The following is a 57,671-nucleotide window of genomic DNA, read 5'->3' as shown; positions in this document are numbered from 1 at the left end:
ATCTATTTTCAATTCACGTCCCTGCTGGCATTTGTGGAACAGAACTGGATACACGCATCCCTGGTGTTGCTCATCCCGGTTTCGCTGCTACTCGTTGTACTTTATGGAACTGCAGTCTTCATTGCATTTTGTTTTTTACGTTCTGCCGGGCTGTCTGCACGTCGAAAGCTGATTGCCTGCTGTCTCGTTTTCCTGGTCACTTTGTTAATCTTTCCCGCCGGCGCCATGGTCTTCCGAGGCACCCTGAATCCAGCGGAAATGCAAACCTGGTTCGGCCGTGAAGTTACCGTGGCAGATACGGATTTTTTTCGCATGCGGGCTGCCTGGAACAAGCAACCGCAAAAGCAGATCCCCGCCTGGATCTGGATTTATCCGCAATGGACTGCCCGACAGGGCGAAGGTTTCGCCGTTTTACTTTCGCTTTCCATTCTGCTCGGCTGGTCTCTACTGCGATGGTCACGTTCCTCCCAAGCCCCGCAGCCTGACTCTGCTGCTGTCAGTCCACGACCAAAGAACTGGCAGGCGGGAGTTAGCCTGTTGAGGCGTTCCAGCCTGATTGCCCTGCTGGTCGTGATGACGGTTTACCTGGCTGCCCTTCCCTCTGTGATCAAAGCAGACAACCGAAACCACCGGAGACGATATCAAGCCCTGATAAATCCATTAGAACCACTACAAAAGGTCGACCAGATTAAGGCTGAAATCAAGAAAGATCGGGCGTTGATGCAGTCGTTCAACCAGCAAATTAGAGAAATTAAACAGAGGCTGATTGAAGAGGCAGAACAAAAATAGAATCACACTTCAGAAACTCCGCCAGAACAAATGGAATCGGCATTTCGAAGATTCATTTTCGATTCGAAAAGATCGTTGACAAACTTATCCGGCACCCACATCTCCTTTAGTTCGATTTACCACTTCCTGCCGTTGTAAACGATAATACCGTCTTCTCCACAGTGAGGAATCTCCCTGCAACCATGGTGAACCCTGCAGTTTTTCACTCAACTTCTGGAAAATTGACCTAAGTTTCTGTGGTATTTGATGCGTCCTTCTGGGAACAGATTACCTTTCTGCAGCGATTCTGTCTGGCATCACAGGATCACCGTCTCTATTCCGACCTGTATGAGATCTGATTATGCGTTCGAGAACTATACCATTATTTCGCGCCAGGATGATCAGGACTGCCTGCCTGTTGTGTTTGATTCAGTTCGGGATTTACGACACCTTGACAGCAGCGGAGACTGTGTCTTCCGCTCCCACAAAGAGTTGTGCCGACGGTCACTGTGCGCAAAAGGCAGCAAAACCCGAACTGCAGGCGGAAGGTCCTGCTGTCTTTTTTTCAAAATTGTTTGATACCAGCAGTTTTCCACAGCGCTGGTACTGTGGCACCTGGTCTACTGATGTAGGCTGGCTGCATATCATTTCAGACACGGCCATCTTCGGCGCCTACTTTGCGATTCCCGTAGTGCTGCTCTACTTTCTTCTGCAACGAAAAGATCTGCCATTCCCTAAAATCATCTGGCTGTTTGCCGCTTTTATCCTGTTTTGCGGTTTCGGTCATTTAATAGAAGCAGGCATCTTCTGGTGGCCCATTTATCGTTTTTCCGGATTGATCAAAGCCTGTACCGCCATCGTTTCCTGGATCACGGTATTTGCTCTGATTCGATTTGTCCCCGAAGCCTTGAAACTGCCTTCAACGGCCCTGTTAGCACAGGAATTACAGCGAAGTAAAGAACGTCTGGATTTCGCACTCGATGCTGGTCAAATCGGCGTCTGGGAATGGAACCTGAAAACTGACACACTGCTCTGGGATCGACGGACCCGGCAGATTTTCAACATTGATCCTGAGGTGAGAGACCTCTATCTCACTGACTTCACTCAATGTCTGCATCCTGAAGACAGAAATGAGGTTACGAATCAACTTGAACAATGTATTCAAACGAGAACACCCTATAATTCAAAATTCCGGGTAGTTCACTCAGATGGTTCGATCCGTTATGTCCATGCACAGGGGCGGGCTTTTCTGGGCAATGATGGTGAGCCGGAGCAGTATATCGGTGTCTGTCATGATTTCACAGACAAACAGCTTCAGGAAGATGCCCTGGCAGAAAGCGAACTGAATTTCCGCAGCACGTTTGAGCAGGTCGCGATGGGAATTGCCCATGTCGCCTTGGATGGACGCTGGCTGCGGGTGAATCAGAGGCTCTGCGAAATCTTTGATTATCAAGCAGAAGAACTCCTCGAACTCCGAATCCATGATTTGTCGCATCCTGATGAACTGGAGATTGTCTTAAAAAATATGCAACGCATGCAGGCGGGAGAAATCAAATCTTACTCAATCGAAAAACGATACCTCAGAAAGGATGGTTCTTCTATTTGGACAAACCTGATGGTCTCACTCGTCAGGCATCAGTCCGGGGAACCAAAACATTTCATCTTTGGAATTAAAAATATCCAGAGGCGTAAGGAAACAGAACAAAAACTCAAAGCAGCTAAACTGACTGCTGAGGAGGCCAGCCAGACCAAAAGCGAATTTCTGGCGAATATGAGCCATGAACTGCGTACTCCACTGAACGGTGTGATCGGCATGACAGAACTGCTGCAAGGAACGCATCTGAATCAGCATCAGCAGGAGTTTGTGGACGCCTGCAGGAGCAGTGGAGAGTCCCTGCTCAATCTGATTAATGATATCCTCGATTTTTCTAAAATTGAAGCGGGTAAGCTGGATCTGGATCTGCATGAATTCGATCTGGAAAACGTTTTAATGGATACGGTCAGTACCCTGGTGTGGCGCACCAATGAAAAGAATCTCGAACTCCCCTGCTTTGTTGACCCGGAATCTCGACTGACGCTGAAAGGTGACAGCTACCGCTTAAGACAAATCCTGGTGAACCTGATCGGGAATGCGATTAAATTTACGGACTCCGGTGAAGTCGTGGTTCGTACCAGAACCGTTTCGCGCGAGAACGGAAACATCCGAATTCATTTTTCAGTGACGGACACGGGAATCGGGATCTCCGAATCCAAAATCAATCGTCTGTTTCAGTCATTTTCACAGGTCGATGCATCGACCACTCGAAACTATGGTGGCACGGGACTCGGTCTGGTGATCTCACAAAATCTGGTGGAACTGATGGGGGGCAGGATTGGAATCGAAAGTCAGGATGGTGTCGGATCTACATTCTGGTTTGAAATCCCCTTTGAAATCTCAACATCCAGTACAAATTCACAACCGGAGATCAAACAGCTTGCCGGAAAGCGTGTCCTGATTGTCGACGACAACCGAACCAGTCGCAATATTCTTTCTGATTACATGCTGGAATGGGGACTGGATCCCGTTGAAACAGCTTCGGTTGCCGAAGCAAAAACGGCCCTTCAGGAAGCCCATCACCTGAAAAACGCTTTCGATATTGTCGTGACTGACTTTGAAATGCCTAACCAGAATGGTCTGGAAACCGGCCGGGCATTGCAACATTCAGATATACCTGTAATTCTGCTGACAAGCTCACCCGATACCCGGTTAGATCCAATCGAACTGCAGAAATGTCATATTACGCTCACCATGAGAAAGCCGGTACAACGACATAAATTGTTGGAAAGTATTTACCATCTGTTAACCAGTCAAAAAGAGGAATCAATCAGAAACTGCACTGGCACCACAGAACAGAGACCGATTTTCTCTCAAACAACACGCATCCTGCTTGCGGAAGATAACAGAATCAATCAATTGTATTTAACGGAACTGGTCAAACAGTTGGGCTGCCAGTGCGATACAGTCCTGAATGGCCAGGAAGCAATTGACGCGGTGCTGTCAAGTCATTATGACCTGGTATTAATGGACTGCCAGATGCCGGAACTGGATGGGCTGGAAGCAACGCGACGGATTCGAGAACTCGAGAAACGGGGGCAGTTAAAGAATAAACTGCCGATCATTGCACTTACAGCAAACGCAATCAAAGGCGACCGCGAAAAATGCCTGGACGCAGGGATGAATGAATATTTGAGTAAACCGGTGCAAAGTGATCATATTATAACCGTGATGAAACAGTTTCTTAAGCAAACTCAATCAGAAGAGGCGGATCAGTCTCCTTTACACGGTACGAGTGAAGTGGAAACACATCAACCTGCCATTGATAGTGTGGCATTGCGGGAACTCTGCGGTGGCAATCTGGATTTAATCAACTCATTGCTCGATGAGCTGGAGTCATCGGGAGATGCGCGCATCACACAAATCCAGAAATCAGCGGAAACATCTGATGCGAGAGGTATTGCAGAAGCGGCTCACTCCCTGAAAGGTGCCTCCGGTTTCCTGTGTGCAATGAAGCTCAAGCAACTCTCCAGCGAGATTGAACAGGCGGGCGAAGCAGCCGAACTGGACAAGATCACAACTCTGGTCGATGGGGTAGCACAGGAGATGCAGCGTTGTCTTGCAGAGCTCCCCCGTCTCAGAGAAGAAATCAAAACCATGAATTCAGAATGAAGAATATTCTCTCTCTGAAGAAACAGTATTCGTTTTCTCTGACGACTGTGGCACCAGAAGATAGTGTGAGACATACCATTCCGTCCCTGCGCGATAGCCAAACAGCTCCGCAACGGCCATAAAGAACAACCGCCAGCGGATCAGCCAGCGTGCTGCTTCTCTTTTTCCATAAGTGTCAACCAGAATGGGCAGGATCGTTTTTCGCTGCTGATCCAGTTTTGACAGCCATGCTTCAGATGTTTTCTGATAATGCTCACCTCCCCAGCGCCATTGTTTTGTCACGCGCATCTGCTCTGGAAACTGAGTTAACAGCTGATCGCTGGGCATGATGCCGCCGGAAAAGAAATGGCGACCCATCCAGTCATCCGCGTTTTGATCATTGAATTCGTATGCAAATTCCCGATGGCAGAAGACGTGAATCAGCAGTTTCCCCTGTTCATTCAGCCAGCCTGCAATTCGCTGCAGGAGTTGTTCATAGTTCCGCATATGTTCGAACATTTCAACAGAGACCACACGATCATACGTTTCCTCTGGAATGAATTCATTCATATCAGCGGTAATCACCTGGATTCGGTCTGCTACTCCCCGTGCCACCGCCTGTTGTTCAATATATTCTCTTTGTGAATGAGAATTCGAGACCGCCGTAATCCGGGAGTCAGGATAATTTTCCGCCAGCCATAATGTTAATGATCCCCACCCGCAGCCCAGTTCGAGTATCGACATGCCATCCTGAATATCCGCATGCTGACAAGTCTCACTTAGAGCGGATGCCTCTGCTTCATCCAGTGTTTCCACACCTTCAGGCCAGTAACAGCAACTGTACTTGCGATGGCTGCCTAACACGCTCTTGTAGAATTCAGCGGGTACTTCGTAATGTTGCTCGTTGGCCTTTTCCGGCACTAATGCAATGGGGCCTTGCCGACTGGCGTCAATGAAGTTCTGCTGTATCTTGCTATTTGATTCTGGATCACCAGTTTCCAGATTCGACAACCTTTGAGCGCAGAGTTTTCTGATCGCACGACGAACGATCACATCCGGTACCCAGCCCCGCTCTACCAGCTCAATTCCAATTTTGGTTAATGTTTCATAGTTCATGTTGTCACCTGTTTTGAACGGGGTAGCCAGGGAAAAAAAGCACTCGTCGTTCGCTGATATTCTCGATACGCATCACCACGACTTTTCAAAGCCTGCGCTTCTGTTGGAGGAATTCCGGTCACGTTAATAATAAAATGCAACATCAGAATGGGGCCGAACAGTGTGAGCCAACCCCAGGGGGCACTCAAAGCCAGACAGACATAAGCCCACCAGTGCAGCCATTCAAAAAAATAGTTGGGATGTCGGGAATAGTTCCAGAGTCCTTCTCGACAGACCTGCCCTTTGTGAACTGGATTGGCACGAAAACGGGACAGTTGTCTGTCTGCTGTCAACTCACCTGCAATTGCGACCAACCAGATCAGAACACCAGCTAAATCTACCAGACCAAAAGGAGACTTCCCTCCGGCAGCGATCAGCATCGGTAAAGCAAATAACAGACTCCCCGCAGCCTGAAGCTGGTAGAACCAGAACATACGGTATTGTGCCGCGGATCCCCAGTTTTCTTTTAATGTCTGATATCGCCCGTCTTCGGGCATCGTCATAACTCTCCAGAGAACGTATCCACTGAGTCGCAGTGCCCAACCCATTGCCAGTACCGCCAGTACAATTCGTCTTGTCATATCGCCATCATGTCGGCCCCACACAAAAAAGAGAGTCAACAGACCGACTCCCATTCCCCAGGCCACATCGACAATACCGGCGTCTCCGGTTTTACGCTGCAACAACCACAACAGCGCCATCACAGCAGACATGCTCAGCCAGCCATATAGAATCATCAACCACAGATTCATGCAGAAACCTCCAGCTCCGGCAATGAACGAATCTCATCAGACTGAATGAACTGCGGGTCGAACCGACTATCAGGCCGGGCAAACAACATCTGCACGGTATTGCATTGCCGCTCTTCAAATGCTGCTTCACAATAACAGAAGTAATAATTCCACATCCGGATAAAAGATTCGGAATAACCCAACGCGCGCACCTCATCGAGTCGTTCGTGGAACTGTTCTCGCCAGCAACGCAGGGTCTGTGCATAATGCGGGGCGATATCATCCAGTCGCAACAGTCGCAGATCGGTCACCCTGGCAGTGGTTTCTAATATCGCGGCGACAGAAGGCAGACAACCGCCGGGAAAAATATATCGTCTGATGAAATCAACACTCTTAAGATATTCCTGAAACCGCTGATCTTTGATCACAATACTCTGGAGAAACATCATCCCCTCTGGTCGCAGCAGTTCACAACATTTTTGAAAGTAGGTTTCAAAGAACTCGGCTCCCACAGCTTCGATCATTTCAATCGACACCAGTTTGTCATATTGTCCCTCCAGATCCCGATAATCCGTTAACAACAGTTTCACCTTACCCGACAATCCTGCAGCATCAATACGCTCTGCTGCCAGATGGTACTGTTCTCGAGAGATGGTTGTTGTCGTTACGCGACAACCATAATTCTGTGCAGCATATAATGCCAGACCTCCCCAGCCAGTTCCGATTTCCAGCAGATGATCATGAGGCTGCAGATTCAGATGTCGACAAACCCGATCCAGTTTTGACACGGAGGCTTCCCGCATTGTTGCATCAGAGTGCTCAAAGACGCCACAGGAGTAACTCATCGTTTCGTCAAGAAACAAACGATAAAAGTCGTTGCCCAGATCGTAGTGTTCCTGAATATTCTGAGCAGCGCCGATGCGTGTATTCCTTCGAAACCAGTGCCCCATGCGTGCAACAGCCTGTCGCATGCGGGCCAGCCCCCCTTCAAACTGGTCGGTCACATCCAGGTTTCGGATAAAGATCCGCACGAGTCCTGTGAGGTCATCCGTGGACCAGTCACCATCCATTAAAGCCTGTGCGATACCCAACCCGCCCCCCCGTACTGCGGCCTGATAAAAGCGAGGGTGATGAACAGTGACTACGACCCGTAAATCTGATTCATCTTTACCAAAAACAGTAGATTGCGTCCCTTCTCTCAGTGTGATCTGTCCTCGAACTAACCCGTTCAGCTTTTTTAAAAGCAACTGTCGACAGGTAGAATTCAATATTCCAATTTTTGAAGATGACGATTCCTGCTGTGTGATAGGATGGTTTTGCAGCATTATGGTGTCCTTGATCTATTACCTTGTTTTGAAGCAGTTCGCTGTTTCGGATGCGGATAAAAGGGCACCCGTTTCAACCATAATCTCAGGGCCTGCCAGTAAATGGCGGCAATAATATACCACATCATAAACGGATAGGAGACCAGGGAACGCAGCAGGTTCAACGTCGTGATCTCCTGTCGCTTCAGGCTCATGGTCACATCCAATACCCGTTGCTGGTTCTGATAATTTTCTATATGAACTGCCACATTTTCTGCAGGTAATGTGAACCGCCAGAAGTATTCCATGTCCAGCGGGAGAAATGGCGAGACATGGAAATTCTTTCTTGTGGGCTTCCTTTGTAATTGTTGCCCAAACTGATCTTGATCAATTATATAACAATGCCGCTCCCCCCAGGGAGTATTATTCACTTCAGCCACGATCGTTTCCAGACTTTCATTTTGCTGATCGAAACAGAAGTAAAATGAAACGGGGTTCATCACAAATCCAAAATACCTCAAATGAGTCAATAGTCGAATTGGCCCACCCGGTCTGGTTCTGCCTGACTGAGCTACCATGTCCCTGACGGATTCATCAAGTGATACCTGTGGATCCCCCAGGTGATCTTCCCGACAGAACTGTGCCAGAGCCATTCGCCGTGTAGACCAGCAGAATCGACCTTTAAAAACAGAATCGAGTTCAGCCAGATCCAGATACATCAGGAAGATTCGATTGCGAAAGCTGTGCTCGACGGGAGCATGGCGTCTGTGTTGAACCCAGCCCGTGTAGATACCACTTTCCATAGATCTGTCACTCCCAGTAATTCGCGACAGACAGCCATGGCACTGTTCACGCCATCTTCGTGGAAACCATTTCCCCAGTACGCTCCACAAAACGATGTGGAATTCTGATTGATCACCGCAGCCTGCCTTTGCTGCGCCGCTGCACGTTCGCTGGTAAAGACAGGGTGAGCATACTCGATTTCCCGAATCACTTTCGTGGGATCAACCCGATCCTGCCCATTCAGGGTAACACAAAAGACATGCTTCGACTGAATTCCCTGCAATAGATTCATCTGATAAGTGACAGTCGCTTTCCGGTTTTCCCCACGCGGCATAAAGTAATTCCAACAGGCCCAGGCGCGTCGTGAAACAGGCAGGACCGATGTATCGGTATGCAGTTGAGCTATATTTTTCTCGTAAGGAAAAGCTGACAGGAGTTCCTGTTCAATCGGCGAAGCCTGATTCCCCAAGATACGTAATGCCTGATCGCTGTGACAGGCGAAGACCACATGATCGAACTGTTCGAGCGAGCCATCCTGTAGATTGACATCGACCTGACTTTCATTACGCAGCACAGAATTGACCGGGGAATTCACACGAATGGATTTTGTAAATCCAGCGGTCAATTCTTTAACGTACTGCTTTGAACCGCCGCAGATGACACGCCACTCAGGACGGTCGCGAATCGCCAGAATCCCATGATTCAAATAAAACTCGACAATGAAACGGACCGGGAATTTTTCAAATGTTCCAACCGGACAGGACCAGATTGCCGACCCCATGGGTAAAAAATACTGTTCGATAAATTCTTGAGAGTACTCATTCGCTTTTAAATACTCTCCCACCGTCAGTTGATCTTCCTCAGACTCTAAAAGTTGAACCGACTGCCGATTAAACCTGAGAATATCAGCCAGCAGACGATAAAAACGGGGATTGATCAGGTTGCGACGTTGTGCAAAAAATCCATTCAAGTCAGCCCCCCGATACTCAAGACCCGATCGGCCGCACTTCATACTGAAGCTCATCTCGGTCGGCTGCGACTTGACCCCCAGTTCATTTAAGAGCCGGGTAAAATGAGGATACGTCTGATGATTGAAGACAATAAATCCTGTGTCGACGGCGTGCTGTTCTCCTTTTATCTCGACATCAATCGTATTTGTATGGCCGCCGATATACTGATTTGCTTCAAACAACGTAATTTCATGTTGATGATGTAGAAAATAAGCAGCCGTGAGTCCTGATATTCCTCCACCGATGATGGCGATCTTCATGAATTGACCTCAGACTTATGAGTGGTAATGCGGCAGCTTGAATCCTGATTCTGACAACGTCCTGTCAGGCTCAATCGCTTCTTCGCAAAAATCTGATACAGATAATTCAGACCGTGTGAGATTCCAGGCAGACGCGAAGGCCAGACCAGACAACGATACCCGACTGCAGAATAAAGACGTCGAAAGACTTCAACTCCGGTAATCCAGGAACCGTCTGGCAGGCGGGCATGCATTTCCTGCATGAACTGCTGCTGCGTGATACCATATTCCGCTGCTTTAAAATTCGGGCTGGAGATATCCGTAAACTGAATCCTGTTCTGGCGGTCCAGACGTTTTAACAGTTTGACTTCCCGCAGACAGAGTGGACAGGCCCCATCGTAAAATGCTTCCAGATCATAACATAGATTTTGCATCTGGCTTCTCCTCAGAAGTTTCGTGATTGAATCTAATCGCAGACCAGATCACGAATCAGTTCCAGCCGGGTCCCCTGTGTTACGGCTTTTAATTTCGCAACTGCACGCTGCTCCAGTTGTCTCACTCGCTCCTTGGATATTCCCAACTGGTCCGCCAGTTTCTGAAAGGTCAGTGTCTTGCGATGCTTTCCCAGGGCAAACCGGCTTTTCACAATCAACTGCTCGCGTTCATCCAGAGTGTCAATCGATTGATTCAGCAATTCAGAAAGCTCATCCCAGGTATCGGTTCCCATCAAGGGATTTTTTACTGCCCCGGTTTCTTCCATAGATTGTTCCGGGGGCAGTTGCTTGTACTTTGCACGTTCTTTTTTGCGATTGGCTATTTTTCGATAAGCAAAATTTGAGATCGCATGATATGCGTAAGTGCTGAAACGAAATCCCCGTGAATAGTCAAATTTATCAATGGCTTTCAACATTGTCAGACAACCATCGCTGAACAACTCGTCAAATGAAACACCTGTCGTTGTACATTTCTTGACGATGGAGGCAACCAGCCGCATATTGCGACGCAGAATTTCATCACGCACCAGTTGAGCTCGATGCAGCAGTTGCTCAATCAGCTCAAGCTGGTCTTCAGTGACCCAGTCGGGATCCAGCTGTGATCGATATTGATTTGCTTTATATTTGAGAAAATTAAAACTGCGAAACAGTTTTTTTTCCTCTTCAGCAGAAAGCACATCCGCTCGACACAGTCGTGAGATCGTTGTACTACCGCCAGATGAGCTGGCTCCCTGACCAGGATCAACCCACGCCCCCATAGAACTGGTAGCGAAATCACCTGGGATCTCTGATTCCAGATTGGCGTCACCGAAACAGGGGTTGGAAATAAACTCGATTTCCTGATCCAGTAATTTGCGGGCACGACAGGATAAACGTTCATTCCGGCAAACATCATACTCCATTGAACATACGACCATTGTCTTCTTCCCAATAAGAGAAATCGTTGATTACGTTCTGATTAAACTATATCCATCACCCTCTCGTAAAACAACCCTAAATTCGTTCAAATCGTTCTTTTCGAGTGTGTTAGCCTATATCGAGCAACCATAGAGACTTACAAATATCACCCTTGTCATATACCGGTTTGCAAGCTAAGATTTTAATATGTGATTAAGTTCCCTGACGTTAATTCGACCATATCGTTCAATCAAAGATGGTAAAAATGAGCGTATTCCTAACCCCCAAACAGGTCTCCCGAGCAATTCAGGTCAGTGAATCTTCCGTGAAACGCTGGTGCGACAAGGGAATCATTCCCACTCAATACACTGCGGGTGGACATCGACGAATCGCCCTCTCAGAATTGATCGAATTTCTCAGATCCAGTAAGCATCAACTGGTTCGTCCGGAAGTGCTGGGACTTCCTTCTACCACCGGTCAAACGGTCTGGGTAATTGATCGAGCGGCAGAACAGGTTACGGAAGCACTCCTCAAAGGAGATGAGGAACAGTGTCGTCAGATCATTCTCGATCTTTATCTGGCGGAGCATTGCATCAGTTCCATCTGTGACCTGGTAATTGCCAAAGCTTTCAGCAATATTGGTGATCGCTGGGAATGCGGAAAAGCAGAGGTCTATCAGGAACGGTATGGCTGTGAAGTTTCCTTACGGGTACTACATGAATTACGGACTCTCATTCCAAATCCTCCAGCAGATGCACCGGTGGCAATCGGCGGGACCCCCGAGGGTGATCAATACAGTCTGCCGACAACAATGGTCGAACTGGTACTGAGAGATTCAAAATGGAATGCAGTCTCGCTGGGAACAAACCTGCCTTTCGCGACCCTGAGAGCCGCGATCCTGCAGCATCGTCCACGTATCTTCTGGCTCAGTGTCAGCCATATCATTGATGATCAGAATTTCATCCGTGAATACACAGAACTTTATGATGAATTTGGACTGGATGTTGCTTTTGTTGCAGGCGGTCGTGGCATGACCGAGTCGATACGTCAACAGATACAATACTCTGCATTCTGCGATAACGTCCGACATCTGGAATCGTTTGCTCAGACCATTAAAAATACCACTGAAAAAAATGCGGATCGAAATCAGTCACTTTGACGATTTACATAGACATAATAGGCTCCGCAAATCTCTTTCCCCTGCCCATCCAGTAGCCAGGTCGTTAACTCGACGGGCCCTTTCTCTAATGAAGTAGTAAAAGTAATCGATTCCGCTTTAGAATCTGAATTTGCAGTCGCTGTGAATGTTCCAATTTTAATTTTTGCCTTTGTGACCGGTAAAGCGACCCCTTGAACAAGCAGTCCATCGGTTACTTTGAGTGCAGGGGTTCCTTCCGTCAGTTGCAAACCACTCTCTCGCGGCCAGCGACGCAGTTCAAACTGATAGTTGCCAGGGCGATCTACGATTAAATGCCACGTACCATTTCTCCTGACTCCCCGCCGTACCTGCCTTTGCTGATCAACGAAGACATCCAGCCATTCACACGCTGTCAGCATCGCAGGATTCTCTGACGGATGTCCGACGATGACCCGTTGCGGGACTGCAACAGTGGGCTCTAATTCACTCCACCATTGATCCAGGTGTGCCTGCATTTTTTTGACAACTTCCGGATATTCCGCGACAACATTTTTCTGCTGAAGCGGGTCCGTCGTGAGATCATAGAGTTCCCTGTTCTCCAGCCAGCGCCACCGCTTCCACAGCACCGCTGAACCCTCTTTGCGTGGCTGAGAGAGATACATGCTTTTCTTATTTCCGGGGAAAGGCATACGGCTGTAGTCGATGACCAGCATCCGGTCTGGCAAAGACTTCACAGCACCTCTCAATCTGGGTACCAGACTGATGCCATCCAGGCGGGGAAGTGACTGTGGAACGTCACACAATTCGGTTAAAGTCGGCAGCAGATCCTGCACGTGGGTTAAGTCATTCAGAGCGCGAGGTGCCCCCAGCTTGCCGGCCGGCCAGCGAATAAAACAGGGAACGCGATGGCCGCCTTCCCAGAGTGTGACTTTTTTGCCTCGCATACCGGCATTAAAGTAATCCGGCCCCATCGTGCTGCCATTATCGGTCAGAAAGACAACAATCGTATTATCAAGCAATCGGGAATTTCTCAGCTCCTGATCAAGCTTACCTATATTCTGATCAATGTTCGCACACATGGCGAGATAGCTGACCAGCGACTTACGTTTTGCTGCTGAGAGATGGGCAACCAGCGATTCATTTTTCTCTATAGCCTGCTCAATGGGTCTGCGAAACTGGTCGGGAACAAAGTGGGGACCATGCGGCGCATTCAAAGGCAGATAGGCAAAGCAGGGTTGCGAGGAATCCTGCGAACAGACCCACCTGGTCATTTCACGAAAAAACACATCAGTACAATAGCCCTGAAATTTTTCCCTGTTTCCATTATGCGTGTAGGTATCTTCAAAATAATCATTATTCCAGAAATCAGGCACAGCCCCTATATGCGAAGAAGGAAACCAGAGAGTCTCCTGAAAACCTCGATCTTCCGGACGAAACGGGTAATTATCGCCTAAATGCCATTTGCCGAAGATCCCTGTCCGATAACCGGCTGCCTGAAACAGATCAGCCATGGTTTTCAGTTCGGGGCGTAACAAAGTGCGTCCACTGCTGACATTCATTGCCCCATTCCGAAATGCATCCAGCCCGGACATCAGTTGCCCCCGCGTTGGCGTACACATGGGGGCGACATGAAAATCGGTCAGCCGAATACTCTCTGCAGCCAGCTGATCCAGATGAGGCGTTTTTAAAATCGGATTCCCGTGACAGGAGAGTTCGCCGTAACCCTGGTCATCACTCATGATCAGAATCACATTCGGTCGTGAAGCAGCATTGATTGAATTAATCGATAAAAGCAGAACACAGATAACGAACGATAATCGCATTAGAAGTTTTCCCCAAATTGAAAGGAACCGCTGTCTGCATTCAATCGACGCAAAATTTGAAGTTACCGATATGGGTCTCGAACCATTGATTGTATAATGGGCTTTTATCGGCATCAAACTCTGCTGCTTGAGAATATACCCTTTTCAGATTCAATTTCAATCAACCGAGGAAGGAGAGATCCGATGACGACTCCCTATATCCCCAAAGGCTATCACACCATTACTCCCTACCTGCTTGTGGAAGGGGCAGCTGAAATGATCGAATTTCTGCAAACGGTGTTTGATGCCACCCCGATCCTAATTTCCCGGCATGGCGATGAAATCGGGCACGCGGCACTGCAGATTGGTGATTCCATGCTCGAAGTAGCCGATGCCTGTGAGGAATGGGGGCAGACTACCGCAGCCATTCATCTGTATGTGCCCGACGTCGATGCAACTTATCAGAAAGCCCTTGATGCAGGCGCAACAAGCTTGCGTGAGCCCGCCGACATGTTTTATGGAGAACGGGGCGCGTCAGTGAAAGATCCCTATGGTATCAGCTGGCACATCGCAACTCAGACTGAAGAGCTCACCACCGAAGAACTTCACCAGCGAGCAGAAGAGTTCAAAGCACAACAGGCCCAGCAGCAACAATGAACCGCTCAGGCATCATCGCCTGATACTGGAATATATTTGTTAAACAGTTCCGCGTAGTCTTCCCGCACCGGACTGAATACGTCCAGAACAACAGCAGGGCCATCGACGGCAACAGCCTGGTGAGGCGTGTTTGGAGGAATGATAAACATGGCACCTGCTTCGACAACCCGGACTTCGTCACCCATCGTCAGTTCCAGTTTGCCTTTCAGCAACATCCCCCCCTGCTCATGAGGGTGATGATGCAGGGGCACAATCGCACCTTCATCCATCTCCAGATAAGAGAGCATCAGATTTTCTCCAAAAGGAGTTCGCATTTTACAACCGGGAAGAACTTCCAGTGGTTTAACGGATTTGATATCGATGAACGGCATGTGGAATCACTCCTTTATTCAATGGGATGTCCGCTGAAAGAAATGTCAGCTCACCCTCTCAAAATAAAGAAATCGTATGGGAATTGATAGTCAGACGAACCTGCTGTACTCTTTCACTGTCATAACCGGTTGACAGTAAACCTTGAATCTCTCGCTGCAGGACTACTCTCATGTACGTACCATCCTCGTTTGCAGAAACGGAGTTGAAGACACTGCACCGATTTATCGAAGAGCACAGCTTTGCTACCCTGATCACAAATGCAGAAGGCTCTTCTTTTGCAAGTCATCTGCCTCTGTTACTGGATCGCTCTGTGGGTGAATTCGGGCAGCTAATCGGCCATCTGGCGAAGGCTAACCCACAGTCAGATCAGCTTCAGAACCAAAGTCTGCTGATGATCTTTTATGGACCGCATGCTTATATTTCTCCAGCCTGGTATGAATCGGACCACACGGTTCCCACCTGGAATTATCAGGCAGTACACGTATATGGTTCCTGCACACTTGAGACTGATCCAGCTCAACTGAAACGGATTCTCGATCAATATGTTGCCTTCTATGAGGCAACTCAACCAGTACCATGGTCGATACCCGATTCGGACATTGATTTTGTGGATTCTTTATTGCCGGCGATTGTCGGCTTCAGGATACAGATTGAGCGAATTGAAGGAAAATTCAAACTCAATCAGAACCATTCTGCAGAACGCCAGCAAAAAGTCATCAATGCACTTCTACGCCAGACTGGTGAAAACGAAAGAGCCATCGCCGCCCAGATGCAGGCCAATCTGCATCAAAGTGGAAACGACTCCCCTTCCCGGTCTTAGCGTGCATATTCCACAGTGCGTGCTTCCCGCATGACGGTCACGCGAATCTCTCCGGGATAAGTCAGTGTATCCTCAATAGCCTTGGCAATATCTTTACACATCTTTGCCGCTTCCCGGTCATTCACCTGATCGGAGTCAACAATCACCCGGACTTCACGGCCCGCCTGAATGGCATAAGTATGGTCCACGCCTGGAAAACCACAAACCAGGGTTTCCAGCTCTTCGAGTCGACGGACATATTTCTCGAGAGTATCTCGCCGTGCTCCAGGACGCGATGCAGAACAGGCGTCTGCAGCAGCCACAAGTACGGTGTAGATATAATCAGGACGAATATCATCATGATGGCCGGCAGCAGCATGCACCACTTCCTGAGATTCACCATAGCGTTTCAGTAACTGCGCCCCGACAGCAGGGTGCCCCCCTTCCATCTCATGGTCAGCTGCTTTACCGATGTCATGAAACAGACCACATCGTCGGGCGATGGTCCCGTCCAGACCGAGTTGCTCCGCCATCATGCCGGTCAAAGCTGAGACTTCAATCGAGTGCCGAAGCACGTTCTGGCTGTAACTGGTGCGGAAATGCAGACGTCCCAGCAGATCGATCAGTTTGGGATTCACGCCGGAAATATTCACTTCCTGGCAGGCATTCTGCCCCATGGTCTGAATATATTCTTCCAGCTCTTTCTGGGTCTCTTCGACCACTTCTTCGATTCGTGCAGGATGGATTCGTCCATCGTTGACCAGTTTCTGCAATGACATTTTACCGATCTGGCGGCGGACGTTATCAAAAGCGGAAACCACAACAACGCCGGGAGTGTCATCCACAATCACATCGACTCCGGTCGCTTTTTCAAAGGCACGGATGTTGCGCCCTTCACGACCGATAATCCGACCTTTCATTTCTTCTTCAGGCAGTTCGACTGTGGAAACAGTTGTTTCCGCCACGTGACCGGAAGCGAAACGCTGCACGGCCATGCCAATCGTCTCGCGGGCAATTTTATCACAGGTCTGCTTCAACTCGTTCTGGTGCTTCATAATCAAAGCACCCGTTTCGTTTTTCAGATCATTATCCAGTCGATCCAGCAGCATCTGCGAAGCGGTCTCCCGATCCAGGCCACTGATCTTAAACAGTTCTTCCTGCTGTTTCTTCAGAGAACGTTCCAGCTCCTGCTCGCGTGCTTCCACAGCTTTGGAGCGGGCGGCGAGCTTTGACTGTGTGGTCTGAATCATCGCCTCTTTTTTAAGAAAATCAGCCTGCTGATCTTCCAGCGCATTTTCGCGTTTGCTGAGTTTCTTTTCGACGGACCATAGCTCTTCCCGTTGCTTGTTGACTTCCTCTTCCAGCGCCTCACGCCGTTTAAGCAGTTCCTCTTTCGCTTCCAGCTTCTGGCTTTTGAGCAGGTTTTCTGAATCGAGCTCGGCCTGTTTCAGAATCTGAGCATAAGACTGGTAGGCAGACCCGCGACGGATCCGATCAATGAAATACCCAATAATGACCCCGACAATGAACGCCAGGGCCGCTCCGATAGCGACTTCGGTTAACATATCCCAGGTGCTTCCTATGCGCCTATAGTGAAAGCCCCTTTCCTGCCTGATACCATTTGGCGTTGATATTCGACAGAGACAAAATTGTATCTCCCTGAACTCACCCGCAAGCGAATTCAATCAGATCGATACAAATCATGTTGTCAGGAATTTCATGAGAATGACAGGAGCGTCAGGGAGTTCCTCGATTTTGCATGCCTGATAAAAGAAATGAAATCAAAGGCATGGCGAAACCTCAAGCAGTCCGGAAAAAAGATAATACGCTTTCAACAAACATATGGCCCGTGCTTTTTACCTTTTAACGACGCTTAAAGCACCATTGGTCAGAGCGCACCTTGACTGGCACACGTAACCGCTGTTCGATCCCCAGACAAGACAAGACTCGACGCATCATTTCATTTTCCTCTGCCTGCTGAGTCAACGACTCAACTTGCGGATAGAAATCGCTCGCGGAACGAGTCGATTTCCATGGTTGCATCAGCGTCGGCAATACGCGCACCGCTCTGGTGAGCAGAACATAAATTGCTAGAATTGTCTCATTGAGAATACCAGACATTGTTGATTCTCCAACTCAACTGAAACCGGGTCTACTTTAGAAACTCTTAAATCACAAAGAGTACTCCACTTAAAGTTAAGTGATAATACCCGCTTGCGACAATGCTCCCTGTCAAACTTTGAAATGCCGAAAGGAAACCTAAAAATAAATAAACAATGAAACTATTATGAAAAGCCAACTCCAGAACATCCAGAAAAAAACGACAAACATCTGCCAATTCGTAAAGTTCAATAACCATCGAAAAGGAAGCTGAGTGTGAGTGTAACTTGAATGACAGTGATAACTTCTCGTAAAATTCCTTTTTTATGGTAACAAGACATTTCCGGTTTCGATAGTATATAGTCAGAAATATTGCCTGAAAGTCCAATCTCGAACCGACACCCGCGGGGTGCTCCGTTTCCGGCCTTAACCCGCTTTGCAGAATTCCCGTTTCCGATGAATCAGTTTATCCAGACCGTGAAACGCGGATTACTTACCTGCCAGCAACGGATTCAGGACGAATCAAACCCTGCTCCCAACATTAGTTCACATCAAAAATCACCTGCGCAACGCACGTTGATCGCCGTATCCGGAGGCGCGGACAGCATGGCTTTGTTACGAGCACTGAAGTGTCTGGCGCAGTCTTCCGAATCGCTGATCCCTCCCGATGGACTGGTGATCGCCCATTTGAATCATGGCCTGCGAGGAACCGCCTCTGATGAAGATGCGGAGTGGCTGAAACAGGAATGCCGGCGTCTCTCACTCCCCTGTGTGACCGAGAAACAGGAGCTGAATCAGGGGCCTGATTCCGGCCTGGAAGAACAGTGCCGCACAGCACGGTATGGTTTTCTCACCCGGGTTGCGATTGCAGAACAGTGCACGCAGATTGCCGTCGCACATACCCTGGATGATCAGGCTGAAACGGTGCTCCATCACATTATTCGCGGGACAGGTATCACAGGACTGAGAGGAATTCCCCAGACCCGGGTCTTACAGCAGGGTCTGCATCTGATTCGCCCGCTGTTGCAGATCAGTCGTGAAGAAGTCGTGGAATTTCTGAACGTATGTGGCCAGGAATACCGGAATGACGAAAGCAATGCGGACACCAGTTTCACCCGCAATCGAATCCGCCATCAACTGTTACCTTTATTAAAAAAAGAATTCAATCCCAACGTAGTACAGTCCATTCAGCGATTGTCGCAGCAGGCGGAAGAAGTGACCTGTGTCCTCAATGCAGAAGTCGACCAGATATTGAAAGCCGCTACACTCGATCAGAACCAGGAGACCTGGCGGCTCGACTGTCTGGTCTTGCAGGACAGTCCCGATTACCTCGTCCGACAGTGTTTCCTGAAGATCTGGCAGAAAATGAACTGGTCCCGCAGAAGGATGGGCTTTGATCACTGGCAGCGGTTGCAGGAACTGACATTGTCTGGTCAAAAGTTAAGTCTGCCCGATCAGGTTGAAGCGGAACGTCGAGACAAATTACTGATTTTGCGCAAGCGGATTGACAGCCACCGGTGACGCATAGCGAATCTGATAAACATTCACATTCCTGCATACGTGTTGTGGAAATCTCGATCCGGGTTGGTTAGAATCTGGCGTTGCTGATACTGATATCGGTCTGTTCATCGAGATCCTTTCCTTCTCACGAACGGTCGTTATGAGTTACCGTTGTGTGAACAAGACCATTCAAAGCATCCATTCCTGATCAGCAATCCGATCGATCCGCTTTTGAATTTAGAACTCTTGCAGAACACGTTGCACCTAAACCACTCGCCCTCATTCATTCAAAGAAGTCGCAACTATGAACAACAATAAACCACTGTTTATTGCGAGTTTTATGACGCTCATCGCCGCCGGCGTGGGGTTTGCCATTCGTGGAGGTATCCTGGCTGACTGGGGTGCCCAGTATGGATTTACCAAATTTGAACTGGGAACAATCACTGGCGGCGGACTGGTTGGTTTCGGAATTGTGATTCTGTTAGCCAGTCTGATTACTGACAATGTTGGTTACAAACCGATCCTGCTGCTGGCGTTCATTCTGCATGTTCTATCTGCTTTGATCACCTTCGCAGCCACACCGGTTTTCGAAGCCGCTGGTAAAGGTGCGACTTACTGGTGCCTGTACGTCGGCATGTTCATGTTCGCTGTCGCCAACGGCCTGTGTGAAGCGGTGATCAACCCCCTGGTGGCGACACTCTACCCCCACAAGAAAACGCATTACCTCAACATTCTGCATGCGGGCTGGCCCGGCGGTTTGATTATAGGTGGGATCGTGGCAGCCATTTATGCCAACATGAAAGAATCCACTGAATGGCTCCGATGGGAAATCCCCATGGCCGTTTTTCTGATCCCCACCCTCATTTATGGCTACATTGTCATCAAACAAAAATTCCCTCTCTCCGAAGCGAAGTCGGCTGGCGTCAGCTTCGGGCAAATGTTGATGACCTTTGCCAGTCCGTTACTGATCTTTCTGCTTCTATTACAGGCCTGTGTTGGGTATGTAGAACTGGGTACAGACAGTTGGATTGCCAGTATTACGGAATCCATTCTGGAAGGTCAGGGAGAAGGTCAGGGGCTTTACCTCTTTATCTATGCATCTTCAATCATGTTCGTCCTGCGTTTCTTTGCTGGCCCGATCGTAGAAAAAATCAATCCGCTGGGCCTGCTCTGCATCAGCGCCTGCTTTGGTGCAGTAGGACTCTACATGATCGGAACATTCGAAGCAGCCATTTACATCTGGCTGGCTATGACTGTCTACAGTCTGGGAAAAACATTCCTCTGGCCCACCATGCTGGGTGTGGTTGGCGAACGGTTCCCTAAAGGGGGCGCTTTAACGATGGGAGCCATGGGAGGTATCGGAATGCTGTCAGCCGGACTGCTCGGCGGTCCGGGCATCGGCTACAACCAGGACTATTATGCAACACAGAAACTGGAATCACTTTCTCCTGATGCCTATGAGCGTTACTCCGCAGCAGAGGAAAAAGGCTTTCTCTTTCTGCCGGAGATCAAGGGCCTCAACGGACAGAAAGTTGATGTTCTGAAGAACGATGGCGAAGAACTGGACAAAGCTGTGGCACAACTGAAAGCAGAAGGTAAGACGAACGAAAACATCGAGACCTTGAATCAATGGTGGCAAGGTGCAGAAGAATATGCCAAAGAGGATCAACCGGAAGTCAAAGAAGCCGGTATTTACGGAGGTCGCATGGCCCTCATATGTACGGCCTTTGTTCCGTTGTTCATGGCCTTCGGCTACCTGATTCTCGTGATCTACTTCTACAGTAAAGGTGGTTACAAAGCGGAAGTACTCCATGGCGAAGAACCCGTGGGTGAACACTATACCGGGGGCGTTGAAGGGCCTGTGGAATAATAATCCGTCTCCCTGAAACAATGGAACGACTGCCCGCCTGCGGGTGGTCGTTCTTTCATTTTGCTTCCCATCTGGAATAGATTAGACTGTCAGGACTCAAAACCGCCAGAGGAAAACGATTTCACCAGACTCAAAAGGTTGACTTTCAAACTAATTGCTGAATAACTGAACCATCGTTCCGCGTAAAAATCAACAGAATTATCACTACCATATAACGATCTGATAACAGGTACGCTCTCATGGATAATCCATTTCCCGAAGCTCAAACGTTTGTCACGCATCTTGAGTGCGGAATGCACCATGATCGTTACGAAGCAGATCAGTTGCACGGTCTTTCCAAATCGGGAAAACCTCTGCTGGTTAAATATGACTTAGAGGCGCTCGCCCAGGCAGTCACAAAGGAAGAACTGGCCTCCCGCCCGGCAACTCTCTGGCGGTACCGCGAATTCCTGCCGGTACGCAAATCAGAAAATATTGTCAGCCTGGGAGAAGTTCACACTCCCCTGATCCCCGTTCCCCGTCTGCAGGGAGGCAAGGGCACAGCCTGGATTAAAGACGAGGGTCGCCTCCCCACGGGTTCCTTCAAAGCGCGTGGACTCTGTATGGCTGTCTCGATGGCGAAAGAACTGGGAGTCTCCAAAGTCGCGATGCCGACCAACGGCAATGCGGGCGCTGCGCTGGCCGCCTATGGAACCCGGGCCGGGATGAAGTCCTATATCTTCTGCCCGGACGATACACCGGAAATCAATGTGCGAGAAATCGCTGCCCAGGGAGCCCAGGTCTGGCGCGTGAATGGCCTGATCAATGACTGCGGCAAGATCGTCGGCCAGGGCAAAGAACAGGTGGGCTGGTTTGATTTTTCAACCCTGAAAGAACCTTATCGCATCGAAGGGAAAAAGACGATGGGACTGGAACTGGCCGACCAGATGGGCTGGGAGGTTCCCGACGTGATTTTATATCCGACCGGTGGCGGGACCGGACTGATCGGCATGTGGAAGGCGTTTAACGAACTCAAAGCCATGGGCTGGCTGAAAGGCAAACTGCCCCGCATGGTCGCCGTTCAGGCATCTGGCTGTGCTCCCATGGTCAAAGCCTACGAAGCCGGCGAAGAACACGCAGAGCTCTGGCAGAATGCCCACACGGTGGCAGCCGGGATTCGCGTCCCGGTTGCGGTAGGCGACTTTCTGATCTTGCGAGCCGTCCGGGAAAGTAATGGTTTCGCGACGGCCGTCGATGATGAACTGATCACCGCCGCTCTGGATGAATGCTCGCAGAAGGAAGGGTTCCTGATGTGTCCGGAAGGAGCAGCAACTTACGCCGCCTACAAACAGGAACTGGCCTCTGGCAGAATCAGCCCGGATGAGAGTGCTGTGCTGTTCAATTGTGCCACCGGTTTGAAATACGAACTCCCGCCAGCCAACCAGTCAATCGACATTCATCAGCCAATCGATTACTCTCAATTTAATTAATCGAGGCAGTAGTAGAAAAACGTTCTTGCAGGAAGTAGTGACATGAGCGATGTTCTGGTAACAGAGAATATTCAAGGCGTGTCCATGAATCGTCTCATCCAGGAGCACGATGTCGAGTTCGATGCCTACCTGTGGCAGAATATCGATCTGCTCAAACAGAAAATTCAAAACACCAGAGCCTTGATCGTCAGAAATCAGACGAAAGTCGATCGCGAGTTGATCGATGCGGCTCCCGAGCTCAAAATCATCGCCCGGGCCGGCGCAGGTCTGGATAATGTCGACACAGAATATGCTCATGAAAAAGGGATCGTGGTCTGCTTTACTCCGGATGCCAATTCGCTCTCAGTAGCAGAACTCACTATCGGGCTGATGCTGGCATTGATGCGAAAAATTCCGGAAGCCCGTCAGGATACCCTGACAGGAGGCTGGAACCGACTTAAATTCACCGGCACTGAACTTTATGGCAAGTCATTCGGACTGATCGGCTTGGGACGCATTGGTTCTTTCACTGCGACACGCGCAAAAGCATTCGGAATGAACATCCTTGCCGCCGACCCGTTTCTCAAAGCGGATGCTCCACAGCTCAAAAAGCTCAATGCCACCCTGCTCTCCCTCGATGATCTGCTGGCTGAGTCAGATGTTGTTTCCTGCCACAGCCCGCTGACCCCCGATACACGCAAGATGCTGACTTATCAGCATTTCAGAAAGATGAAACCGGATGCCTTTTTCATCAACACCTCGCGCGGGGAAGTCGTCGATGAACGCGGACTGACCCAGGCATTGCTCGAGCATAAACTGGCAGGAGCAGCTTTGGATGTCCGGGAAACCGAGCCCCCCAAACAGAGCCCCTTGAACCAGATGGAAAATGTGATCTTAACCCCTCACATCGCGGCGTTTACTGTCGAAGCACAGGACCGAGTGGTCGATTCGGTCTGCGAAGACGTCCGGCTGGTGTTGAGTGGAAAAAAAGCAATCAATGTTTTTGAACCTTAGTCTGAGAGACACAGCCTGATGCAGAACGAACTCAAAGAAGACAAATGGTATCACGGCATTTCGCGTTACCAGTGGCTCGTTTTGACGATCGCTTCCCTGGGCTGGGTCTTTGATGTCTTCGAAGGACAGATCTTCGTTGCCAGCATGAACGAAGCCATGCCTTCACTGGTTCCTGAAGGGACAACAAAAGGAACCATTTCCGAATATAATGCCATCACCTTTAGTGCATTTCTGATTGGTGGGGCACTGGGTGGAATTTTATTTGGTGCACTCAGCGACCGGATTGGTCGTAAAAAAACAATGTCTCTCACAATTTTGTTTTATTCATTATTTACCTGTTTATCAGCATTTTCACAGGACTGGTGGCAATTTGCGGGGTTTCGTTTTCTGGTAGCGCTCGGGGTCGGAGGTGAGTGGGCAGTCGCGAGTACCCTCGTTGCCGAATCGTTTCCTCCCAAAGCTCGCGCTAGAGTCGGCAGTATTTTCCATGCATCCAGTGTTCTGGGAACCTATCTCGCGATTCTGGCGGGAGCATTTATTATCGGTAATGAGAGCATTCAGCAGTATGCTGAAGATGCAGGGTACCCTTCACTGCCCTGGCGTATCGGCTTTGCCCTGGGTGTCGTGCCCTCCTTTTTGATTATCTGGATTCGCCGCTCCTTAAAGGAACCAGAATCTTGGCAGAATGCACAAAACGCTGCTAAAAGCGACTCCAGCAAACAGATGGGAAGTATCCTCAATCTTTTCAGTTCGCCATACCTGAAGAGTACATGTATTGGAATCATATTGGCATCTATTGGGTTCGCGACTTTTTGGGGCGTTCACATTTATGGTAAGGATGCATTCTTGAAAACAATCGAGTCGGAATATGTTGCTGAATTCAAAGCAAATGAACCAACGGTCACACAAGAGGAGATTGAGGTATATCTGGATTCAATTAAGGCGACATTAAAAAAATGGGAAATGCTGGGGATGTTCTTAACGACAACCGGCGGGGGTTTAGGTCTATTAGCCTTTGGGCCACTTTGTGAATGGCTGGGACGAAGATGGGCGTTTTTTCTGTTTCATATTGGCGGGCTAATCAGCACGTATCTATTATTTCAGTTGTTCAATAATTCCATTGTGATCGGATGTTTCTTACCGGTGTTTGGTTTTCTGACGCTCGGTATGCATGCGGGATATGCCATTTACTTCCCCGAACTTTATCCAACCCGTCTCAGATCTACGGGCGCTGGTACCTGTTTCAATGGGGGCCGCATTTTAGCTGCCCCGATTCTGCTTCTTGCTGGCTGGATGCAAAGTCAAAAAGTAGGTTTCACATTAGCGCAAACGGCAACGATACTAAGCTTGCTCTACATCGTTGGTGCCATCCTGCCCTTCTTTGCGAAAGAGACCAGAGGCAGCGCTCTGATGGAATAACTTTTCCCGCCGCGTTCACCCCCGCTTTCTCGAGTCATCAGTAAAATCTTGACTCATATTGACTTGTTCATAATCATGATGTTTTCTGATCCACAGCTGTGGTTTTTTGTCCTGGCTGTCATTTTTCTGTCTGCATTCATCCAGGGAATTATCGGTTTTGGATATGCCATCGTCGCGATGGCGGTTCTTCCCTTAATGCTGGATTTTCGCGAAGCCAATCTCCTGGTTGCTTTGAGCATCGTATTACCCGTGATCTGGATCTTCTGGGCCTATCGGAAGCATTCGAATTTTAAAGTGCTGCTGGGAGCAATTGCTGGTTCCCTGGTAGGATTGCCTCTGGGGCTGCTGATGTTTACCGTGATTGACCTGGATTACCTGGTGCGTGGGACCGGACTGGTGATCCTGCTGATTGTGATCGATGGTTTTTTCCAGAAACCCGTTCAGACAGAATCCGGCCCCCAACAGGCCTCCCCAATCTGGAGTACGTTTGCCGGCTTCTGCAGCGGCTTCCTGGCCGGCTCAACCAGTATTGCCGGTCCACCGATTGTGATTTATGCCATCCGCCAACCCTGGACACAGGACCAATACAAGGGATTTATATTTGGGTTTTTCATCCTGATCTCGATCACACGTGTCATAGGTTTGTCGCTAATGGGACTGGTCACCACGCCTGTGATCCTGACATCCGCCATTGCGATTCCGTTTGTGATCACAGGCATGGCGCTGGGCACTTTGATCGGCCCCCGGATTAATCCTGTGATTTTCAAACGCTGCCTGCTGATGTTACTCGCAGTCAGTTCGCTGTATATGGTCATTCAGGGAAGCGCCGACGAGAAAGAGCTGAAACCAGAGTTGTCCGCTCGTACCACTCCCTCCACAAGCATTGCCCAGTAGCGAAACTAATCTGACCGTGCTTCCCATTCCTGTATCCACTCGAGAACCTGCAGTTGTTCTGTCAGCCAGTCATCACCTTCAGTTAATTGCCGGGCCACCAGCGGCAATTCCTGAACGGTGTCCACATCACTCAACTCAGGCAGCAGGTGGATTTCACCCAGATCCTGAATCTGTTCCCGAAGTGCCCTTGTGGTGTCCTCGACACTGTATGGCACATTCAGCCAGACAGCAGGATCAAGCGCAATCTGGCTTCCAAACAGATAAAAGCCCCCATCGCAGGCAGGCCCGATTACAAACTGCGGTGTAGCACTTTCCACTGACAGGATCTCAACTGCTTCATTCAGCAACGTAACAGGCAGATGTGGCGTATCCGCGCCCAGAAAAATGACGAACTGACTGAATTCAAACAACTGCTGTTGTACATATGCCAGTCGGTTACCCAAGCCCCCGGCTCCCTGTCCCATAGTTTTAAACTGATTCCAAAGCGAATCCTGCTGCGCTTCTGGTTCGGCGACCGCCCAGAAGGGAGTGACCGATTTCTGATTCGCGACGCTGTGCACAACCGCTGCGACTGCGTTTGCCGAAAGGATATGAAACTGCTCCGCCTGCACCGTGCCGACCGATTGCGCCAGCCTGGTTTTTAAAGGAGAGTAACCGGGAGTTTTTACGAAGACGGCGATGGCGCCTTGCTTTGGCAGCATTTCAAAATTCGATCTTTTATCAGGAGTAAAAACTGCGGGATCGCCTGCCGTGCCGTCAGCCAGAGATGTCTGACTGTCACTTTCAGCCAGCCCTGCTCTCGATATTTCCGGGCACTGGTTTCGATGTCTGCGTCGGTGCACTTGAGACGAATTCCCTGACGCCTGGCCGCCCATACCAGCAGATGATCTTCACCATAGGCTGCCTCTTCATTAAACCCTTTGAGTTCGCGAAACATAGACCGTGGCAAACAGAATCCCTGGTCGCCAAAGGGAACCCCCAGTACATGCGAGCGGAAATAGACGCCCCAGGAGTTGAGTCGCATTAACAAAAAACTCTGGTCCTGAAACTTGAGATTAAAATAGAGAAAGGCCTCCGGACAGGAATCCAGAGTTTTTAACAGTTGCTGCACAGCTGAATCACTTAATCGTGAGTCAGCGTGTAAAAAAAGCAGATGATCAGATTGAGCATATTTCGCTCCATAATTCATCTGAATCGCCCTGCCTCTGGAAGTACAATGCCAGTGGCTGCGACTGTTTAATCCAGATGAATTGAGGCGATCTTGAAATTCAGGTGGAGCCAATCCGTTTGAAATAAATAGAAATTCGGCAGTTTCCGGGAAAGCTCTCAGATCTGCCAGTAATTCCTGCCAGCTGCTATCCCCCTGTAATACGGGAATAATGACTGAAATCGAGCAGGCTGCGCTCCCCTGGTTGACGTTACTCATTTTTTTGTACTTAAACTGGAAATGTATTTCGTTTCACAGTATGTGAATTCATAGTAGTACATAATACAAACTCCCAAAAGGAATGTTCATTCGGAAACGCAATGTTTCTGAAATTGGCTGAGTCGGATATACTGGAAGAACCTCGGGCAGTCGCTTGCTGCCAGTAACTGTTTTCGTCAGGAATTCAAAAAACCGACCGGACTTTAAAGGAACCTTGATCAAGATGAATTCTGTCAATACACAGCCGCAATCCAGTGAAGAAGAATCAGTCTATACCCGTTATGCAAATGCGGCTCGCCAGGCTGAAGCGGCACTATGCTGCCCTGTCGAATACAATCAGGAATATTTATCGATCATTCCGCAAGAGATTCTGGAAAAGGATTATGGTTGTGGTGATCCCACTCCTTATCTCTCGCCGGGCGATACCGTTCTCGATCTGGGCTCAGGGGGAGGCAAGATCTGCTATATTGCCTCACAGATTGCAGGTCCTTCGGGAAAAGTAATTGGGGTGGACTGCAATGCAGAGATGCTGGCTCTCGCCCGAAAGTATCAACAGGAAGTCTCCGATAAACTGGGATACTCAAATGTCGAATTTCGCAGTGGACTGATCCAGGACCTTAAGCTGGACCTGGAACTGTTGAACCAGGAATTGTCTGCCAGCCCGATCGACAGCCAGGCGCGCTGGCTGGAATTAAGAAATCTGGAAGAACGCCTGCGACAGGAGTCGCCACTGATCCCCGGTGACTCGATTGATTGTGTAATCTCAAACTGTGTATTAAACCTGGTGCGCGAAAGTGATCGCAGTCAATTACTGCAGGAAGTCTTTCGAGTTTTAAAACGTGGCGGAAAAGCGGTCATCAGTGATATTGTCTGCGATGATATCGTGCCTCAACATATGCGGAAAGATCCTGAACTCTGGTCAGGCTGTATTTCAGGTGCCTTTCAGGAAGCCGCGTTTCTGAAAGCTTTTGAAGACGCCGGGTTCCATGGGATCGAAATTCTCAAACGGGAAGAAACTCCCTGGCGGACCGTGGAAGGTATCGAATTCCGCTCAATGGTTGTCTCTGCTTATAAAGGCAAGCAGGGCCCCTGCCTGGAACGGAACCAGGCGATGATTTATCGTGGTCCGTTTAAAAAAGTCGAAGATGACGATGGACACACCTATTTCCGTGGCGAAAGGATCGCCGTCTGCGATAAAACATTTCAACTCCTGCAGAAGGCCCCCTATGCAGGTCAGTTTCTTTCGGTCGCCCCATATCAGGACATTCCCCTGGAACAGGCACGCGAGATGGACTGCCGCAGGAATGCAATCCGCAGCCCGCAGGAAACCAAAGGCAAAAATTTTGATCTCACGACACAGATTGTGGATGAGTGTTGCAGTCCGGACAGCGGTTGCTGCTAATCTCTGCCAGCACACATTCACTTGAGTTCGTATAGACGGAAAACAACAATGGCATCTCTCACTCTGCTCAGACAACACAGTAAACTGGCGGATCCGCGTGAGCAACTTCGTATTCTCAATGAACGATCTCAACAACCGGCATTTGAAGCACAGTTTCAGAACCAGCAACTCCCGGGACTGCATGCGACATCAATTGAGACACTTCAGATCAACATGGGAAAACTCTGTAATATGACTTGTGAGCACTGTCACGTTGATGCAGGTCCTGACCGCAGAGAAATCATGACGGCTGAAACCGTACAGGAATGTTTACAGGCCTTGGAACATCCTGGCTTTCAGACGCTGGATTTAACGGGCGGTGCGCCGGAAATGAATCCGCATTTTAAAGATCTGGTAATCGCCGCCCGGAAACTGGGAAGGCGAATCATAGATCGTAGTAATCTGACGATTCTGCTGGCGCCCGGTTTTCAGGATCTTCCTCAATTTCTGGCAGATCAGAATGTCGAGATTATCGCTTCCCTTCCCTGCTATCTGCAGGAAAATACGGATGCACAACGAGGCGACGGCGCATTCCAGAAATCAATTCAGGCTCTGCAGAAGTTGAATTCGCTCGGTTATGGAATTCCAGGCTCCGAATTGAAACTGACCCTGGTTTATAATCCGGTTGGTTTCTCTCTGCCCCCCAACCAATCCGAACTTGAGGCAGCGTACCGTCGTGAATTGAATCAACGATTTGAGGTTCAGTTCACCAACCTGATAACGATTACGAACATGCCCATCAGTCGTTTCCTCAGCGAATTAATCCAGCAGGAACGCTTTGAAGAATATATGGAGCGGCTCGTAAACGCATTTAATCCGGCCACGGTATCCGGTCTGATGTGCCGTTCTATTCTTTCAGTCGACTGGCAGGGTTTTCTTTACGACTGTGATTTTAACCAGATGCTGAATCTGCCGGTCGCAGCACTGAAACGAAGGCACATCCGCGATTTCGATTATGATGATCTCGTCAGTCGAAAAATCGTGACCGGTCAGCATTGTTTCGGGTGTACTGCAGGAGCCGGATCCAGTTGTGGTGGCGCGATAACCCCTCCCTGATACTGCAGCTCGTTGATGATTGAGCAGGCTCAAGAATCGCAGTACTCAGATGTGAAACCAGTTGATTCGTGAAGTCAGTTTAAATAATTGATGAAGTTCCACAGACCGTAAATACCAGCCATTCGCTGCTCTGCCCGTTTACTGACTATTCAGGTTATCACTATCTCTTTTTATGGGGAAAATGGCCAGCGTGGAGAGAAATATTTCCTGTCGCTAGTGAAAAATGGGGATTTTTTCCTAATGCGTTTGCGCCACGGAGGCGGAAATAGAACTATATATTTCCAGTTCATTTTTTTCGCACTTGACAAAGCATTTTAAATATCATAATGGAAATATTCTGAACTTAATATTTCCCTGAAAACGGTCGAAATAGTTCTTCCCGAATGTTATAAAGATCCCACGATTGGATGTTGACATCGGGCTTTTATGCTCTGTAAAAATCGTTTAGAAATTTGGAAAGATTGCACAAAGAAGCAACGAGGATTTAACTGTGTTACTAGCCGATTCAACTCTTATCGAATCTACTGAAGAACCTGATCTATTTACGGAAGAGCCCCCCATCGTTTTCTTTTCACTGGATGACGATGAAGAAAACATTGGTTTCGACGATCTGGAAGATCTCGACGATGATGAATTCGACGATGACGAAGACGACTTCGATGATGACGATGAAGAAGAGGATGATGACTTCGATGACGAAGAAGAGGATGAGTTTGACGACGAATTCGACGACGATTTCGATGATGATGATGACATCTTTTAAAGCTCATTCGCAGTTCAGCAGAGGAATTCGTCTTTGATTCTGTTCAAAGACGAATACGCCGTTCACTTCTCCGCCTAAATAATGCGTCAGACACGCACCACCCGTCAACCACCTGAGTATAGGTGCTCCCACCAGCTTCCTGAACTCTCCAATAGAAAATAGAAACTAACCATGCAGGGACTGGTCGAAAAAATTAATGATGCCGTAGAGTTTCTGAAACCTCAGATTTCTGAAGCGCCCCGCGTTGGTTTAATCCTTGGTACGGGACTGGGTGATTTTACTCAACAAATCACCCAGACGAATTCCATTCCTTACGAATCAATTCCTCACTTTCCCCGATCCACTGTAGAATCTCACGCAGGTCAACTGGTATCTGGAAATTTAAATGGGACTCCGATTATCGCGATGGAAGGTCGGTTCCATTTTTATGAAGGGTACTCCATGAAGGAAGTCACCTTTCCAGTCCGGGTAATGAAAGCCCTCGGGGTCGAAACTTTGATCATCACAAATGCATCGGGAGGGATGAATCCACACTATCAGCTGGCCGATATCATGATCATCGACGATCAGATCAATTTAATGGGTGACAATCCATTACGGGGTATCAATGATGACCGACTCGGCGTCCGCTTCCCCGATATGAGTGCCCCTTACGACCGCAGCTTAATCAGGCTGGCTGAACAGAAGGCACTGGAACTCCAGATTCGTACACAGACAGGTGTATTTGTAGCCGTCACCGGTCCAAACCTGGAAACACGCGCGGAATATCGCATGCTGCGTCAGATGGGAGCAGACTGTGTGGGTATGTCGACTGTTCCTGAATGCATTGTCGCCAACCATGCTTCCCTGAAAGTATTGGGCCTCTCGGTAGTGACGGACCTCTGTCTACCCGACGCGCTGGAACCTGTTGAGATCAGTAAGATCTTAAAAGTGGCAGCAGATGGCGGTCAGAAGCTGGCTCGTCTGATCCCGAAAATCATTGCAGAATTGTAAGCGATATTATCTGCACGAGCATACCCGGGAATCTCTGAGAAAGTCATTTTCCCCGGGAATGATAGGCCAGATACCAGTCTACAAATCGATCAATCCCCTGTTCAATCGAGGTAGAGGGTGTGAATCCCGTTGCCTGCTGAAGCTCTGAAATATCCGCATAGGTTTCCAGAACATCCCCTGGTTGCATCGGAAAATTTTCTCGAATCGCAGGCTTGCCGATTCTCTGTTCTATCACATCAATCAGCCGGGCAATTCCGACAGGCTGATGATTCCCGATATTATACAATCGATAAGGGGCAACAGTCTGGTCATTCAGATCGACAGCAGTAGCTTCCGAAACAGGTTCTGTTCGTACGGGTATCTGCTCCAGAACTCCCAGGACTCCGCTTACGATATCATCAACGTAGGTAAAATCCCGTTTGAGATTTCCGTGATTGAACACCTTAATAGGCGTCCCTTCCAATATCGCTTTCGTAAATAGATAGACGGCCATGTCAGGACGTCCCCAGGGACCATAGACTGTAAAAAATCGCAATCCGGTTGTGGGCAGATCGTACAGATGGCTGTAACTGTGGGCTATCAGTTCGTCGGCCCGTTTAGTCGCCGCATACAGACTGATGGGGTGATCAACGGCATCATGTGTAGAATAAGGAATCTTCCGATTCGCCCCATACACAGAACTGGATGAGGCATAGACAACGTGTTCCACTTCTTTCAGGCGACATTGCTCCAGCAGATTTACAAAGCCCAGCACATTACTCTGAACATATTCCAGTGGCTTGAGCAGGGAGTTCCTGACTCCCACTTCAGCTGCCAGATGGATCACCTTTTGAAAGGGATTCTGCACAAACAGATGTGAAAGTGATTCCACATCTGTAATATCTGCTTCATGAAATTCGAACGTCTCAAACTGCCGTAATTCTGCCAGTCGATCGCGTTTCAATCTGACATCATAATGGCTGTTAAGATTATCAACGCCCGTCACCCGATGTCCTTGTGAAAGCAGGCGTGCAGTAACGTGAAACCCGATGAAACCAGCCGCCCCCGTCACCAGAATATGGTTCATGACGATTCCTGTTGCATCAGATTCCGATAGTACTCAACGGTCTTGGCCAGACCATCCTTTAAAGCTACTTCAGGTTCCCACTTTAGAAATTTTCGTGCTTTAGAAATGTCGGGACAACGTTGTTTCGGATCATCGGTTGGTAACGTTTCATGCACCAATTCTGATTCAGAATTGACTGATTTGATTACTGCCTGTGCCAGTTCCAGCATGGTGTTCTCGACTGGGTTCCCCAGGTTTACCGGTCCGGTTGTTTCTTCCTGATTCATCATTCTCAGGAAACCTTCGATCAGGTCATCCACATAGCAGAAAGAACGGGTCTGTTGACCATCACCATAGATCGTCAGCGGTTCACCCCGCAGCGCCTGGTTGATGAAATTCGAGATCACTCGACCATCATTAGGATCCATTCTCGGCCCATAGGTATTGAAAATTCTAACGATGCGAATCGGCACCTCATGTGCCTGATGATAATTAATACAGAGCGATTCTGCGATCCGTTTGCCTTCATCGTAACAACTGCGCGGACCAAGGGGATTCACATTCCCCCAATATTCCTCTACCTGCGGGTGCACTTCCGGATCACCATACACTTCGGATGTTGATGCATGCAGTACTTTGGCACGACAGCGTTTTGCCAGTCCCAGTACATTCACCATTCCGACACTTGATGTCTTGATGGTTTTGATGGGATTGTACTGGTAGGCAACCGGAGACGCCGGACAGGCGAGGTTGTAGATCTCGCTGACTTCCAGATAAAACGGATGAACAATATCATGCCGGATCAATTCAAATCGGGGATGCCCGATCAGATGAGCGATATTTCTTTTGCTACCTGAAAAAAAGTTGTCGAGGCAGATGACTTCCCTGCCCTGTTCGATCAGACGGTCACATAAATGACTTCCCAGAAATCCGGCCCCGCCAGTTACTAAAACAGAGTTCACCTATCATTCCTTTTTGAAAATTAAGCCACGATGATCAAGGATCGCTCCCTTGAATTACAGCAACGTCATATCGCCAGTGTACTTAAACAGAACTAGAAAAACGAGAATAGATATTTGTTTCCACTCTGGAAATCTATGGAATTCATTCGAGAATCGGGAGGGACGAATCAAAACAGGGCCTGATACGACAAAAGATTCTGGAGAAAAACAGGCTTACGAGGCGTTACGTTCTGCCATTTCATTTGATGCAACTTTATTTACTTCCTGGCAGAGCAATTGCTTATCCTGTTCAATCTCAAAATCGGTACGCTTCAATAATTCAGCGTAAACTTCGTCCACTTTCTGAAGTTCCAGCGGCAGGTTGATTTTAGACTGCAGTTCTGACAGGCTTGACGCAAGCTGGTGAAAAGAACGAGAGAGTATCACCCATTCAGACCCCAGCCTGGCATGTGCACTCAATACCAGACGCCCCGAGACCAGCCCCTGATCCATTGTAGATATCCCACCAATACCGAAAGGAATCCCGGCATTTCTGCAAATTTCAGACATATTGTCCACAATTCCATTCGACATCAGTTCAAACATGAAATTCAGCTCCATATCGAGATGTAAATCATTTAAACCAATATGAATCTGTGAGACATCAGGCAGTTGTACGATTTGATCGAGCTGATTCATTGCTCCGATCGTTTCTACCAGAGGCACCACTCTGGCACGTGAGTTGACCTGGTTACAGAACCATTCTATTTCTTCCAGAGAACGGAACATCGGCAACATCAGAGCATCTGCCCCCTGGTCCAGGGCATTTTCAATCTCGACAGATGATTGCGGATTCAGAGGATTTAAGCGAACCAGAACTTCAGCATTCTGGATCGCGTCCTTCACACGCGAGATATTCTCTACTTTGTGATGAGAAATAACGGTATCTCGCCCCCCCTGACGCTCGACTTTTCCCAATAATTCGAGGTCAATGAAGATACAATGTACGCCACAATGATCGACGTATTTTGCAATCTCAGGGCAATCAGTGATAAATAAATACTTCATTATAAAGACAGCTTCCCGTTGAAACTCGGCAAGTGATTCTTCAGGATCAATAAAACAGCCCCAAAACAAAGCCCCCCCAGTCCCACAGAGCACATAAACAGTTGGACATGATCCGACACAATATTGACTATCATAGTAGAAATCGAGATTCCTGAGAATGTCAGAAAGACCAGTGCTGAATAATGTTTCAAATCAATCCCCTGAATTACGGACACCTCTAATTTTACATACAATGAAACGGCCAGCCCCAGAAAATGCAACCAGCTGGTCAAAACAAACGCCAGCATGACCCCTGATATTCCCAGAAACTCTCTCAGACCCAGCGAAAGCAGGACGAGACAGACTAGTGAGACACAACTGATTTTAAAAGGTATGATCGTCTCATGTCTGGCATAAAACACATTCATTGTCAAAATAGATAAAAACAGGGCTGGCATTGACAGGATGGAAATCTGCAGCAGTTTCGCTGTATTTGCGACATCCAGAGCCGAAAACTGACCGCGCTGAAACAACAGTGAAACGACTGGTTCAGCACAGACGTAAATGGCAATTCCCGCAGGAATCGAAATTAACAGAATCAATCCGGCTATCTGGCTAACCATTCTCGCTCCTGTCTTCAGATCCCCCGCCGCAAAAATTTGACTCAATCGGGGAAAAATCACCATTGAGATCACGGCACCGATTAATCCTCGTGGCAGTTCTACCAGTTTTTGTGAATATTCAAACAGGCTGATCCCCCCTTCATACATTGAAGCAAAAGATCGTGATACAACTGGAAAAGCAACGACCAGACCAATCGCGGTAAGTGCCTGAAAGTATTTTACCATCAGTTGACGGTTCAAGGAACTCAAGCGGAAGAAAGATTGAAATGCCCCCTTCAAATCAGTTACAAAATAACAGCAGATGAGTTGAGTCAGTAACCGAAATGCACTTGCCGCCACCACTGCCCAGGCGAGAATCTCTATGTGCCCTGGTGTCACCCAGAGAAAAATCACCATGATCAGGACAAGATTAAAAAACAGGTTACCATAAGCGGGAATCACTGGTTTATGGTGCCCCTGCAGAACGGCAGAAGTGACCGCAGTGACAGCGCTGATGGGAAATGCTATCAATACAATGGAAATCAGTTTACCGGTCTCTTTTATTTGATCTGGAGTGAACCCGGAAGCAAGGAGCTCTGTAAACCAGGTCCCTCCCATATTCAACAGGAATGCCAGAGCACTGGTCAGAACAGCGATCACAAAAAAAGTCTGGACAATCAACTGACCGGCAGGCTGTTCAGACAATTCACTGCGACGATGCATCTCTGGTATGAGAACCACTCCTAAAGCGCCTCCCACCAGCATGGCATTCAGGATATCCGGGACGGAAATGACCAGTATGGCAAGATCATTCGCATGGGTAACACCGAGCACCATTGCAAGTCCCAAGACGCGCAACAGACCTGTCATTCGCCCCAGCAGCATCGCCAGGGTTACAAACATCGCTGAGAGTGACGTGGCTCGTTGTGTCATGTACGCTACAACTTCGTTATAAATTATTTGTTTCAGAAATCATGTCGTAAGGCCGTCAGATGGTATAGCGCTCTACGTTGAAATACTGAAGATTCCGTCCGATCCAATCGGCAGTGGCACCAAGCCCTGCCTGAAAAGAGACCTGGCTCTTCCAGTCAGTCAGTTTCTGAATTTTCGTATTATCTGCCAGGAGGCGATTGACTTCACTTTTTTCGGGACGAATTCGGTCCTCATCACACAGGATGGGTACCTCACATCCCGTAACTTCCATCAGAATTTTCGCAGTTTCCTCAATAGACCATTCTCTGCCACTCCCTATATTGACGACTTCTCCCTCGGCCTGTTTACAAAGTGCCAGGGCAATCATTCCTGCCGCCGTATCAGTAGCAAAATTAAAATCGCGTGTGGGAGTTAATGCGCCCAGCTTTAATTCTGAACAGCCAGAAAGTAGCTGGCTGGCAATAGTCGGAATTACGGCGCGGGCCGTCTGCCGCGGTCCATAGGTATTAAAAGGACGAGCCGTGACAACGGGCAATTCAAACGATAGATAATAGCTTTCAGCCATCTTATCCGCGCCGATTTTACTGGCAGAATAAGGTGACTGACCGACCAGGGGGTGATCTTCATCAATGGGGACCCGTTGCGCAGAGCCATATACTTCCGAAGTGGAAACATGTACCAGCCTGGTAAGACTGTCTGAACTGCGACATGCCTGCAGAACATTTAATGCCCCTGTGATATTGGTATCGACGTAGGAACGGGCTGCTACGTAGCTATAGGGAATGGCGATCAGGCTTGATAAATGAAAGACATATCCGCAGCCTGTGACAGCTCCCTTAACCCGTTCGGTATCCCGAATATCTCCCTGGATGATTTCAATCGACTGCAGTACTTCATTCGAAAGATCGCTCAACCAGCCAATCTGGTTCCAGGAATTGTAATACACCAGTGCACGTACCCGCGCACCGGAGGCGACAAGCTGTTCGACCAGGTGGCTCCCGATGAAACCATCGGCTCCTGTGACCAGAACCTGTTGATCTTTTAATGACTCTGACATGCTTGATTTCTTTAGTATTTCGCTTTTAAAAGGTCTATGCTGCCCTGCGGTGGTTTAATTCAATGTGTACCGCAATTTCATCACTTTCTTCCAGGTCACCCAGGGTTTCTCTCACGATCTTCAATTCAGAGCGTGCTTTATCCAGTTCTGCATGAGTCCCAATATCAGACCAGTACTCATGTACCGGAAACACAGCGACTCCGTCTTTCTGTGACAGTCCGGACTCGATAAGATCGGTCATATTGAATATCTGATTAGGGGGAACACGACTGACAGCTTCGGGGGATAGCGCATAAATGCCAGCGTTACATAAAAACTGCTGTGACGGTTTTTCTTCCAGGCAAATGGCAAATGGCCCCTCTGTCTTGATGACTCCATAGGGGATCTCGACATGATAATCAATGGCGGCGACAGTAATCAGAGGCTGGTGCTTAGAATGAAAATCCAGTAAGTACTGAAAATTGATCGAGGTAAAGACATCTCCATTCATTAACAGCAGTGGACCATCCAGTTTTTCTGTGATCAGCGAAAGCGATCCAGCCGTACCCAGCTTTTTCGGTTCGCGTAAGTAATGAATCTCCACACCAAATCGGCTGCCATCTCCCAGGTGTGATTCAATCATTTCGGCCAGATAATTCACTGCGACGTAAATTCGATTGACGCCGGCATGTGCGATTCTGCGGACCTGTCGTTCAATCAGAGGCATCCCCCCTACTTCTACCAGGGGTTTAGGCAGATTCTCAGTCAGCGGTAATAATCTCCGCCCTTCACCACCAGCCATGATGAGGGCACTACTGAACCCGGTTGCCTGTCCCGGATCCGAATGGCGTCTGATTGCTGAAAGTAATGCAATATCAACGACGCAGTTTTGCTCATTCACGAGTGGCAGTGCTTCCAGACCACTCTGTTCCAGCAATTCGATAATTGATGCCTGCGAGGAACACACATCTGCCTTGGTTGGTCTGCGATTCATAATCGCTGTGACAGAATCTTTCAGTTTCTGTCCTGCCAGTAAACCACGCCGGACATCACCGTCGGTAACAACACCCTGTAACGTACCGCAGTGATCAACCACCACCGCGATGCCTTTTTTGCCAGATTCGATGGCGCGGATTGTGTCTCTGATATCTGCTGTCTCATTGATCAGACACTCATTGATCGAGTCCATCCCTGGTCTCCCTCTCCCGGCTGAGATATCTTATCAGTCACAGGATTCATTTCAGTTTGCAGGTACCCTGTTAACGCCGTGAGGCGATACGCGGTCACTCGCCAGATCATAAAACGATTTTTGTGTCGTCTGTGTCAGAGGACTTTCTCTGAGTATTCTGGCGATTCGCGGTGCTGACTGACCATCCCCATAGGGGTTGGTGGCAGTCTTCCGAAGCTTATCAAAGGCGGGAGAATATAACGTTTTAAACGCTGTGGCTATAGCAGTTTCGTCCGGCCCGCAGTCGATCACCAGTTTTGACCGAACTCTCCCTTTCTGCCGATCGCCCAGATTCACAGTTCCAATGCCAAAACTCGGAGCCTCAATGATTCCACTCGAAGAATTTCCCACTACGGCATCGACATATTGCATCAGTGATAAATATCGCAGTTGCCCTAAACTCGCATAAGCGTGGTAGTGATTACGATCTTTTTGAACAAATTCGTCAATCATCTGATTAATGATTCGTCCACTGGTATCAGCGTTTGATTTCGTAAAAATAATGTTTGTGTCTTCCTGCTGTTCCAGCACATTTAATAAATTCTGCATGTGGGATTCAGCCGTATCTGACTCCAGCGTCACCGGATGATATGTACACAAAAGATTGTGGCGATTAAACTGAATCCCCAGACTGTCTTCGAGTTCCCCTCGACTGAGCAGCTTGAGTCGAGTGATATTATCCAATCCGATCGCTCCCACATTAAAGACTCGATCCGGATTTTCTCCAAGTTGAATCACACGCCTGCGGTAGTCTTCGTTCGCTGTAAAATGCAGGTAACTCATTTTTGTGATTGAATGTCGCAGGGCATCATCAAATGCACCTTCTGTCACTTCGCCGCCATGTAAATGCGCTACAGGAATGCGGCTGATATGAGCAGCAGAAACTGCGCTGAAGATTTCATAACGGTCCCCCAGAACGACGATCAAATCAGGGTTCAGACGGGAATATGCCTCGGAAAAACTGATCAATCCCAGCCCCATGGATTTACAGATTCCGACCGGGGAATCTGAACTCATGACGACTTCCACTTTTTCATCGATCCGATACCCGTCTGTTTCGATTTCCTGATAAGTCAGCCCAAATTCAGGAGACAGATGAGACCCGGTCACCAGCAGTTGCAGTCTGATTTCTGAATCAGCCTGCAGTTCGTCCAGTAGAGGTCTCAACAGACCATATTCCGCGCGCGAACCGGTTATCAGACAGACCGTTTTACTCATAATTCAATAATTTCGTCTTCCTGATAATCCCGCCGGGCGATCTGGTTCAGCATCTGATCCCAGAGCATGGGGCTGATACCTGTTCCCGGGCGTTTGACACAGAGGTTACGTTCAGTAAACGGCTCTCCTTTTTTAATGGATTCTGCAGCGACAATACTCTTGCGGACAACAGGTTTATTCTTTGCTTCCGAAAAAGAGGGCTTCTTCAGCGGGCTCCCCAGCGACCTTTCCGTATTACGAATTCCACGAACGAGCATCAATAGCTCATCCGGCTCCAGAGAGGCAGCATGATCAGGGCCTTCCATATTTTTGTCGAGTGTAAAATGTTTCTCAATGACACATGCTCCCAAGGCGGTTGCAGCGATAGAAACTTCTATACCCAGCGTATGATCAGAATATCCGACTTTCACTCCCAGGGCATCTCTGATGGTCTGCATCGCTTTGAGATTTACATCCTGAATCGGCGTGGGATATTCGGTATTGCAATGCAGGACTGTGATGTTGTCACGCTCTATTCCAGCGGCGATCAGGATATCCAGAGCATCTTCGATCTCGCCCAGGTCTGCCATCCCGGTAGAAAGAATTACTTTATGAAAAGTCTCTCCCACTTTTTTCAGGTAGGGATAGTTGGTAATTTCACCAGAGGGAACCTTGATTCGTTCCAGACCGAGGCCTTTCAACAGGTCAATACTTTCCAGGTCGAACGGAGTGGAAATAAAAACGATTCCGGCATCCCGACAATAGTCAAATAATTCCAGATGCGTTTCCCTGTTAATTTCGAGTTTCTTCAGCAGCGTAAACTGAGTATCCTCTTCTCCGTTTTCCACACTGTTTTTCAACTGATATTCCGCTTGAGGCGCAGATTTACAGACAAGTTTTTCCGTTTTGAATGTCTGGAATTTAATTGCATCTGCACCCGCTTCCACGGCGGCTTCGATCATTTTTTTGGCGGTTTCCACACTCCCGTTATGATTCACACCTGCTTCTGCGATGACAAATACACTCATTTCGCTGGCACTCCTTTGACTAAAGCTCCGTCTCTGACATCTCGCGTCACGACAGCGCCTGCTGCAATGACTGCATTTTCACCGATATTCACACCCTGAATGACAACCGCCCCTGCTCCTAGAAATGCACTCTCACCAACTGAAACACCACCACATAAGGTTACACCTGGTGCCAGAAAGGCATGTTTGCCGATCCGACAGTCATGATCGATCCGGCTTCCCGTATTCACGACAACTCCCTCCCCGATCTTTGTATCAGTTTGAATGATTGCCCCGGCCATAATTTGAGATCCTTCACAAAGCTTGACATCCGACGCCAGCACCGTCTGGGGATGAATCAGAGCCGGTTGCTGAAAACCCAGATCCCGACATTGGTTATATAATCTTTTCCTTAAACCGTTCGATTCGGTGCTACCAACGGCAACCGCAGCATGCCTGACTCCCTGCTCGTACACTTCTGCAAGCACCGCATCGGTTCCCAGAACTTGAATCCCTTTGATTGTGTGTCCGATGACAAGATCAGGGTCCAGAATTCCAAATACTTGAAACGATTCACCGTGAAGTATCAGATCGATCAGCACCTTGGCGTGACCTCCGCCTCCTAACAGAATGATGGATTCCCGTGAATGATTCATGACTGATCAAAATAGGTTTGAATACTCTTCACTACAAACCTGATTTCCTCCTCAGTCAACTGCACACTGGATGGGATCGAGATACAATGCTCAAACACTGCTTCCGTTTCTTCCAGCCGATACTTCTGACAGTCCTGGTACATCGGTAAGGTATGCATAAGTTTCCACGCTGGCCTGACCTGGATATTCTCGGAAAGGAGATGATCCATGAGAGGTTTCCGGTCCGCTGCTGGAACCAGTAGCGTACACAGCCAGAAATTGCTTTTTGCCCAGGGTTCTTCCCAGGCCAGATCAACCTGAGGGATTTCAGAAAGCAGCTGCCTGTAAAGTTCTGCGTTGCTTCGTTTAATTTCCAGAAAGGAATCGAGTTGCTCCAGCTGTGCCACTCCCAGGGCCGCCTGAATATTGGTCAGTCGATAATTATAACCCACTTCGTCGTGTTCGTATTCAAACGGTTTGCTGTTGGCCTGCGTACTGAGATGGCGGATCCGTCGCGCCAGGGACTCCTGGTTTGTTGTTACCATGCCTCCGCCGCCACAGGTAATGATTTTATTCCCGTTAAATGAAAAACATCCGACTGTAGCGAGCGAACCTGTTTTCTTTCCCCGATATTCAGACCCGAGACTTTCCGAAGCATCTTCGATAACGGGTAACTGATACCTGTCTGCAAGCGAAACCAGTGACGACATTTCCGCAGGATGACCAAAAATATGAACCGGTAAGATAGCCTTGATGTAGCGACCAGTCTGTTTATTTTTCAGCCCTGCTGGATCTGAAATACATTCCTCTTCCAGAAACTCCTGTACTTTCTGAACATCGAGATTCATCGTTTTCGATTCGGATCCAATCAATACGGGATTCGCTCCGCAGTATCGAATCGCATTTACTGGCGCAATGAAAGTAAAAGCGGGGACAATGACTTCATCACCGGGTTGCACTCCACATGCCAGCAGACTGAGGTGCAAAGCAGCAGTACCGTTGACGGTGGCGATACCATATTCTGTCCCTACATATTTACTGATCCGTTGCTCGAACATGTCAACATAAGAACCAACAGAAGAAACCCACCCCGAATCGAGGCAGTCCTTCAGGTAGTTCCATTCATTTCCAGCAAGATGGGGAATGGATAACGGAATGAGTTCGCGCATGATTTGCATTATTCAAATAGAATCCCGCAGAGCTGCTCCCTGATTTCAGGCAGCTGTTCGTGTTGCCGTCTGACTGACTTGATTCTCCATCAACAGACTGGCAACGAGAAATTCCCATTCTGTATCAATTTCCCAGGACCGCTCTGCAGGCATTTTATACCCATAAGTTTCACCCTGAGGACGAAACGTTTTCGTTTTCCTGAATTCCTCGGTCCGGAGTACATACAATGCACCATTAAACGCATAGACCTCCGGCAAGAGTTGCCTGCGGAGCGCAGACTCTTCCTGCTGTGGCGTCAATTCCACCAGCAGACCTGCTTCCGTCATCAACCGCAAACAGACCGGGTGGCTGGGAGCTTCCATCATCCCAATGACTGCTTTCGCATTTTTCTCTCTGGCAAATCGAATGGAGCCGTCAATATCATCAGCAATCCGGAAGGGTGAGGTTGGCTGAAGCATTGTGATATATTCAGACTCATACTGCTCATGCTCAATCAGCCAGTCGATGGCATGCAGCACAACATCAGCATGACTTGAACCATCCAGAGACAACTTCAGAGGTCTGAGAAAAGGGACCTCTGCACCATACTGTCGGGAAATTGATGCGATTTCTTTATCATCAGTTGAAACAATCACCCGCTCCAGTTCCTGGCTCTGAAGCGCTGCTTCAATCGTCCAGGCAATCAGAGGTTTCCCAGCCAGGACTTTGATATTCTTCCGAGGCACCCCTTTTGAACCACCTCGGGCAGTAATTAATCCAATCGCGCCGGCCATCCCTGGCCCCCTTCCTCATTATTATCTGATCGTCAGTTTCTCAAGAACAAACTCTCTACTCCCGGAATCATGATCGCCGACCAAAAGAAAGGAGCACGAGGCAGATCATATTTCAACCTGTTTTTTGTGTAAAGGTGGAATCAATTCCCCGATCGGAGATGATCTGAATCGTCCAGGTATTCGCCCTCCTGCATTAAGCCGCTTCACGTGCAGACTCTTCTTCAGGCTGAGAATTCGGAATGGATTTCAGAAGATTTTCCTCCTGAGTTACTTTGATTCCGGCAACCCCTCCTGCCAGCGTCAAACCTACCAGGTAACCAAACAGACAGCCTTCGGTGGTGTCCAGCATCAGAGAATTGACCATACAGACAAGCAGGTAGACTGCCAGGACCGCCTGCCCCAGGGCCTGGTCAATTCCAGTGAGTTGACGTGTCGTCAGCCAACTTACCCAGAAGAAACACAGAAAGAGTCCGACACCGATGATTCCATTTTGAACCAGCAGCATCACATATTCGTTATGTGGGTTCTCAGTAACAAGCTGACCTTTCTGCTCCATCAGTTCTCGATATTTCATGGCAAAACTGCCGATCCCCGAGCCCATCAGAGGACTTGATTTGGCAATCTGCAAACCGTTTTCATAAAACTCCAGTCGCAGGTCCACTGAGCTGCGACTCTTACTTGAATTGCGATATTCTTTTATTTCTTTTACGACTTCATTGATCCGATTATGAAATCGTTCTGAATTGTGATAAGTCACCAGCCCAATGAGTCCCACACAGGCTGCTGCGGGTAATATTCCTTTTGCCCCCAGCTTCTGATACATGAGCAGGCCAATCAGGATACCCAAAGCCACATACCCGGAGCGCCCCGGAACAATTGCCAGAACATTAAAGGTGGCGATGACAGCGACCAGGGCATATGGCCAGCGTCTGGCCGGGTGTTCCAGAAATTTCCAGGCAGCAATATAGACCAGAAATGACATCAGGATATTTTGTGTAATCCGGTTCTTAAAGATTGCGTTATCCATAAGTCGTACAGAATAATCAATCGAAAATATCCAACAGCTCAGCGAGGCAATCAATGTGATTATCATTGCCAGCTCGAACATCTGAATCCCACGCCTTCGCGCGCGCGGATCAATAAAAAACGCCAGGTAGATTGGCATCATCAGAAACTGGCGATACTTAAATAAATTTCTGGATGCCAGCGACAGAACCTCAGGTGTGTATAGCAGACTACAGGCAAGACAGCAGAACAGAACCACCGAAATCGTGACAATCCGGTATTTTTTAAAACAGGCGAACGTAACCCGATATTGCCCGGAGAGTACCCAGCAGAGAAAAATTCCCAGATTATAGACGGAAGTCAAACTGGTCGAAACTGGAATTGCAAATCCAGCAAATATCGCCAGGTACACCCCAACCCGAAACGCAATATCCTGAAATCGAGTTCGGTTAAGATACCCGAAATCAAGTGTATCGATTTGACTTGAGTTGCCCTCAAAAATGTGCATTAGTTCCATTCCAGTAAAAGAGGCTGTCCGCCTCGAAGTCAAATCATCTGAGTCGAGGGATCATTTCCACTCCCGGTCCCCTTTTGATTAAGACAATACTTAAGCGTTCAATAGCATGAATGCTGCTCCATTGCGATACTAATTTCTCACACTTTGAATTTATTACATTCAGAGTGAGCCCTTCCAGACAACCTGATCGTATCACCGCTTATAATTTCACATAACCCATAACCTATATATCACTTACAACATGAACAGCATTTCAATTGCTACCATCACAGGCAATCACTTTCTGTAGTGTTCGACACACGATTTTCAAATCGAACCACAAACTGCATTGCTCGACATAATTAAGGTCAAATTCAATTACGGTTGCCTGAGACAAAGCACTGCGTCCAGAAACCTGGGCCAGTCCGGAAATCCCCGGCCGTACGCTGGACCGCCTCGCCCGGATGGCAGGAGAAGCATCTTTCAACTCAAATCCGACATAAGGTCGCGGTCCAATCAGACTCATTTCCCCGCGAAAAATATTAATCAGTTGAGGCAGTTCATCCAGGCTGGTTTTACGAATCAATTTTCCAACGGGGGTAATGCGGGAGTCATTGGATCTCGTAAATTGAGAACCTGTTTTTTCAGACCCCGATCGCATCGAACGAAATTTCAGGATTAAGAACGGTTCTTCATTCACCCCCAGGCGTTCCTGCCTGAAAAAAACGGGGCCCGGTGATGTGAGCTTGATCATACTGGCAATCAGTAAGAACACGGGAGACAAAATCACCAGTGCCATACTGCTTAGCAGCAGATCAAAGGGGCGTTTTAAAAAATAGCCAGAATTGACATCCGTCTCTGATGCATCTGCATCTTGATGCTGTTTCATCAGTTGAGGATCAAAATGTGGTCCCCCCTGGCTGAGATTCGTATTTTCAGTCGATGTTTGCGACAGTTTAAAATCGTCCATGATTTTTCACTTATCCGAATTGTTGATATAAACAAATGCGAAATTCAGGCTGCAATGGAAGAACCGGTCCCCAATTCGACAGAGCTGTTGACCCCCAGTTCTGCAAAAGTCGGTGCATGATCGAATGTCTGATCTATAAAAGTACGTTGCCAGAGCTCTAATGCCAGCAGCGCACGAATGGCGCGCGTGTGATTGACCTTTTCATTTTGATGATCATTGATCATTTCCCGGACCCGTTCCGGCTGGAACATTTTTCGATCCAGTGATCGCTCAGACAGCAGAACTTCATTGACAAACGGAGATAATTCGCGTTTAAACCATTCTCCGATGGGCACTGTAAACATCTGTTTTTTACGATAAATAATCTTCTCGGGCAGAATTGATTCGCAGGCTTTCTTGAGAATGGATTTCGTAACACCATCCCTCAATTTCATGGAGCCTGGTATGCGAAACGCCAGATCGACCATGCGATAATCCAGATAAGGCGCACGCGGTTCCAGTGAAACAGCCATCGCCATTTTATCGGGTTTCACCAGATTATTACCGGGCAGCAACATTCGTGTATCAAGGGCCAAAGCTTGATTAATGGGATCCAGATGACGGAAATCCTGTAAATGAGACCGGGCGAAACGACTCGCATCCAATCCCGCCAGTTGTTGTCGGGTGGATGAAGAAAAGAGTTTCTGCTTGTCAGCAGGCTGTAACAGGCTGATTGCGCTGATGTAAGCGGATTCAATTTGCTCACGTGGCAGCGTGAGATCCTGATTCGCAAAAAAGTTCCGATGAACATCGTAGCCGGCAAATAACTCATCCCCACCATCACCGGTCAGAACGACTTTGACCGCTTTCCGTGCCAGTTGACTGACCCGGTACGTAGGCATAAAAGAGACATCCCCGTGAGGCTGATCATTGTGATATAAAGTCAAAGGCCAGCTGGATGTCAAATTAGGACTCACAACGTCACAGGTATGTCGGGTCTGAAATAAATTTGCCAGCTCCTGTGCATAATGTGATTCGTCAAAACGAGGATCATCAAACCCGATACAAAATGTCTGCACAGGGTGAGGCAGTTCGCGACTCATCAGTGAGACCACGGATGAACTGTCGATTCCTCCCGACAGAAAAGCGCCTAACGGCACATCGGCTCGAAGACGAATATTCACCGCTGCCCGCAGTGTTTCAATGATCTCTTCTGACCAGGCCGATTCTGATCGACATTCCACAGGTTTTTCTGCCAGATCCCACCAGCGTCTGATTTCGGTTCCCTGTTGATTCACCTTGAGCAGATGCCCCGGCATTAAATGGGAAATATTTTGATACAGGGTGATGGGAGGAGGTACAAAATTGTACGTGAGATAGGCATCAAAACCTTCCCAGTTCATCTCTGCCTTCACTCCCATCGCAAACAGAGACTTGATTTCGGAAGCAAACAGCAGCCGCGTTCCATCATCATGCAGATACAACGGCTTCTGGCCAATTCGATCACGATACAGCAGGAGACACTGTTTTCGCCGATCAAGAATGGCAATGGCAAACATACCATTCAGCTGTTGAACAAAATCTTCTCCATCTCGTTCATACAGTCGGAGGATGACTTCCGTGTCACAACTGGTGCGACAGTTCAGATTTTTTGCAAGCTCCTGGAAGTTATAAATTTCCCCATTCTGGACAACCACGATCTGCTGATCATCCGAAAACATGGGTTGATGCCCGCCTGCCAGATCGAGAATCGACAGACGCTGATTTCCCACCAGCATTCCCTCTGCCTCGAAGATACCCCGATCATCGGGTCCCCGGTGAAGCATGCGATCACAGGCTCGCTCTGCCAGCGCTGTTCCAAACGGCCGCCGTTCGCGATCATATCCGCCAATAATCCCACACATTACGATTCCTTCCGTCAGATTTGAACAACCCTGTTCAGCTTGCTGCTACTGTCCTCAACGATGAAGTGGCACTCCGTGTCACTCCCCCCACTGCTGAGGCAGTCATCGAACTCTGATATTAGATTCCTGTTGTATTGAAGTTGCGTATTTTGAATATTCTGGACACTTAACGGAAGAGCAGTTTTTAGCTTTCAGGCCGATAAACAGGCTGAATCCAGAGAAATACAGCTTCTGATAGAGTCCAAATATTCTTTCGTCCACCAAATGTGCCCTGGTTTGGTTATTGATTTCGTCTTGACAGAAGAAGGAATATCTCAGTTAATCCGGGCAGTTTTCAATTTAAAGAATCTGAAATCAGCATATTTCCCCAGAACATCGACGCATAAATGCTCTCTCACCGGACTAAATCAAAACGCGTGCTGGCAGTCAGCTACGGAGGCGGACACGTCCTCATGTTGATCCCCGTACTCAAATACCTGGAGTCACAGGGATATGACATTCAAGTTCTTGGCCTGACAACCGCCGCTGCCTCCCTGCGAAATGCCGGTTTTTCTCCCCTCGGTTTCCGGGACATCCTCCGACCGGAAGATACTCGGGCGATAGAACACGGAACACGTCTGGCAGAAGAGATGCACCAGGTTAACAAAGTCAACTCTCTGGAAGAATCAATTGCCTACCTGGGGCTCTCATACGCCGACCTGGAAGACCAACTGGGAATCGAAGCAGCACAGCAGGAGTTTGAACGGATCGGCAGGCAGTCTTTTCTACCTCTCAATCCATTACGACGTTTCTTTGACTGGCTACAGCCGGATGTCCTGCTGACAACCAATTCTCCCCGCGCAGAACTGGCATCGATCCGTATTGCCGCCGAACGGGGGATTCCTTCAGTTGGCGTGCTGGATCTTTTCGGTCTTGGGTCTCACAATGACATTCCGGCCGACTATGTCTGTGTCCCCTTTCAGCAGGCAGCTGATAATCTGGTCAACCGTGGTCTACAGCGGTCCGCTATGACAGTAACTGGAAACCCGAATTTTGACTGGGTTTATCAATCTTCAATCACAGAAAGCAATGCTCCGGTCTGGCGCCAGGATCATCAGATCCAATCTGATGATCTGTTAGCACTTTACGCAATGAAACCTGGCTGGGATGAAGTGGAAGAATTGATCGTCTGCTGCCTGGAGCGGGCACTCGCGCTAAAACCTGAACTTAAGGTCTCGGTCAGACCCCACCCCAACAGCAACAGACAGGTCGCAGAGAACGTCATCCGCCGCCTGGGTGCAGCAGCATTTCTTGATGATACAACACCACTGCCTTTGGCAACTGAAGCCTGCGATATTCTCATCACTCATAAATCGACGGTTGCCGTTGAAGCGGCACTGTTTGGAAAACAGGTTGCCTTATTCCACTCAAATCGGGATTACAGTTCTTATGCCATCCCTCTAAATCTCTATGACTGGGGCACTTTCTCAACCACAGTAGAAGAAGGCACCAAGGTACTCACCTCGCTTCAAAAAGATTCAGAGGAAGTACGTCAACAACGTGGAGCAAAGGTGCGTAAGGCATGGAATTGCGATGGACTTTGTCATACACGTATCGCCAAGGTTGTTATTCAGGCCCTGGTGCCTAAAACACAAGATAAGGTGGCGTAATTATTATTGGAACAGTTGGAAACAGTCCAATCCCGAAAATCCAATACACAGTACTGTTTCACAAACTGGTACTCGAACTTACATAATAGATTTCTGACAGGAAGTATCTATGTCACAGCAAGATCAGACATATCGTTTTTTCAAATCACATGCGAAGGAATGGCAAATTAAGGCTGAAGATGAAGTTTTCAGCACGATTCATAACCGCCATCAGGCAGTGATGGAAACAATGAAAAAATATCCGACAGGATCGGCCTTACTCGATGTCGGTTGTGGCACCGGACAGTTAGCCATTGAAGCATCGACGAATGGTTGGAACTCACTGGGACTTGATTTTGCAGAAGACATGATTGAGATTGCCAGAAAGAATAATGAGAACACCTCAGCGTCTGCAGAATTTATCTGCGGTTCTGTTTTCAATTTTGAGAGTGATCAGAGTTTTGACGTTATCAGTGCCCAAGGCTTTATTGAATATATCTCTCTGGAACAACTCGACGAATTCCTGCAGCTTTTGAAATCCATTTGTAATCCCGGAGGCTCGATTGCAATTGGATCTCGTAACAGACTGTTTAATGTTCATTCCATGAATCAATTCACAAACATCGAAAAAGAACTGGGAACTCTCGATTCACTGATTGAAGAAGCCGTTGCGTTTCATACCAGCGAATCCCAGGATGAAGCCATTGAATGTATCAGAAATCTGAAAGCCGAATATGTACAACCCGATACTCATCCATTAACGGGAATCGGCGTTGATACAAGATACCAGTTCACTCCCAGTGACCTGGCCAGCAAAATCGAACGTGCAGGATTCAGCGTCACCTCTGTTTTCCCTGTCCATTTCCATCCATTCCCTGTCAATGTGATGGAAAACAGCGAGGTTTTCACGATCCATAAAGAAGTAGCACGATTTGCATCAGATAATATGATCACAAATCATCGCCTTGTTCCCTACTCTTCTTCTTATGTGATTGAGGCTGTCAACCAGTAATGGATGCGAGCATGCAGAAACCGGGCGACTTGACCACCGTCATGTATCACTATGTCCGGGAAATCAAAAATTCCCGGTACCCCGGCATCAAGGGGCTTGAATTTGCTGGTTTCAAAAGGCAACTGGATTACCTCGGCAGTCAGTACGAATTCATTTCGGCAGAACAGTTAATCGCGTACATTACCGGCGAATCGGCAGACTTCCCTGAAAAGGCCTGTCTGCTTACCTTTGATGATGGCTATCGGGATCACTTTGACTTTGTGTTTCCAGAATTAATGAAACGCAAAATCAGCGGGTGTTTTTTTCCTCCCGCCCGACCAGTTGAAGAGAACAGCCTGCTGGATGTGAATGCCATCCATTTCATTCTGGCATCAGCGACTGACACCAATCGCCTCTTTAACGATCTAAATGATGAACTGCGAGCCAGAGATTTTTCAGAATCATTTATTGAACAGCATATTTCCAGACTGGCCCAACCAGGTCGCTACGATCCTGCTGAGATCATCTACATCAAGCGAATGCTGCAAAGAGAACTTCCTTTCGAATTACGAACGGAAATAACCAGACAACTGTTTGAAAAATATGTGGAAAAGTCTGAAGCAGAGTTCAGCAAAGAACTTTACATGACGGCAGCGGAAATTGAGGAACTGGTGCGATCCGGCATGTATGTTGGCAGCCATACCTACCATCATTTCTGGTTGAATGCCGTCGCTGCTGACACCCAGGAACAGGAAATTGACCGCTCACTTCAGTTTCTCACCAATGTCGGCGCCCCCACGAGAAACTGGATCATGTGTTATCCTTATGGTGCATACAATGCAGACACTCTCGAAATCCTTCAGAGAAAAAACTGTGTTATCGGATTCACAACAAAGGTCGGCGCTTCCAGCCTGGACCGGCAGGCGGCACTGGAAATGAATCGTTTTGATACCAACGATTTTCCCCAATAGTCTCCCGACTGGTCATCAACGGAGCGGATCAAGTCAGGGATAATTGGAGAGCGGTTCTTCTGTCAGATGCCCGATCACATCAGAGACACGTTTAACGATCTGCGAAAACATCTTGTCCCCCTTTTCTGCACTGGCCAGATCGGGACGACCGGTTGCCCCCGCACTGGTCCGCTGGAACATGTCGCGACAGACATAAACGCCATCAACCACGTCGGGGGCATAATCATCGAAATTTTCCACCCTGGCACTTCGAACCAGTTCCGGTCGCAGATACATAATCAGTGAGGTTTCCGCTTCGCAGGCATGCCCGACTGTTTTGCAGTCACCTTGCATCACAGAAGCGATTTCTTCTTCAGCAATCGACCAGTAAGATGCTGCCAGCAATTGACAATTAGGAAAATCAACCTGCAGGCGTCGCAGAGCAATCTGCATGGGACCAATATTCCCACCATGACCGTTCAAGATCATGACACGGCGAAATCCATCCTTCAGCAGTGATTCGCATATTTCACAAAGTAGCGTCTCATAGTTTTCTACCCGGGACGTCAACGTAGCTCCCCAGCGCAGGTGATGCTGACTGGCCCCCAGCCAGAGCGTTGGTAAAAGTACGATTTTTTCTTTAAGTCGTTCTTCCACTTTTTCTGCGACTGCAGTACAGATAATGTCATCCGTACCGGTTGGCATGTGTGGTCCATGCTGTTCGACAGCAGCGATCGGCAGAATGACCAGAGTCTCCTCGCGAGATATATTTTTCAGTTCGACAGCTGTCATTTCCGCATATTTCATGTGAAATCTACTCTCCGGTATCCTGGGGATTCTTGAAATTTCCGTGGATCACATTCCAATAAGTGAGCGATTCTTCACCAGCATGCGGCTTCGTTTTCGCAGTTAACAGACTGACAACCAGGCCAATCAGCATTGTCAGACCAAAACCAATCGGCCAGAACCAGACAGAAAACCAGTCTGCCGCCAGATACATCAGGGAAATTGTAATCAATGCTCCCGAAAGCGCTCCGGTCATCACGCCAACGGTCGTTGAGTTTTTGCAAAAGAGTGCCAGGATAAATACAGCCAGCAAGGGACCGCCAAAGCCAGCAGTCATCTTTTTCCCGATGGCAAACACATCTCCCATCTCACCGACATTGCAGGCAAGAAAAATTGAAAGGATTCCAATCAGCACCACCAGTGCGCGATCCTGCAACATTTCGATCATATTATTTTCCGGTTTCCAATGCGCGAAATGACGATCTCGAAAATCGACCATCAGCGCCGTCGTCACAGAATGAATTCCTGAATCGATGCTGGACATCACTGCCGCCATTAATGCCACTAGAAATAAACCGACTACCCCAGGTGGAAAATGGAGACGAACATATTGCGGCAGCGCTTCATCCTGTTTGTTTAAGGCCCGGATATCCTCAGCCACATATGGGGGATAGGATGCATAATATTCAGGAATCGTCATCCCGTCTCCGGATCTCCAGTCAGGCAGTTCTCCATTCAGTTCGGTCGTCAGTACAGAGACGATTTCCTCGGGAAACTGTTGATAATGAGAATACAGACCGACTCCAATCGCCAGCAATCCAGGAACAACAATCCACATTCCCAGGATATTAATTGAGAAACCAATTTGTGATGTTTTTTCAGAGCGGGCAGAGATGTAACGCTGAACAGCCACCTGATCTGCACCAAACGCAGACAATCCCTCCAGAAACAGGCCAATCAACAGGGCCCAACTGCCATACTCCAAAGTCATCGAAGGTGTAAAATCAATGAGGACATTATCCCGACCTTCAAAATAGGTCGACCACATCCCTGATACGCCCCCCTCCGTCTGGTTCAAAATCAGCCCGAGTGTCAATAAGATCGTCAGGCTGAAGATAAAAAACTGTAACACGTCAGTCCACATGACCGCCCGCAGTCCACCGAGCATTGTATAAAAAATCGAGACAACCCCCAGCACCACGATGACTGTTACCTGATCGACCTGCATGACATTCGCCAGCACAACGGAAGCAGCATAAGTTGCAGAAGCCATCCAGCCGATGCGTAGAAAAATAAATAGCCCGCTGGCAAGGGAACGAACGGAAACGTGATACCGTCTTTCCAGATATTCATACGCCGTTTGACACTTCAGCCGTGCATAAACGGGAATAAATACCCAGAGAACCAGTGGAGCCATCAATGAAATGGCTATCAGAAACAGACTGATCCTGAGTCCACTGCCGTAAGCAATCGAGGGATACATGACAAAACTGTTTGCGGAAAACAGGGTGGCCATCACACTCAGCCCCACCGGCAGCCAACCCATGGAATTCCCGGCTGCGAAGAATTCCTGGCGCGACTGGTTGCGGCCGAAATAAATACCCAACCCAATCGAAAACAACAGATAGGCCAGAATGACACCGTAATCGAGCGAATGCATCTTGCAGTCAGTTCTAAAATGATTTTTTTAAACAGGTACAGCGAATCTTCTCGCTGCTGAATGGCCAGCGAAATTTACCCTGAGTACGAGTACTCTGACTTCAATGCGTCGCAGTTTCATCAAAACGGAATGCCGGTTTACCAGTAAATGTGGTAGAGGTGATCGTGGGACAGATTTTCATCTCGATGTGTTCGATAACCAGTTCGGTTCCACGAAAATGACTGATAGGGGGATTATTCTGCTGAAACAGGGAGTCGGTCAGATCACGGCAGAGAACAGCATTTTTCCCCTGATACACCATCTGACGTAACCCGAAAGGTCGGCCGCAGACACACAGATTGGTGTGGACTCCCATCAGGACCACATTTTTAATTCCCTTTACTTCCAGCAGATTGTAAATCTCCTGGCCGTTATCGCTGATGGCGTCCTCGTTGGCAATCTCGATAGTTTTAATCTGTCGGGTCCAGGGAATTTTTTCACCTTTCCAATGCCGCAAACCAGCTTCATCGGGTTCCCAGCCTTTGCAGTTTACTTTACAGCCACAACCGCCTGCCCGGACAAACGGCAACGGCGCTCCTTCTTTTTCATCATTCCAGTATTTCCACTTAAAATCGAGCGGTGCTTCTGCAAAGGGAGCATCAAGGGCACGTTGACGCTCGGGAGTCCCATCATAAAAATTCATACGACCGCTGGGAGCATGGATAATAAAAACCCCCTTTTTACGGGCCGCCTTCAGAGTTTTATTCATATGCGGAGCCATCTCGGCAACACGCCTGGCGGCCTGCTTGCAGGTATGATCATCCCACATATCGCAGACAATAATTGCAGTTTGCTCCGGTTTCCAGTAAACCGATTCTTTAACGGTGTGAGATTTGCCAGCCTGATTCTCCACACGTTTTTGCAAGAGCACCGGAAACATGCTCGTTTTTTCTGGGTCTGCAGTCCAACCTGTTGCACAAAGACTGGATACCAGCATCAAACTAAATAATCCGCCTGATATTCTCACACAATTAGAATTGATCCACCTCAGGTTCATGGCTTTTCCTTCATCTGGCAAACTGAATATGAACACACAGTAAGAAATCATCCATTATCATATCAAACCAGACTCATATAAAAAGGAATCCTAAGAAATCTCAAGGCATTTCAAACCAAAGTTGCGGTACAGATTCTGAATATTTTTCAGACAAAAAACGAACGCCGCTGTTTTCTATCAATGTGAGATATCAGACAGCACCTTTTGGAATGGGCCAATCGAATAAAAAAAGCTGTAATCATTCGATAATCAACTAACATGTGCACACAGAATAAAACCGTTAAAAGCAAGGTATCAGTCTACTCAAGCGGTGAAGAGTCATTGATGGACGTTTCGCAGTCTCGCCGTCATCAGATTTTTCTTCCACTGCTGAAATGGTTTGCGATCCAGGGAATTACTCCCAACCATCTGATCCTTTTATCTTTACTTTGCGGAATCGGCTTCTGTTTTACCTTCGGGCAATCGTGGGAAGCCGCGAGGCTGGTGTCGTTCGGTTTACTATTCCTGCACGTTCTGCTGGACGGCATTGATGGTCCCCTGGCCCGATTTCAGGGAACGGCAGGAAATCGGGGATCATTTACCGATACCACATCGGACCAGCTGGTCGTAGCTTTCACGACCATTACTCTGATTTATTATGATGTCATCAATGTAGTCACCGGGGGGCTATATCTGTTTTTCTACACGCTGGTCGTGGTATTCGCCATGATTCGCTGTTCGCTGGCGATTCCTTACTGCTGGCTGGTCCGGCCCCGTTTTTTTGTATATGCGTGGATTCCCATTGATATTTATTTTCTGCCAGGCACCTTGAACTACCTGTTATGGCTGTTCGTACTCCCCCTGGCCTGGAAATCGATTACCGGTTTTTACAAAATCCGGAAAAAACTCTGAGGAACTTGATCCGGATTTCTGCTCAATCAGATATGAGACCGACTTATTTACTGGTCAGGTCAAACTGAAAATCGTTTTCCTGATCGGCTTTGACGTCAGCGCTCAAAGTTGACTTCTCATTATATTTTGCGGGCAGCAGTTCGTTTCCAGGTTCTTCCGGATTTTTCTCTTTCGAAATTTTGACGGTATAACTGCCGGGAGTGGCTCCCGTTGAATCCTGGTTATACATCAGCTCAAATTTTCCGTTTTCATCGGTCATCGCAAAGGCGGTTTTTCCCTCCTGAGGCTGAAAAAGAACGTTGGCAGACGGTAACGGACTGCCATCCAGCATTACGCTTCCAGTGACACTAGTCAGGTCAGGCAGTGACTGTCCGCCGGAACAGCCGGTCAGTCCTGCCAGAACGAGCAGGCAGCAGACGATTTTTTTTTCAAATGATATTATTTTCATGACTCTGTCTTTCCCTATATTTTCCCCGTCCAACCACGGATCAATTCATAATGATCCATGTATGCGATCATTCGACTAGCAAGATTGGGGATTATTGAATCAAAATCCCCGCTGCTTCCGTCTTCTCACGATACAGCGGGAATTTGATAAATGATGTTATTTTAGAATTCGCCAATCACTTCGCCACCCCTGGCAGAAATCAGTGCCTGGACAACAGCGGTCATATTTGCATTTTCACTCAGGAAGCGGACTGCACCATCTCCCAGCAGAATGTGGACTCCACCGACGTGAAAGCTTCCTGCTCCCCACCCATACACCCGCTGACTGTAAGCAGCATTCCGAGGTCGGTTAATTCCCTGACCGGTAGGTCGAATAAAATGGGTATGTGTAAAAGTATCCCAGAAAGGACCAAAGCCTACATAAGTATCAGATCCACTGGTCGTTTTCAAAAGAGGAGTTTCGATCAGCAAAACCGTATTACTGGTTCCGTCTGTTATTGCCGAGATTCTGGCAGAACCATTCAGACCGAGCACACCTTTTTGTGCATATGTGTCTCCCTGAAAGGAGGATGCTTTATCGGAATCGTATTGATTCGCGGCAACACCGTAACTCGTGCGGTGTGCACCATTCGAATAGTATGTCGAACTGGTTTCCGTCCCGATCGGTGTTCCACTGTCTGAAGGGCAGAGAAAAACAGGTAGATTCGCGCCAATCAAATTAAATTGATTTGATGTAGCCGCAGGTGGTGTGTGTCCACAACTGGAATGCATTGCCGAACCACTGGGAATCGACCAGTTGTAAAGATTGTATAATGGTGCCTGATCCAGAAATGGGAGCAACATCTGGTAACAGGTATGATTCATTATATTATTAGTCGGAAAGACAGAGGTGCATTTTGCACTACCGGGATTGATTGCTGCAGGAGGCAAGACACGGTGAGTATCATGATAGTTATGGAATGCTAACCCTAACTGTTTCAAATTATTTTTACAGGTACTCCGGCGGGCTGCTTCACGCGCCTGTTGTACGGCAGGAAGCAGGAGGGCAATTAAAATGGCGATGATGGCAATTACGACCAGCAACTCAATTAGGGTAAATCCACGTTTACTAGACGAAAAATCAAACACAAAGAACTCCTGGGACTAAAGCAGAACGCAATCAATGTACGGAATCTGAGCGGTTACGTTTACAGATCTGTTATGTGAGGAAATCAGTTTGAATGCATGTGTCTCGGCACATTCCCGGAGTCTGTTTTACTGCAGTTTCTATTACCACAGTCAAACTAGGGAAAAAGGTGGGAGAAACGGTGATTTCCAGAACCTCATTGATTGGTCATAGACGTAGAAAGAAAAGCAAGCACGTTCTTCTTTCTTAACTTTACTTCTTTATTAGAATCGTAACATGCTACCTGTTGAGTCGCAATCCTAGCAGGAAGTTTCTCATCAAAAAGACATCACTTCAGAGTGCATTGATTCGAATGCGTGATTAAGTGTTAACGAGTAAGTAGCAGGAGAGCTCAGATGTCGAGTAACTAGAGATGCGCGTAAAAAAACCC

General features: G+C 48.2%; 51 protein-coding genes (1 of these 51 cut by a window edge). 19 read left to right on the top strand and 32 right to left on the bottom strand.

Annotation, left to right across the window (positions count from 1 at the left end; genetic code table 11):
• Both GmarT_RS08495 and GmarT_RS08490 read left to right on the top strand, forming a co-directional pair.
• Window positions 1–789: the 3' end of a coiled-coil domain-containing protein gene (locus GmarT_RS08495; protein WP_002644819.1), read on the top strand. The gene continues 1,578 nt to the left of window position 1, outside the view; the window shows 789 of its 2,367 coding nt (coding positions 1,579–2,367); the start codon falls outside the window, past its left edge; its stop codon occupies window positions 787–789.
• A gap of 448 nt (window positions 790–1,237) precedes the next feature.
• Entirely contained in the window at window positions 1,238–4,474 is a 3,237-nt protein-coding gene (locus tag GmarT_RS08490; protein ID WP_187782354.1) for a response regulator, read from the top strand.
• Here the strand turns inward: GmarT_RS08490 and GmarT_RS08485 are convergent.
• From GmarT_RS08485 to GmarT_RS08455, 7 genes are read right to left on the bottom strand one after another with little or no spacing between them, the layout of a single operon-like run.
• Window positions 4,466–5,569, bottom strand: a complete 1,104-nt coding sequence (locus tag GmarT_RS08485; RefSeq protein WP_002644823.1) for an SAM-dependent methyltransferase — start codon at window positions 5,567–5,569, stop codon at window positions 4,466–4,468. The two genes, GmarT_RS08490 and GmarT_RS08485, sit on opposite strands and share 9 nt — an antisense overlap.
• Entirely contained in the window at window positions 5,566–6,360 is a 795-nt protein-coding gene (locus GmarT_RS08480; protein WP_002644824.1) for a DUF1295 domain-containing protein, read from the bottom strand. The genes GmarT_RS08485 and GmarT_RS08480 overlap by 4 nt, the downstream gene beginning before the upstream one ends.
• On the bottom strand, window positions 6,357–7,664 hold the full coding sequence (locus tag GmarT_RS08475; protein ID WP_002644825.1) for an SAM-dependent methyltransferase: 1,308 nt from the start codon (window positions 7,662–7,664) through the stop codon (window positions 6,357–6,359). Before GmarT_RS08475 ends, GmarT_RS08480 begins: the two co-directional genes overlap by 4 nt.
• Window positions 7,664–8,446 carry a DUF1365 domain-containing protein gene (locus GmarT_RS08470; protein ID WP_044236724.1) on the bottom strand — a complete coding sequence of 261 codons (783 nt, stop codon included), beginning with the start codon at window positions 8,444–8,446 and terminating at the stop codon, window positions 7,664–7,666. The genes GmarT_RS08475 and GmarT_RS08470 overlap by 1 nt, the downstream gene beginning before the upstream one ends.
• On the bottom strand, window positions 8,362–9,696 hold the full coding sequence (locus GmarT_RS08465; RefSeq protein ID WP_002644827.1) for an NAD(P)/FAD-dependent oxidoreductase: 1,335 nt from the start codon (window positions 9,694–9,696) through the stop codon (window positions 8,362–8,364). Before GmarT_RS08465 ends, GmarT_RS08470 begins: the two co-directional genes overlap by 85 nt.
• Window positions 9,693–10,109, bottom strand: a complete 417-nt coding sequence (locus GmarT_RS08460) for a thiol-disulfide oxidoreductase DCC family protein (RefSeq protein WP_002644828.1) — start codon at window positions 10,107–10,109, stop codon at window positions 9,693–9,695. Before GmarT_RS08460 ends, GmarT_RS08465 begins: the two co-directional genes overlap by 4 nt.
• 32 nt (window positions 10,110–10,141) lie before the next feature.
• Window positions 10,142–11,086 (bottom strand): sigma-70 family RNA polymerase sigma factor, encoded by a 945-nt coding sequence (locus GmarT_RS08455; RefSeq protein ID WP_081459404.1) that lies wholly within the window; start codon window positions 11,084–11,086, stop codon window positions 10,142–10,144.
• A gap of 245 nt (window positions 11,087–11,331) precedes the next feature.
• Between GmarT_RS08455 and GmarT_RS08450 the strand changes: the two genes are divergently transcribed.
• Entirely contained in the window at window positions 11,332–12,225 is an 894-nt protein-coding gene (locus GmarT_RS08450; protein WP_002644830.1) for a helix-turn-helix domain-containing protein, read from the top strand.
• Here GmarT_RS08450 and GmarT_RS08445 read toward each other — a convergent pair.
• Window positions 12,213–14,027: an arylsulfatase gene (locus GmarT_RS08445; protein WP_002644831.1), complete on the bottom strand. Its 1,815-nt coding sequence runs from the start codon at window positions 14,025–14,027 to the stop codon at window positions 12,213–12,215. The genes GmarT_RS08450 and GmarT_RS08445 overlap by 13 nt on opposite strands.
• 183 nt (window positions 14,028–14,210) lie before the next feature.
• Between GmarT_RS08445 and GmarT_RS08440 the strand changes: the two genes are divergently transcribed.
• A complete protein-coding gene (locus GmarT_RS08440; protein ID WP_002644832.1) occupies window positions 14,211–14,663 on the top strand; it encodes a VOC family protein in 453 nt (150 codons plus the stop codon).
• Window positions 14,664–14,668: 5 nt separating this feature from the next.
• On the opposite strand, the gene GmarT_RS08435 is transcribed toward GmarT_RS08440, so the two are convergent.
• Window positions 14,669–15,034, bottom strand: a complete 366-nt coding sequence (locus tag GmarT_RS08435; RefSeq protein WP_002644833.1) for a cupin domain-containing protein — start codon at window positions 15,032–15,034, stop codon at window positions 14,669–14,671.
• A 170-nt stretch (window positions 15,035–15,204) separates the two neighbouring features.
• Here GmarT_RS08435 and GmarT_RS08430 point away from each other — a divergent pair, with 170 nt between their 5' ends.
• Window positions 15,205–15,855 (top strand): FMN-binding negative transcriptional regulator, encoded by a 651-nt coding sequence (locus tag GmarT_RS08430; RefSeq protein WP_002644834.1) that lies wholly within the window; start codon window positions 15,205–15,207, stop codon window positions 15,853–15,855.
• On the opposite strand, the gene rny is transcribed toward GmarT_RS08430, so the two are convergent.
• Together rny and GmarT_RS08420 are read right to left on the bottom strand one after the other, a co-directional pair.
• Entirely contained in the window at window positions 15,852–17,399 is a 1,548-nt protein-coding gene (gene rny / locus GmarT_RS08425) for a ribonuclease Y (protein ID WP_002644835.1), read from the bottom strand. The two genes, GmarT_RS08430 and rny, sit on opposite strands and share 4 nt — an antisense overlap.
• A gap of 298 nt (window positions 17,400–17,697) precedes the next feature.
• Window positions 17,698–17,955, bottom strand: coding sequence for a hypothetical protein (locus GmarT_RS08420; RefSeq protein WP_149302541.1), 258 nt, complete (start codon window positions 17,953–17,955; stop codon window positions 17,698–17,700).
• A gap of 435 nt (window positions 17,956–18,390) precedes the next feature.
• Here GmarT_RS08420 and tilS point away from each other — a divergent pair, with 435 nt between their 5' ends.
• The 6 genes from tilS to GmarT_RS08390 all read left to right on the top strand — a co-directional run bounded on the left by tilS (window position 18,391) and on the right by GmarT_RS08390 (window position 26,079).
• Window positions 18,391–19,455, top strand: coding sequence for a tRNA lysidine(34) synthetase TilS (gene tilS, locus GmarT_RS08415; RefSeq protein WP_002644836.1), 1,065 nt, complete (start codon window positions 18,391–18,393; stop codon window positions 19,453–19,455).
• 283 nt (window positions 19,456–19,738) lie between these two features.
• Window positions 19,739–21,304: an MFS transporter gene (locus tag GmarT_RS08410; protein WP_002644837.1), complete on the top strand. Its 1,566-nt coding sequence runs from the start codon at window positions 19,739–19,741 to the stop codon at window positions 21,302–21,304.
• A 239-nt stretch (window positions 21,305–21,543) separates the two neighbouring features.
• Window positions 21,544–22,773, top strand: a complete 1,230-nt coding sequence (locus tag GmarT_RS08405; protein ID WP_002644838.1) for a threonine synthase — start codon at window positions 21,544–21,546, stop codon at window positions 22,771–22,773.
• A 42-nt stretch (window positions 22,774–22,815) separates the two neighbouring features.
• The gene (locus tag GmarT_RS08400) at window positions 22,816–23,766 is read left to right on the top strand and encodes a hydroxyacid dehydrogenase (RefSeq protein WP_002644839.1); all 951 of its coding nucleotides are present in this window, start codon (window positions 22,816–22,818) and stop codon (window positions 23,764–23,766) included.
• A 144-nt stretch (window positions 23,767–23,910) separates the two neighbouring features.
• Window positions 23,911–25,185, top strand: a complete 1,275-nt coding sequence (locus GmarT_RS08395) for an MFS transporter (protein WP_187782353.1) — start codon at window positions 23,911–23,913, stop codon at window positions 25,183–25,185.
• A gap of 75 nt (window positions 25,186–25,260) precedes the next feature.
• Window positions 25,261–26,079, top strand: a complete 819-nt coding sequence (locus GmarT_RS08390) for a sulfite exporter TauE/SafE family protein (protein WP_002644841.1) — start codon at window positions 25,261–25,263, stop codon at window positions 26,077–26,079.
• Window positions 26,080–26,084: 5 nt separating this feature from the next.
• Here GmarT_RS08390 and GmarT_RS08385 read toward each other — a convergent pair whose 3' ends face one another.
• Window positions 26,085–26,780, bottom strand: coding sequence for a TIGR04282 family arsenosugar biosynthesis glycosyltransferase (locus GmarT_RS08385; RefSeq protein ID WP_002644842.1), 696 nt, complete (start codon window positions 26,778–26,780; stop codon window positions 26,085–26,087).
• Entirely contained in the window at window positions 26,744–27,505 is a 762-nt protein-coding gene (locus GmarT_RS08380) for a TIGR04283 family arsenosugar biosynthesis glycosyltransferase (protein ID WP_002644843.1), read from the bottom strand. Before GmarT_RS08380 ends, GmarT_RS08385 begins: the two co-directional genes overlap by 37 nt.
• Before the next feature lie 223 nt (window positions 27,506–27,728).
• Here GmarT_RS08380 and GmarT_RS08375 point away from each other — a divergent pair, with 223 nt between their 5' ends.
• The 4 genes from GmarT_RS08375 (at window position 27,729) to GmarT_RS08360 (ending at window position 31,758) form a co-directional block, all read left to right on the top strand.
• Entirely contained in the window at window positions 27,729–28,907 is a 1,179-nt protein-coding gene (locus tag GmarT_RS08375; RefSeq protein WP_002644844.1) for a DUF8838 domain-containing protein, read from the top strand.
• Between the two features lie 48 nt (window positions 28,908–28,955).
• Window positions 28,956–30,002 (top strand): arsenosugar biosynthesis radical SAM (seleno)protein ArsS, encoded by a 1,047-nt coding sequence (gene arsS, locus GmarT_RS08370; protein WP_002644845.1) that lies wholly within the window; start codon window positions 28,956–28,958, stop codon window positions 30,000–30,002.
• Window positions 30,003–30,492: 490 nt separating this feature from the next.
• Window positions 30,493–30,765 (top strand): hypothetical protein, encoded by a 273-nt coding sequence (locus GmarT_RS29430; RefSeq protein ID WP_002644846.1) that lies wholly within the window; start codon window positions 30,493–30,495, stop codon window positions 30,763–30,765.
• Window positions 30,766–30,936: 171 nt separating this feature from the next.
• Window positions 30,937–31,758, top strand: a complete 822-nt coding sequence (locus GmarT_RS08360; RefSeq protein WP_002644847.1) for a purine-nucleoside phosphorylase — start codon at window positions 30,937–30,939, stop codon at window positions 31,756–31,758.
• A 43-nt stretch (window positions 31,759–31,801) separates the two neighbouring features.
• Here GmarT_RS08360 and GmarT_RS08355 read toward each other — a convergent pair whose 3' ends face one another.
• The 14 genes from GmarT_RS08355 to asnB form a co-directional block, all read right to left on the bottom strand.
• On the bottom strand, window positions 31,802–32,824 hold the full coding sequence (locus tag GmarT_RS08355) for an NAD-dependent epimerase/dehydratase family protein (protein ID WP_002644848.1): 1,023 nt from the start codon (window positions 32,822–32,824) through the stop codon (window positions 31,802–31,804).
• Entirely contained in the window at window positions 32,821–33,765 is a 945-nt protein-coding gene (locus GmarT_RS08350) for a UDP-glucuronic acid decarboxylase family protein (protein WP_002644849.1), read from the bottom strand. Before GmarT_RS08350 ends, GmarT_RS08355 begins: the two co-directional genes overlap by 4 nt.
• A 213-nt stretch (window positions 33,766–33,978) precedes the next feature.
• Complete coding sequence (locus GmarT_RS08345) at window positions 33,979–34,812, bottom strand: aldolase/citrate lyase family protein (RefSeq protein WP_002644850.1); 834 nt, start codon at window positions 34,810–34,812, stop codon at window positions 33,979–33,981.
• Window positions 34,812–36,326, bottom strand: coding sequence for a murein biosynthesis integral membrane protein MurJ (murJ, locus tag GmarT_RS08340; RefSeq protein WP_002644851.1), 1,515 nt, complete (start codon window positions 36,324–36,326; stop codon window positions 34,812–34,814). Before murJ ends, GmarT_RS08345 begins: the two co-directional genes overlap by 1 nt.
• A gap of 55 nt (window positions 36,327–36,381) precedes the next feature.
• Complete coding sequence (locus GmarT_RS08335) at window positions 36,382–37,383, bottom strand: SDR family NAD(P)-dependent oxidoreductase (RefSeq protein ID WP_002644852.1); 1,002 nt, start codon at window positions 37,381–37,383, stop codon at window positions 36,382–36,384.
• Window positions 37,384–37,417: 34 nt separating this feature from the next.
• Entirely contained in the window at window positions 37,418–38,551 is a 1,134-nt protein-coding gene (locus tag GmarT_RS08330) for a nucleotidyltransferase family protein (protein ID WP_002644853.1), read from the bottom strand.
• 51 nt (window positions 38,552–38,602) lie between these two features.
• The gene (gene neuC, locus GmarT_RS08325) at window positions 38,603–39,808 is read right to left on the bottom strand and encodes a UDP-N-acetylglucosamine 2-epimerase (RefSeq protein WP_002644854.1); all 1,206 of its coding nucleotides are present in this window, start codon (window positions 39,806–39,808) and stop codon (window positions 38,603–38,605) included.
• Entirely contained in the window at window positions 39,805–40,815 is a 1,011-nt protein-coding gene (gene neuB / locus GmarT_RS08320; protein ID WP_002644855.1) for an N-acetylneuraminate synthase, read from the bottom strand. Before neuB ends, neuC begins: the two co-directional genes overlap by 4 nt.
• Window positions 40,812–41,450, bottom strand: coding sequence for an acetyltransferase (locus GmarT_RS08315; protein ID WP_002644856.1), 639 nt, complete (start codon window positions 41,448–41,450; stop codon window positions 40,812–40,814). Before GmarT_RS08315 ends, neuB begins: the two co-directional genes overlap by 4 nt.
• A complete protein-coding gene (locus GmarT_RS08310) occupies window positions 41,447–42,598 on the bottom strand; it encodes a LegC family aminotransferase (RefSeq protein WP_063825421.1) in 1,152 nt (383 codons plus the stop codon). Before GmarT_RS08310 ends, GmarT_RS08315 begins: the two co-directional genes overlap by 4 nt.
• A 45-nt stretch (window positions 42,599–42,643) precedes the next feature.
• Window positions 42,644–43,372, bottom strand: a complete 729-nt coding sequence (locus GmarT_RS08305) for an acylneuraminate cytidylyltransferase family protein (RefSeq protein ID WP_002644858.1) — start codon at window positions 43,370–43,372, stop codon at window positions 42,644–42,646.
• A 193-nt stretch (window positions 43,373–43,565) separates the two neighbouring features.
• Complete coding sequence (locus tag GmarT_RS08300) at window positions 43,566–44,885, bottom strand: O-antigen ligase family protein (protein ID WP_002644859.1); 1,320 nt, start codon at window positions 44,883–44,885, stop codon at window positions 43,566–43,568.
• Between the two features lie 262 nt (window positions 44,886–45,147).
• Window positions 45,148–45,843, bottom strand: a complete 696-nt coding sequence (locus GmarT_RS08295) for a sugar transferase (protein WP_002644860.1) — start codon at window positions 45,841–45,843, stop codon at window positions 45,148–45,150.
• A 44-nt stretch (window positions 45,844–45,887) separates the two neighbouring features.
• Entirely contained in the window at window positions 45,888–47,726 is a 1,839-nt protein-coding gene (gene asnB, locus GmarT_RS08290; RefSeq protein ID WP_149302539.1) for an asparagine synthase (glutamine-hydrolyzing), read from the bottom strand.
• A 386-nt stretch (window positions 47,727–48,112) separates the two neighbouring features.
• Here asnB and GmarT_RS08285 point away from each other — a divergent pair, with 386 nt between their 5' ends.
• The 3 genes from GmarT_RS08285 to GmarT_RS08275 all read left to right on the top strand — a co-directional run bounded on the left by GmarT_RS08285 (window position 48,113) and on the right by GmarT_RS08275 (window position 51,316).
• Window positions 48,113–49,375: a CDP-glycerol glycerophosphotransferase family protein gene (locus GmarT_RS08285; protein ID WP_002644862.1), complete on the top strand. Its 1,263-nt coding sequence runs from the start codon at window positions 48,113–48,115 to the stop codon at window positions 49,373–49,375.
• Window positions 49,376–49,484: 109 nt separating this feature from the next.
• On the top strand, window positions 49,485–50,366 hold the full coding sequence (locus GmarT_RS08280; protein WP_002644863.1) for a class I SAM-dependent methyltransferase: 882 nt from the start codon (window positions 49,485–49,487) through the stop codon (window positions 50,364–50,366).
• Window positions 50,367–50,377: 11 nt separating this feature from the next.
• Complete coding sequence (locus tag GmarT_RS08275) at window positions 50,378–51,316, top strand: polysaccharide deacetylase family protein (protein WP_044236729.1); 939 nt, start codon at window positions 50,378–50,380, stop codon at window positions 51,314–51,316.
• Between the two features lie 33 nt (window positions 51,317–51,349).
• Here the strand turns inward: GmarT_RS08275 and GmarT_RS08270 are convergent, their stop codons facing one another.
• The 3 genes from GmarT_RS08270 to GmarT_RS08260 all read right to left on the bottom strand — a co-directional run bounded on the left by GmarT_RS08270 (window position 51,350) and on the right by GmarT_RS08260 (window position 54,660).
• Window positions 51,350–52,102 (bottom strand): creatininase family protein, encoded by a 753-nt coding sequence (locus GmarT_RS08270; RefSeq protein WP_002644865.1) that lies wholly within the window; start codon window positions 52,100–52,102, stop codon window positions 51,350–51,352.
• A 7-nt stretch (window positions 52,103–52,109) separates the two neighbouring features.
• A complete protein-coding gene (locus GmarT_RS08265) occupies window positions 52,110–53,741 on the bottom strand; it encodes a sodium:solute symporter family transporter (RefSeq protein WP_002644866.1) in 1,632 nt (543 codons plus the stop codon).
• 100 nt (window positions 53,742–53,841) lie between these two features.
• Entirely contained in the window at window positions 53,842–54,660 is an 819-nt protein-coding gene (locus tag GmarT_RS08260) for a cysteine hydrolase family protein (RefSeq protein WP_002644867.1), read from the bottom strand.
• Between the two features lie 441 nt (window positions 54,661–55,101).
• On the opposite strand from GmarT_RS08260, the gene GmarT_RS08255 reads away from it, so the two are divergent.
• On the top strand, window positions 55,102–55,668 hold the full coding sequence (locus GmarT_RS08255; protein WP_002644869.1) for a CDP-alcohol phosphatidyltransferase family protein: 567 nt from the start codon (window positions 55,102–55,104) through the stop codon (window positions 55,666–55,668).
• 43 nt (window positions 55,669–55,711) lie between these two features.
• Here GmarT_RS08255 and GmarT_RS08250 read toward each other — a convergent pair whose 3' ends face one another.
• Together GmarT_RS08250 and GmarT_RS08245 are read right to left on the bottom strand one after the other, a co-directional pair.
• On the bottom strand, window positions 55,712–56,116 hold the full coding sequence (locus tag GmarT_RS08250; protein WP_002644870.1) for a carboxypeptidase-like regulatory domain-containing protein: 405 nt from the start codon (window positions 56,114–56,116) through the stop codon (window positions 55,712–55,714).
• Window positions 56,117–56,277: 161 nt separating this feature from the next.
• On the bottom strand, window positions 56,278–57,243 hold the full coding sequence (locus tag GmarT_RS08245; RefSeq protein ID WP_002644871.1) for a DUF1559 domain-containing protein: 966 nt from the start codon (window positions 57,241–57,243) through the stop codon (window positions 56,278–56,280).
• Between the last annotated feature and the right edge of the window lie 428 nt (window positions 57,244–57,671).

Source organism: Gimesia maris (genome assembly GCF_008298035.1).
Taxonomy (GTDB): Bacteria; Planctomycetota; Planctomycetia; order Planctomycetales; family Planctomycetaceae; genus Gimesia; species Gimesia maris.
The sequence above is the reverse complement of the archived record's forward strand: the minus strand, read 5'-3'. Positions and strand labels throughout refer to the sequence as shown.

What these genes read in the sequence shown, in the direction of transcription:
- GmarT_RS08485 (WP_002644823.1), bottom strand. Translation starts at nt 5,569, where the DNA reads ATGAACTATGAAACATTAACCAAAATTGGAATTGAGCTGGTAGAGCGG.
- GmarT_RS08480 (WP_002644824.1), bottom strand. Translation starts at nt 6,360, where the DNA reads ATGAATCTGTGGTTGATGATTCTATATGGCTGGCTGAGCATGTCTGCT.
- GmarT_RS08475 (WP_002644825.1), bottom strand. Translation starts at nt 7,664, where the DNA reads ATGCTGCAAAACCATCCTATCACACAGCAGGAATCGTCATCTTCAAAA.
- GmarT_RS08470 (WP_044236724.1), bottom strand. Translation starts at nt 8,446, where the DNA reads ATGGAAAGTGGTATCTACACGGGCTGGGTTCAACACAGACGCCATGCT.
- GmarT_RS08465 (WP_002644827.1), bottom strand. Translation starts at nt 9,696, where the DNA reads ATGAAGATCGCCATCATCGGTGGAGGAATATCAGGACTCACGGCTGCT.
- GmarT_RS08460 (WP_002644828.1), bottom strand. Translation starts at nt 10,109, where the DNA reads ATGCAAAATCTATGTTATGATCTGGAAGCATTTTACGATGGGGCCTGT.
- GmarT_RS08455 (WP_081459404.1), bottom strand. Translation starts at nt 11,086, where the DNA reads ATGGTCGTATGTTCAATGGAGTATGATGTTTGCCGGAATGAACGTTTA.
- GmarT_RS08450 (WP_002644830.1), top strand. Translation starts at nt 11,332, where the DNA reads ATGAGCGTATTCCTAACCCCCAAACAGGTCTCCCGAGCAATTCAGGTC.
- GmarT_RS08445 (WP_002644831.1), bottom strand. Translation starts at nt 14,027, where the DNA reads ATGCGATTATCGTTCGTTATCTGTGTTCTGCTTTTATCGATTAATTCA.
- GmarT_RS08440 (WP_002644832.1), top strand. Translation starts at nt 14,211, where the DNA reads ATGACGACTCCCTATATCCCCAAAGGCTATCACACCATTACTCCCTAC.
- GmarT_RS08435 (WP_002644833.1), bottom strand. Translation starts at nt 15,034, where the DNA reads ATGCCGTTCATCGATATCAAATCCGTTAAACCACTGGAAGTTCTTCCC.
- GmarT_RS08430 (WP_002644834.1), top strand. Translation starts at nt 15,205, where the DNA reads ATGTACGTACCATCCTCGTTTGCAGAAACGGAGTTGAAGACACTGCAC.
- rny (WP_002644835.1), bottom strand. Translation starts at nt 17,399, where the DNA reads ATGTTAACCGAAGTCGCTATCGGAGCGGCCCTGGCGTTCATTGTCGGG.
- GmarT_RS08420 (WP_149302541.1), bottom strand. Translation starts at nt 17,955, where the DNA reads ATGTCTGGTATTCTCAATGAGACAATTCTAGCAATTTATGTTCTGCTC.
- tilS (WP_002644836.1), top strand. Translation starts at nt 18,391, where the DNA reads ATGAATCAGTTTATCCAGACCGTGAAACGCGGATTACTTACCTGCCAG.
- GmarT_RS08410 (WP_002644837.1), top strand. Translation starts at nt 19,739, where the DNA reads ATGAACAACAATAAACCACTGTTTATTGCGAGTTTTATGACGCTCATC.
- GmarT_RS08405 (WP_002644838.1), top strand. Translation starts at nt 21,544, where the DNA reads ATGGATAATCCATTTCCCGAAGCTCAAACGTTTGTCACGCATCTTGAG.
- GmarT_RS08400 (WP_002644839.1), top strand. Translation starts at nt 22,816, where the DNA reads ATGAGCGATGTTCTGGTAACAGAGAATATTCAAGGCGTGTCCATGAAT.
- GmarT_RS08395 (WP_187782353.1), top strand. Translation starts at nt 23,911, where the DNA reads ATGAACGAAGCCATGCCTTCACTGGTTCCTGAAGGGACAACAAAAGGA.
- GmarT_RS08390 (WP_002644841.1), top strand. Translation starts at nt 25,261, where the DNA reads ATGATGTTTTCTGATCCACAGCTGTGGTTTTTTGTCCTGGCTGTCATT.
- GmarT_RS08385 (WP_002644842.1), bottom strand. Translation starts at nt 26,780, where the DNA reads ATGCTGCCAAAGCAAGGCGCCATCGCCGTCTTCGTAAAAACTCCCGGT.
- GmarT_RS08380 (WP_002644843.1), bottom strand. Translation starts at nt 27,505, where the DNA reads ATGAGTAACGTCAACCAGGGGAGCGCAGCCTGCTCGATTTCAGTCATT.
- GmarT_RS08375 (WP_002644844.1), top strand. Translation starts at nt 27,729, where the DNA reads ATGAATTCTGTCAATACACAGCCGCAATCCAGTGAAGAAGAATCAGTC.
- arsS (WP_002644845.1), top strand. Translation starts at nt 28,956, where the DNA reads ATGGCATCTCTCACTCTGCTCAGACAACACAGTAAACTGGCGGATCCG.
- GmarT_RS08360 (WP_002644847.1), top strand. Translation starts at nt 30,937, where the DNA reads ATGCAGGGACTGGTCGAAAAAATTAATGATGCCGTAGAGTTTCTGAAA.
- GmarT_RS08355 (WP_002644848.1), bottom strand. Translation starts at nt 32,824, where the DNA reads ATGAACCATATTCTGGTGACGGGGGCGGCTGGTTTCATCGGGTTTCAC.
- GmarT_RS08345 (WP_002644850.1), bottom strand. Translation starts at nt 34,812, where the DNA reads ATGAAGTATTTATTTATCACTGATTGCCCTGAGATTGCAAAATACGTC.
- murJ (WP_002644851.1), bottom strand. Translation starts at nt 36,326, where the DNA reads ATGACACAACGAGCCACGTCACTCTCAGCGATGTTTGTAACCCTGGCG.
- GmarT_RS08335 (WP_002644852.1), bottom strand. Translation starts at nt 37,383, where the DNA reads ATGTCAGAGTCATTAAAAGATCAACAGGTTCTGGTCACAGGAGCCGAT.
- GmarT_RS08330 (WP_002644853.1), bottom strand. Translation starts at nt 38,551, where the DNA reads ATGGACTCGATCAATGAGTGTCTGATCAATGAGACAGCAGATATCAGA.
- neuC (WP_002644854.1), bottom strand. Translation starts at nt 39,808, where the DNA reads ATGAGTAAAACGGTCTGTCTGATAACCGGTTCGCGCGCGGAATATGGT.
- neuB (WP_002644855.1), bottom strand. Translation starts at nt 40,815, where the DNA reads ATGAGTGTATTTGTCATCGCAGAAGCAGGTGTGAATCATAACGGGAGT.
- GmarT_RS08315 (WP_002644856.1), bottom strand. Translation starts at nt 41,450, where the DNA reads ATGAATCATTCACGGGAATCCATCATTCTGTTAGGAGGCGGAGGTCAC.
- GmarT_RS08310 (WP_063825421.1), bottom strand. Translation starts at nt 42,598, where the DNA reads ATGCGCGAACTCATTCCGTTATCCATTCCCCATCTTGCTGGAAATGAA.
- GmarT_RS08305 (WP_002644858.1), bottom strand. Translation starts at nt 43,372, where the DNA reads ATGGCCGGCGCGATTGGATTAATTACTGCCCGAGGTGGTTCAAAAGGG.
- GmarT_RS08300 (WP_002644859.1), bottom strand. Translation starts at nt 44,885, where the DNA reads ATGCACATTTTTGAGGGCAACTCAAGTCAAATCGATACACTTGATTTC.
- GmarT_RS08295 (WP_002644860.1), bottom strand. Translation starts at nt 45,843, where the DNA reads ATGGACGATTTTAAACTGTCGCAAACATCGACTGAAAATACGAATCTC.
- asnB (WP_149302539.1), bottom strand. Translation starts at nt 47,726, where the DNA reads ATGTGTGGGATTATTGGCGGATATGATCGCGAACGGCGGCCGTTTGGA.
- GmarT_RS08285 (WP_002644862.1), top strand. Translation starts at nt 48,113, where the DNA reads ATGCTCTCTCACCGGACTAAATCAAAACGCGTGCTGGCAGTCAGCTAC.
- GmarT_RS08280 (WP_002644863.1), top strand. Translation starts at nt 49,485, where the DNA reads ATGTCACAGCAAGATCAGACATATCGTTTTTTCAAATCACATGCGAAG.
- GmarT_RS08275 (WP_044236729.1), top strand. Translation starts at nt 50,378, where the DNA reads ATGCAGAAACCGGGCGACTTGACCACCGTCATGTATCACTATGTCCGG.
- GmarT_RS08270 (WP_002644865.1), bottom strand. Translation starts at nt 52,102, where the DNA reads ATGAAATATGCGGAAATGACAGCTGTCGAACTGAAAAATATATCTCGC.
- GmarT_RS08265 (WP_002644866.1), bottom strand. Translation starts at nt 53,741, where the DNA reads ATGCATTCGCTCGATTACGGTGTCATTCTGGCCTATCTGTTGTTTTCG.
- GmarT_RS08260 (WP_002644867.1), bottom strand. Translation starts at nt 54,660, where the DNA reads ATGTTTCCGGTGCTCTTGCAAAAACGTGTGGAGAATCAGGCTGGCAAA.
- GmarT_RS08255 (WP_002644869.1), top strand. Translation starts at nt 55,102, where the DNA reads ATGGACGTTTCGCAGTCTCGCCGTCATCAGATTTTTCTTCCACTGCTG.
- GmarT_RS08250 (WP_002644870.1), bottom strand. Translation starts at nt 56,116, where the DNA reads ATGAAAATAATATCATTTGAAAAAAAAATCGTCTGCTGCCTGCTCGTT.